The sequence below is a fragment of the Streptomyces sp. NPDC001381 genome (genome assembly GCF_042895685.1).
In the GTDB taxonomy this organism is placed as follows: Bacteria; Actinomycetota; Actinomycetes; order Streptomycetales; family Streptomycetaceae; genus Streptomyces.
The window spans coordinates 1,296,465-1,352,398 of sequence record NZ_JBIAWO010000002.1; the positions used below are offsets into that span (position 1 = coordinate 1,296,465).

Here is a 55,934-nt window from a genome sequence, read left to right on the forward strand (position 1 = left end):
GTCCCTCCGGCGGGGGGGGGGGGGGGGGGGGGGGGGGGGCGGGGGGGCGCCCCCGCCGGGGGGGGGGGGGGGGGGGGGGGGGGGGGGGGGGGGGGGGGGGGGGGGGGGGGGCGGGGGCCCCCCCCCCCCCCCCCCCCCCCCCCCACGACCGTGTCCGCGACCGTGTCCGTGAGGAGCACACCCGGCCGCCCTGCCCGACCACTGATCCCGCCGCTGACGGCGAACCGTCGGCCGGCCCGTCACCCGTCTCGAAGCTGCCGGCACACCGACCGCGCTGCGCGCACAGCGCGGTAGGGCGCCGTCAGCGGCGTCCCCGGGCGTAGCGGTCCCCGGCCCCGGTCGGGGAGAGCCGGCTCATCGGCGCCCGCGCAGCTTCCGTACCAGCTCCTGCGCCTGAGCGCGGCGGCGGGGGTCGGCCGCGGTGCGGCGGGCCTGTGCGATCGTCCGCCGGCCCTGCGGACTCCTCACGAACTGCTTGATGCGTGCGACGACTCCGCCCACGACACACTCCTTCCGCCCGGGTGCGCTGCTCTTCTGAGGCACCGTCTCGTTCCCGGCTACCCGGTGACCGGCCGTTCACCCGCTTCCGGCCGGCAGGGCGCGGTCTGTGTCACGACCCGGCAACGGCCCGGAGACCGCGGCAACCGCCGATTGGCCGGAAATCGTTTGTGCCTGCGACAGTCACCGTGAATCGCCACTCACCAGACAGGATCGTCATGGCTCCCTCCACGAAGTCGTCCGACCGGCACAGACCCGGCACCCTTCTCCGTACAGGCGTGATCGGTGCCCTCGCCGCCGTCCTCACGGTGGTTCTCACGGCCTGCAACGGGGACGGGACCTCCACGGCGGGCCCCTCCGCGGGGAAGACCGCGACGGCACAGCCGAGCGGCAGCGGCACGACGGCCGGTGCCCCGCCCGCGGGCAAGCCCACGACGGGCACGGGCAGCGGCGGATCGTCGAAGTCCGCGGCCCCGGAGCCCGCCTCCTCGGCACCGGTCCCGGCCGATCCGATCGCCTCGGGCAGCACGGGCGGTGACGACGGCTGCGACCACAAGATGCCCATCTCACCCGACGAGGTGGCGGTCTACCGTTACACCCCCGAGGGAGGCTCCCTGAGTCTCATCGTCAAGTTCGGCAACTGGGGTTGCGCCCCCGCGGACTCCGACGGCGCCCCCTTCGAGACGGTGGGCAAGGAAACGTACATGCCCCTGGACCAGGCTGCGTACGTCACCGTCACCAACCCCGTCGTGGAGAGCACCGAGAACCAGCACATCGGTCTCCAGGAGTTCCTCGACTGGCTGGAAGCCCATCCGAACAGCGGACTGGTGTTCAAGTACCACCTGGGCGCCGACGGGGCGATCGACCGTCTGGACGAGGAGTTCACTCCCTGAGCGGCCGCGCCGCGACCTCCCGGCCGGATCACGCCACGGAACGACCCTGGGGATCCTCGCCGACATGGCGGCGGACGTCGGCCTACGTCCCCGGGTTCTCGCGGAGGTGAGCCGTCCGCCGGGCCGGGGAAACTGTCGTCGGCGAGCTGCGGCAGCCGGGCCGCCTTCGCGGGCACCACGCCGTCCGCGCAGGGGGCCGTCAGCGGGGTGCGCGCGGCTCCCGCGCCGCCGCCAGTGCCGCCGCGCACCGCGTCGAACACGGCGGGCAGCGTCGCGCGGACGGGATCACCGCCGGGCGGCCGACGCACGACCGGGGCACACGACCGCGTCGACCACCATGGCGTGTCGGCCGAGAACTCCTCGCGGGCACCGCCTCGGCGGGCAGCGCGTCGGGCGCGGGCGAACCGCGGCGGGCCTCCGGCCCGGCGGACGGCGCCGCCGAGCTCGCGCGGTTCGCACCGGGAGCCCAGGGCCTCGGCCGAGCCGGGCGAACCCCTCGGCGGGCGCCTGGCGGGGTGGCCTCGCCCCGGGTTCCCGCGGGGCGGATGTGGGTTTTCCGCTCGTATGGGCATACGGGGAGGGAGCAGGGAAGGGCCACGCACGGCTGGACACGCCGGCGACGGGCGGCGTGCCGGGCGGGCCGATCAGCAGGGAGCCACGATGACGGGGCCGGAGCACGCGGAGACCGCCCGCGGGCGGTGCGTGCCGGCAGCTTCCGCCGCGCTGGAAGCGATCGGTGCCGGCACCTACGTCGTCGACGAGCAGGGCTGCATCATCGCCGTCAACGCCCGCGCCGAGCAGTTGCTGGGCCGGCCCGCCGGGCACCTCATCGGCCACGACGCGCACGACCTGCTCCACCGCGGTCCGCACGGACAGCCGCTGCCGAGAACCCAGTGCGCCATGCGGCAGGCGTTCCACGCGGGACGCACGGCGCAGGCCGACGAGGACTACTTCGCACACGCCGACGGGTCCGTGCTGCCCATCTCCTGGCTGATCACCCCGTACGACATCGGCGACCATCGCGTCGCCACGCTCGTCGTCTTCCACACCCACGAGCATGCACAGGACACCGGCACCGCCCCGCGACCGGAGCCGACGGCCCAGCCGCTGACGGAACTGCAACGGCTGGCCCTGCTGGCCGAGACCACCGCGCAGCTGACCTCGACCCTCGACGTCGACGAAGCGCTGCAGCGGCTGGTGGCGCTGGTCGTGCCCCGGCTGGCGGACTGGGTGATCGTCGACCTGATCACCGAGCTCGACGAGGTGTGGCGCGCCGTCGTGGTCCACGCCGACGGCGACGCTCTCGTGCGGCATGAGGACCTGCAGGGCCCGATGCCGCCGGTTCCCGAGGAATCCCCGATGCCGCTGTCCAGGGCGTTGCGCGGCGTCGCCTCCACCCTGGCCGGCCCGCAGACCTACCAGGGGACACCGGACTCCGGCATCGCGGTCGAGCAGCGCCGCCTGTTCGAAGCCACGGGGATGCACTCCGCAGCCATCGCGCCCATCCGCAGCACCCGCTCCGTCCTGGGCGCGCTGACCCTGGGCCGCGCGAACGCACCGACGGACTTCGCCCCCACGGACCTCCCCCTGATCGAGGACATCGCACGCCGTGCCGCCCTCGCCCTGGACAACGCGCGCCTCTACCAGCGCCAGCGCAAGGTGGCCGAGACCATGCAGAACCATCTGCTGCCCCAGATGCCGAGCGTTCCGGGCCTGCAGATGACCGTCCGCTACCTGCCCGCGCCCGACGCCTCACAGGTGGGCGGCGACTGGTACGACGCCTTCCCCCTGGCCGACGAATCCACCGCGCTGGCCGTCGGCGACGTCGTCGGCCATGACCTGGAGGCGGCAGCCGGCATGGCACAGGTCCGCAACATGCTCCGCGCCTACGCCTGGTTCCAGCAGGAACCCCCCAGCCTGATCGTCGAACGGCTCGACGAGGCGATCCAGCACATCACCGACGTCACCATGGCCACCATGATCTTCGCCCGGGTCGAACCGGCCCACGAGGGGCACTGGCGGCTGTCCTGGACGAACGCGGGTCACCCGCCACCGCTGCTGATCAGCCGGGACGGCCTGACGCGCTACCTCACCGACGGCCACGGCATCCTGCTGGGCACCCGGACGGACACCCGGCGCCCCGACGCCACCGTGCTGCTCCCGCCCGGCTCCACCCTGGTGCTGTACACCGACGGCCTCATCGAAGCCCCTGGTCACTCCCTCGACACGGGCCTGGACCGACTGCGCCAACACGCCGCCGCTCTCGCCCACCGGCCCCTTGCCTCGTTCGCCGACCAGCTACTGCGCCGAGTCCGGCCCACCGACAACGACGACGACGTCGCCCTCCTGACCCTGCGCGTACCCAGAGGCTGACGATCTCCGGTACGGGATGGCCGATCCTGATCGGGCACGGCGTCCGACCCCGTCACAAGAGCGTCTCTTGCCGCCGCCTCTTGACGAACCGCCTGCCCACGGGCGCCCCGCAGGCGAGCAGCCCTGCCGCCAGGGCCCAGTGCTGCCGGCGCCAGAGCGGATTCTGCCGGTGCCAGAACGGGGCGGGTTCGGCCTCGACGGGGATCGCGCCGCGGTCGTTGTCCGGTCCGCCGACGCCTGCCGGGGCTGCGCCCACCCCAGTCCGGCCGTGGTCCCGAGAGCGGTCAGGCACACGACGGCGGCGCCGATCCGGCGCACGACGGGACGTTCAGCCACAGGCCCGGGCCTTTCTGTTCTCCCGTCCCCTGCGCGGGGAGGATCCTGTCGCCGGCGCGGTGGCGCGTCGGCGCGCCGGCATGCGAGAGGCTGCCGCCCGCAACTTCGTTCCAGCGCGGCCCGTGCCCGGGTGGGAAGCCGCAGGTCGGCCGGGAAGGTTTCCGGGGCAACCGCACAGGGAGCATCAGCCGCACGAAGAGGGGGCCACGCCATGGGTACCGCCGTCCACGTCCCGCAGACCCGGGACATGATCGGGGACGAGCTCTCGGGAGACGAGGCGTTCGCCGCCCTGCGGCGTTACGGGGGATGGCGGTTGCTGGCCGACTCCTTCGCCCGGTTCCGTTACGCGGACGGTTTCACCAACGCGCGGGCCCTCGCCTTCCAGGTGGTGCTGGGGCTGGTTCCCTGCACTGTGGCGCTCGTCGGGCTGGCCACGTCGGTGCACACGGAGGGTGGGGGCCGCATCATCGAGCTCACGCTCGGCCGGATCGTGCCCGGCGCCAGCGCCGAGATCGTCCAGGACGCCTTCGAGGGGACGCGGCGCACCGCTCACGGCGATGTGTGGAGCACGCTGGCCCTGTGGCTCGGTCTGGGTTTCGCGCTGTTGAACCTCGCCTCGGCCATGGGCCAGATCGAGCGCGGTGCCAACCGTATCTACGGCATCGAGCGCGATCGTCCCTTTCCGCGCAAGTACGCGCGGGCGATGGTTCTCGCGGTCGCGGCCGGTCTGCCCCTCGTGCTGGGGTTCGTCGTACTCGTGGCCGGTGAGGCCGTGGGCGACGCGGTGGCCGGCTCCGCCGGCCGGCAGGGCGCCGGGCCGCGATGGTGGAGCGTGCTCGACATCCCCGCGGGGCTCGGGCTGGCCTGGGTGGCCTCCGCCGTGATCTTCCGCTGGTCGCCCCGCCGTGGCCAGCCCGGTTACACGTGGCTGGCCTTCGGCTCGGCCGTGCACCTGCTGCTCTGGGTGTCCGCCACCTGGCTGCTCGCCCTGTACGTCGAGGAGAGCGGCGCCTTCGGAGCCGTGTACGGGCCGCTCACCGCGTTCATCGCCCTGCTGCTGTGGGCCAACCTCACCGCCGTCGCGCTCTTCCTCGGCATCGCGTTCGCCGCCCAGCTGGAAGCGGCCCGCGCCGGCATCCGATCGGCTGTCCATCCGGATCCCGGACCGGGTGCGTGAGACCGGGCGAGGAACGAGGCCGCCGCGTGTCCGGCCTCTCACGCCGTCCCCTGGACGCGGGAACCGCGCGGCTGACGGCCGGTGAGCGCGTGCGCCGATGCCCGGTTCAGCAGGCCGTGACGCCGGCGTCGGTCCGTGCCTGCCGCCGGTGCTCGTGCGCGGTCGGGCGTACCGAGGGTGCGGGCGGCCGCCCGCTGGTGAAGCATGTGAGGCCTGGGGGAGCCGGCTCCTCTTCGGGTACGGAGGGCACGGCCGGCTTGAGGCCCTCAGGTGTGATCGTCGCGGCGGCCGTGCTGCAAGGGCTGATGAGCGTAGTCGACCCGCCTTGAGGAGCGAGCGCGTATGCATGAGATGTGGGTTGGGGCCGCACCCCTGGGTGAGCGGCCGGTGTGGCATGTGCTGGCTGCGGACAGGGCGGTCACGCTGTGCGGCGTGCCGCGATCCGGCAGCTTCGAACAGGACACGACGGATCTGCATTGCCTGCCGTGCATGTCCGCCTATCAACGGCTCATGGCGTCCTCGGATTCCGCGGAGTGAGCCGTACGCCCCGCTGCCGGGGCTGCGGTGGCACCTAGCAGGCGTGGCGGCAGAGCCGACAGGCGACGGAATTCGTTGTTCATCACCCCTGTCGCAACTGATCCGGTGGCTGTAGTGTGATCAATCAACCGAATTGAGAACCCCAGGTCGGAATCACCGTCGAGAGTCCTCGACCGTGCGGACCTGCCGTGCAGCCCCAAGGACCGGTACCCATGACCGACCGGACAGGTCCCCCCGCCCCCGACCTGCGTGAGACCCGGCGCACGCGCCACCGCCGCCTGCGCGAGCAGGGCAGTCTGAGCCGCGCCGATCTCGATGCGGTCCTGGCAGCGGGTTTCGTGGGCCATCTCGGAGTGGTGGTGGAGGGCGCCCCGATGGTCGTACCGACCGTCTACGGCGTCGACGGGGACACCCTGTATCTCCACGGCTCGGTCGCCAGCCGCAGCATGACCGCCTCGTCCCAGGACGTCGTCTGTCTGACGGTCACCCATGTCGACGGCCTGGTACTGGCACGCTCGGTCTTCGAGCACGGCGTCAACTACCGGAGCGCGATGCTCTACGGCGTGCCCCGGGCCGTGACCGACCCGGAGGAGAAGCTCACCGGCCTGCGGGTGCTGACCGAGCACATCGCCCCCGGCCAGTGGGACTACGCCAGGCGGCCCAGCAGGAAGGAACTGGCCGCCACCACCCTGCTGGCACTGTCGCTCGAGGAGGCTTCGGTGAAGCTGCGCTCCGGGCCGCCGGACGACGGCGAGGGACCCGACGCCGCGCTGGGCCTCTGGGCCGGGGTGCTGCCGGTGCGGTCGGCATGGGGCGCTCTGGAGCCGGATCCCGCCCTTCCCGACGGCACCCCGGTTCCCGCCCACCTGGCCGCCTTGGCGAGAGAGCGCTCCGGCACGGCGTCCGGCTGACCCCGGAAGGAAGGCTGGCTCCCGCGGGTTCCCGGGCAGGGGCACGGCCGAGTGCCCGGAGGCTCCACCACGCCCGGGGCCCGGTCCGTACCGGAGCAGGGCGCCGGACGGTCTCGTACACCGCGCCGGCGCTCCGAGCCACCGGCGGACCCCGCGAAACGTCACCGGGGAGTCGAGGTACGGCTGCCTACGGGCAGTTGGCGCCGTTCATGCACGCGGACCCGGCCCTTCCCCGCCGCTTTGGCCTCGTACATGGCGAGATCGGCACGGTGCAGCAGTTCCCTCGGGGTGATTCCGGGTTCCGCCACCGCCAACCCGATGGAGGCCGATATCAAGGCTGTCGTGCTGCCCAGTCGGTACGGCTCTGCCAGCGCGTCCAGGATCCTCCGTGCGACCTCCTCGGCGCCGGCGGGATCCGGGCTGCTCCTCCCTTGCAGAAGGGCCGCGAATTCATCGCCGCCGAGACGAGCGACGAGGCCGTCAGCCGGTACAGACGTCCGAAGCCGCCCGGAGGCCTGTACGAGGATGTCGTCGCCGGCCGCGTGTCCGGCGGAGTCGTTGACCGATTTGAAGCCGTCCAGATCCACGAAGAGCACCACGGGCGGGGCGGTGTTCTCGGTTCCGTCCCGGAGCGCTTGTGCGAGGCGGTCGGAGAAGAGGATCCGGTTGGGCAGACCGGTCAACGCGTCATGGAAGGCGAGGTGTTCCAGCCGGGCCCGTTCCGCGACCCGGTCACTCGCGTCGCGGCTGACGACGATCAGCCCTTCCGGATGGTGACCGATCACCGCTTCCACATGGCACCACCGGCCCGCGGCGTCCCGCACCCGCGTGACCACACGGTGGCCGGTCCCGCGGCTGTTCACCTCGCCCTTGCTCCGCAGGACACGGACCGCCCGCACCAGTCCCTCCGCGTCCTCGGGGTGGCAGAGCCGTTGGAGCCGGACGCCCACCAGGTCCTCGGGCCGGTATCCCAGCGCCGGATGCACGGCCGGACTGACATAGCGCACCCGGCCGTCCAGCGAGGCGATCGTGATCACGTCGCAGCTGTGGTCGATCAGCGTCCGGTAGTGCTCCCCGCGTTCGGTGCACTCGCGGGTGAGGCGCAGGTGATCGGCGTGGATGGTTCCCTGCCGGACGCACAGCGCCGCCAGCATCGAGCCCACCAGGCCCCACATCGCCAGATCACCGCCGACTCCGAAGAGAGGGGGGACCGCGACGGCCAGCAGACAGACGACCAGCGGAACGAAGGGGGCCACCACGCCGATGACGGGCATCATCTTCCGGTCGAACCCCACCGCACCGACACTCCCGGGCAGCCAGGGCGACACCGCGACGAGCAACAGCCCGCTCGTCCAGCACACCGTCGTGAGACAGCCGACGTCCGCGTGCAGCCGCAGGGCGCGCAGCATGTCACCGGCGGTGACACCGGCCAGCCCCAGGACAGCCACCGTGACCGCCCTGCGCTCCGTACGGTGCAGGCAGTACCGAAGGGTGATCAGCAGGCCGAGCACCAGCATGTCCGCCACGGCTCGCGCGAGGGTGAGAAACGACATCGACACGTCGGCGCCCTGGACATCGCGGTAGAGCATGACCACTCGCCCCACCGTGAGCAGCGAACCCGCGATCAGCCAGCCGTCGCACAGCCGACGCAGACGGATCGGCACCGTGTCGTTGTCCGCTGCGGCCATCACCAGCGTCGCCATGATGCCCGCAGCGATCACGACGGCGGCCAGGACCCACACCAGGGCATCGAGAAGTACGGCGGAGAGCGGCCCACGGAAGGCGAAGCCCTCCACCACGAGGTGGTGCACACCACCCGCGCCCATCGACACGGCGGAGGACATCAGACGAAGACGTGCTCTCCCCCCGACGGTCCGGGCCCGTAGGCAGAGCGAGACGGATGCCGCCCCGTAGGCCATGGGGACCCCGACGTCCGCCGACACGGCGACGGCCGCGGCAACGCTCCCCGTCACCGCGGCCGCCGGCAGACCGTGTGCGGACAGGATCCTGTGCACGCTGGCGACACCCAGCCGGCCCGCGCGAACGGTGTGGTCAGCACCGTCTCGACCGGCCCACCTCTGGATCATGTGAACCCCCAGGAAGACCGAGCCCGGAACCAGACGAAGGAACATCCGGTACGGCTCAAGCAGAGACAGGACGATAAGAGAACCGGCTCGCGTGCTGCCTTGGCAGGGTCATATGCCACTCGAACTAGCGAAAGTTGTGGCCAGTACTTGCCAACGCTCGGAGCTCCGTGCATCAACCCGGTTGCACAGGGCAGTACTTGACAGCTCCGTCCCCCACGCCGGTCTACTGTTGCGGCGCACCACCACGGTCCGCCGTCACCGCGACAGTGCCGTCCCCGTCCTTCTCCGTCGGATCAGCCTCCCGGGCGGGGGACGGGCTGCCCCGCCGTGACGGCACTCGGACCGGTCGACCGGCCGCCTGTCACCGCGTGTCGAAGTCCGTTCCCCGGGAGACCGTCTCCCACGTGGCGAGTTCGGCCCACCGCGTCCAGGTGTCCGACGAGGGAATCCACCGTGTCGCCGCCGCGGGCGAGCCGCAGCGGGGTGTTGTCGGCGTCCAGGGCCAGCCGGATCGCCGCAGCGGCCTTCGCCGGGTCTCCGGCCTGGGTGCCGTCGCCCCCCTGTACCAGCTTCCTGGTGGCACCGACCTTCTCCGCGTACGCCGGGTGCTCCTGCGAGAAGTGGGCCGCGCCCTTGCCGAACAGATTGGTGCGGAACGCGCCGGGCTCCACGATCAGCATGTCCGTCTCCCTCTCCGACTGTCGTCCGGGGCCTCCCCGCCGACCGCCCCATCCTTCGCCGCGACCAGGATCAAGTCCACGACCTGTAGTGATGGCCATGCGTCATGGATGTCCACGGGCGGGATCTGCGCTACTTCGCTGCGGTCGCGGAGGAACTGAACTTCACCCGGGCAGCCGAGCGGCTGTTCATCTCCCAGCCGGCGCTGAGCAAGCAGATACGGATGCTGGAGAAGCAACTCGGCGCGGATCTGTTCCACCGGGGCCGGCGGGCGGTGCGGTTGACCACGGTGGGTTCCGCCCTGCTGCCGTACGCCCGGGAGATGCTGGCCGTGTGGGAGGCCGCCGAGGCGGCGGTGGAGGAGGTGAAGGGCGCCGAGCGAGACACATTGGTGATCGGCATGTCCACCAGCCCGGGCCGCGGGCTGCTGCCCGCCCTGAGGACCCGGCTGATCTCCCGGCACCCGGAGGCGAGGCTCGTCCTGAGGCAGGTCAACTGGGCCGATCCCAGCGCCGGGCTGGCGGACGGGGCCAGCGATGTCGCCTTCGTCTGGCTGCCGCTGCCGGACGGCGACCGCTACCGTTGCGCGGTGGTCGCTCAGGAGCCACGTCTTGTGGCGCTGCCGCATGATCACCCCTTGGCGGCGCGGGCCGCGGCTGATCGCGAGGGGGCGGTGGACTTCACCGATCTCCTTGACGAGCCGTTCCTCGCTCTCCCGCCCGAGGCCGGTCCCCTGCGCGACCGCTGGCTGGCCTTGGACGCCCGGGGCTGCCGTGCTCCGCGGTTGGGCGCGGTGGTGGCCAGAGCCGAGGAGACCCACGAGGCCGTCGCGAACAAGCCGGGAGTGGCGCTGTTGGCGAGCGGCAACGCCCCGCTGGTCGTCCGGGACGAGGTGATCGCCGTGCCCGTCCGGGGCCTCTCTCCGTGCCGGCTCGCGGTGGCTGCCCGCCGTGACGACGAGCGGCCCTTGGTGCTGGCCTACCTGGCCGCGGCGGCCACGCTCGGAACCGGCGCTTCCTGAATCGGGCCGACGCCGGTGACGCGCCGCGCGCCCGACGTCGGCGGCACTGGAGCGGTCCCCAGGGGCCACGACCCCTTCCACGTGATCGCCCGACCGCCGATAGGCTGCCCGCCGGCAGGGGGTGCCCCGTACTCGCGTCACCAGGGTCCGGGGAGCCCGGCCCTGGCTGAGGAGGCCCTTCCATGCTGGTACGTGCGTGCTCGTTCACCGTCGACCTCGGCGAGAACGGCTACCTCATCGGCTTCACCGACGACTACGCCTACCCCGCCGCGATGCCGTTCGGATGGCGCTGCGGACCGGCCACCGACGCGAGCGCCGTCGTCCTGACCACCACCGACACCGGCCCCCTCCACCTGACCGTCCAGGTCCACGACGCGCCGCCGGACCCGGAGACCGGCGGCGACTGGGAGCCGGCGGAGGAGATGAGCCTGCACACCGACCTGCCCACCCTGTACCTCGCCACGCTGGAACAGGGCGACGTCCTGGACGCCTGGCCTCAGGACGAGGCCCCCCTCGCGCTTCCGCCCTCCACGGACAGCGGCGGATGGGTGCGCATGAGGCTGTACTGCCACACCGACGATCCCACCCCCGGCATCGGCGACCACGGCGAGCGCCACCTCGTCCAGCTCTGGCGAGCTCCCCACTCGCCTCCCGCGCACCCCGAGATCACCGAGGAAGACCAGCAGGCCCGCGCCGCGTATGCGGCCGAGGCCCTGATCTGGGACGACCGCCCATAGGCCAGTCGTCCTTCCTTATGCGAGCGATGGCTCACATCCAGCTCAAGGCCGCGCTCACATACAGCCGCACCGCCCCCATGGCCGGCCCGTGCGCCCTCCGCATGACGGCGCGCGCCGGGTCGTTCAGGGGCCTTCCGGGGGGCCGAGGAGGTAGGCGATGACCGCGGTCTGCAGGTGGGTGCGCAGTTCGGTCCAGGGCAGTGGCCGCTCCGACTCCAGGAACTCGCCCTGGGTGATCCGGTGCGCGATCGTGGCGTAGGTCAGGCGGTAGGCGAAGTCGAGCGCGGCCGCGGGGTTCGCGTGTGCGACAGGGATGTGGCGCAGTGCCTCGGCGAAGTGGCGGTTGCCCTCGGCACTGACCCGGGAGCCCTCGGCGCGAACCGCTTCGTGCCGGGTGCCGAGCAGCAGGAAGACGCGCAGCAGGGCCTCGTGCGCCCGGAAGGCGTCGGTGAGCGCGCCGACGGCCTCCGCGACCGCCACGGCCGGATCGCGCAGGAGGCGCAACCTCTCCTCGGACACACGCCCGGTGATCTCGGCCTGGAGGTTCTCGGTGAAGGCGCGCTGGATGGCCAGCAGGAGCCCTTCCTTGTCGCCGAACCGGCGGTAGATGCTGCCGACCGCCATGCCGGCCCGCTCGGCGACGGCCGCCACGGTGAGCGCGTCCACTCCGCCTTCTTCGAGCAGCGCGTACCCGGCCCGCAGGATGTCCTGCTGCGAGCGGCGGCTGCGCTCCTGGACGGCGGCGGGTCTGTCGGCGCTGGACTCGGTCACTCGCGCATCCTATCGACAGGGCTCTTGACGCCCGTGTCGCCAGTATGTGAATCTCGACTCACGTTAAATGTGAATGAAGATTCGCATACGGGGGTCCCGGCCCGCGCGGCCGGGCCCCCGCCCCTCTCCTTCTCACCTCACCCCTCGCAACGGCGCGGGAGTGTTCCCGGAGGTGTCTCATGACTCCGCTCCACGACGTCGCGGTCGTCGGCTACGGGCCGACCGGCCTCACCGCCGCGTCCCTGCTCGGCAGGCTCGGCCACCGGGTGGTGGTCTGCGAGCGCTGGCCCGGTCTGTACGGGCTGCCCAGGCTCACCCACATCGACGACGAGACCGCCCGGACCATCCAGGCGGCCGGCGATGCGGACGAGGCGTTGCGTGACTCGTCGACGTGCACGTACGTGTGGCTCAACGGCAAGGGCGAGACCCTCGTGCGCATCCCCGCGAACCCCCGCGGTCCGATGGGATATCCGGACCACATCTCCATGTACCAGCCCGACGTGGAGAGCGCCGTCGACAAGCGGCTGCGCGGCTACGGAACGGTCGACGTCCGCCAGGGCTGGGCGGTCACCGGCCTCCACCAGGACGACGACGGCGTCACGCTGCGCCTGCGCGGCTGGAACAGCGACGGGGCCACCGCCGACGGCCCGCACGACGAGGTCCGGGCCCGCTATGTGATCGCCGCCGACGGCAGCCGCAGCGCGATACGCGAACTGCTCGGTGTGGAGCGCCAGGACTTCGGCTTCAACGAGCAGTGGCTCAACATCGACACCGAGTGGCTGCGCCCCCAGCCCCCGGAGTTCGCGCACGGCACCCAGTACTGCGACCCCGCGCGCGGCCACATGACCATCAACATCGGGACCACCCGCCAGCGCTTCGAGTTCGCACTCCTGCCCGGTGAGAGCCGCGAGGAGATGACCGACCCGGAGAGCGCCTGGCGGCTGCTGCGCCGCCACCACGACCTGGGCCCGGACGACGTGCGGATCATCCGGCACCTGGTCTACGGCTTCGAGGCGCGCATCGCCACCCGTTGGCGCACCGGCAGGGTCTTCCTGGCCGGCGACGCCGCCCACACCATGCCGCCCTATCTCGGCCAGGGCGCGTGCAGCGGCCTGCGCGACGCCACCAACCTCGCCTGGAAACTGCACCTCGTCCTCGGCGGACAGGCGCCCGACACCCTGCTGGACACGTACGAGAGCGAGCGCCGCCCGCACGTCACCGCCCTCACCCACGCGGCGATCGCTCTCGGCAAGGTCGCCAACACGCACGACGCCGAGGCCGCGGCCGCCCGGGACGCGGCCTTCCTCGCCGGCGAGGTGCCACCGCCGCCCCCGTTCCCGCCCCTCACCGACGGAGTGCTCCGGCAGGGCACGAACGCGCCGGTGGGCACCCTCACCCCACAGGGCCGGATCCGTCGGGCCGACGGGCGCATCGGACGCCTCGACGACCTGACCGGCTACGGCTTCACCCTGGTCGCCACCGAGGACCCCGGCCCCGCCCTCGGGCCGGAGCGGCTCGCCCGGCTGGAGCGCCTGGGCTGTGCCGTCGTCGCCCTCGACACGGTCGACGACCTCGACGGACGGCACCGGGAGTATCTCCGGCTGCTCGGCGCGGTCGCCTATGTGGCGCGTCCCGACTTCGTGCTGTTCGGTGCGGCGGCCGACCGTACGGACCTGGGCGCGCTGGTGGACGACCTCGATGCCGCGCTGTCGGGAACGACGGTGGCAGCCGTATGACGACCGGAGATCGCGGAGCGGACGCGGCACTGCCGCCGCTGGTCGCCGCCCAGCACCGGGCCATGCCCTTCACCCGGCTCACCGACTGCGGGATGGATCCCGCCGACGCCCGCCGCCTGCTCGCCGACACCGCCGCCGGACTCCCGTGGCAGGACGCCGCCGCGATCCTCGCCGACACCCAACTGGTGCGCGCCCGGGCCGCCGAGGAGAACGGCCACTCCGTCACCGCCCGTCAGGCACGCCGGTTCGCCTCCGCGGCCCTGATGTTCGCGCAGATGGCCCTCCACACCGACACCGCGGAGAAACGGGCGCTGTACGCCCGGCACACCTCCGCGACCGCCGCTCTCGCACCCGAGGTGGAGCGCGTGCGGATCCCGTACCGCGACGGCGTCCTCGGCGGCTGGCTGTGCCGGCCCGCCGGCCCGCCCCGTGCCACCGTGATCGTGTGGGGCGGGCTCAGCGGCTGGGGAGCGGCGTATCTGCCGGTCGCCGACGCGTACACCGCGCGCGGTCTGGCCTGTCTGCTCGCGGAAGGGCCCGGCCAGGGCGAGTCGCGGCTGCGCCACGGGCTGTACGTCGACGAACACGTCATCGACGGCTTCGCCCGCTTCGTCGACCTGGTCGAGGCCGATCCCCGTCTCGGCGGCGCCACCGGCATCCACGGCATCAGCTTCGGCGGCCTGTTCGCCGCCCACCTGGCCGCCGCCGATCCGCGCGTCGGTGCCGTGGTCGTCAACGGAGCCCCGGCGACCCCCACGGTCCCCGAGTTCCGCACCGCCCGCGAGCAGATGGCCGCCGTGGTCGGCACCGACGACCCGGGCCGGGTGGCCGAGGTCATGGACAGCCTGCGCTTCGACCCGGACAAGCACCGCATCCGCTGCCCGCTGCTCCTGCTGCACGGCGGCCGCGACCCCCTCGCCCGTTACGAGGACCAGGAGCCGTTCCACCGCGCCGCCGACCCCGACACCGCCACGCTGCGGATCTGGCCCGACGGGGAACACACCCTCTACAACCACGCGGCCGCACGCGACGCGCTCACCGGTGACTGGTTCACCGACCACCTCGCAGGCCGGCACACCCCGAACCGTTAGGAAAGCCAGTGGACTTCACCGTCGAGACCGCCACCGACGCCGTGGTGGAGAGCTTCCGTGAGACCGAGGACCGGAGGCTGCGGCAGATCATGGAAAGCCTGACCCGTCACCTCCACGACTTCGTACGGGACATCGAACCCACCATGGAGGAATGGGAGGCAGCGATCGGTTTCCTCACCGCCGTCGGCCGCAAGTGCGACGACACACGGCAGGAGTTCGTCCTTCTCTCCGACGTCCTGGGCGTCTCCATGCTCGTCGAGACCCTCAACGGCTCCGGGGAGGGAACCGAGAGCACGGTCCTCGGCCCCTTCCACATGACCGAGTCACCCCGCCGCGAGCTCGGCGACTCCCTCGACCTCCTCGGCACCGGCCGCCCCTGTGTCGTCTCCGGCCGAGTGTCCGCCGCCGACGGAACTCCGCTGCCGGGCACCGAACTCGACGTGTGGCAGTGCTCCGAGGACGGCTTCTACGACGTGCAGCAGCCCGAGGTGCAGCCGCCGGGCAACGGGCGCGGGCTGTTCCGCACCGACGACCAGGGCCGCTACTGGTTCCGCAGCGTCGTCCCGTCCCACTACCCGATCCCCACCGACGGCCCCGTCGGCGCCCTCCTCGAAGCCACCGGCAGGCACCCCTACCGGCCCGCCCACCTCCACTTCATCGCGAGCGCCGGGCATCACCGGCCGGTCACCACGCACGCGTTCGTCGCCGGCAGCCCCTATGTCGACTCGGACGCCGTCTTCGCGGTCAAGCGGGGACTGATCACCGACTTCACCGAGTCCCACGACGCGCGGGAGGCCGAACGCTTCGGCGTGACGGTGCCCTTCACACACGCCGAGTTCGACATCGTCCTGGCTCCGCAAACCCCCACCGCGGCGGAGTCGACGCGATGACCTTCACCTACGAGGCCCTGCCGATGCGGGTGGTCTTCGGCACCGGCAGCCTGCGTCAACTGCCCCAGGAAGCGTCGCGGTTGGGTCTGCGACGGATCCTGGTGCTGTCCACCCCGGGACGGCGTGCGCTCGCCGAGCGGGCCGGCGTCCTGCTGGGTGAGGCGTACGCCGGGCTGTTCGCCGAAGCCCGGACGCACGTACCGGCCGACCTCGCGGAAGCGGCCCGCGCAGCCGCACGCGCGACCGGCGCGGACGGCTGTCTGGCCATCGGCGGCGGCTCCTCCATCGGCCTGGGCAAGGCGATCGCCCTGACCACCGGCCTGCCCGTGATCGGCGTGCCCACCACGTACGCGGGTTCCGAGATGACCCCCGTCTGGGGGCTCACCGACAACGGCCGCAAACGCACCGGCCGCGACCGGGCCGTCCTGCCGCGCAGCGTGGTCTACGACCCCGAACTCACCCTCCGCCTCCCCGTGGACACGTCGGTGACGAGCGGCTTCAACGCCGTCGCGCACGCCGTGGAGGCCCTGTACGCGCCCGACGCTTCCCCGATCGTGTCCCTGATGGCCGAGGAAGGGGTGCGCTCGCTGGCCGCGGCCCTGCCGGTCGTCGCCGCCGACGCCGGTGACCTGCGGGCCCGCACCGACGCGCTGCGCGGCGCCTGGCTGTGCGGGGCGTGCCTGGGCGCGACGACCATGTCCCTGCACCACAAGCTCTGCCACGTCCTCGGCGGCACCTTCGGCCTTCCGCACGCCGCCGTGCACACGGTCCTGCTCCCGTACGTCGCCGCCTTCAACCTTCCCGCGGCACCGGCCGCCGAGCAGGCCCTGCGACGTGCGCTGGCCACCGACGACGTACCGGGCCACCTCGCGCGAGCCGCCACCGAACTCGGCGCTCCCCGCTCGCTGGCCGAACTGGACCTCACCGAGGGCGACTTCGACGAGATCATCGCCCAGGCACAGGCCCGGCCCTACGCCAACCCGCGCCCGGTGACGGCGGAAGCGCTCCGCTCACTCCTCACGAAGGCCCTGAAGGGAACCCTCGCACCCTGACCCTCACCCTGACCCTGAGCATGACTGAGCGGCCATGAGCGGGAAGTGACACGGGACTTCAAGGCGCACGCCCACGAGCGGTACGCCGAGCTCCGCGCCAGGGCTCCCCTCCACCGGGTCCGGATGCCCGACGGGCCGCCCGGCTGGCTCGTCGTGGGCCACGAACTGGCCCGCACGGCACTCGCGCACCCGTCGCTGAGCAAGGATCCGGCACCCTTCGCGGAACTGCGATCCTCCGGCCGCCACATCCTGCTGCCGGATCCGGATTCGGCGGCAACATGCTCATGGCCGACCCGCCGCGACACACGCGCCTGCGCCGGCTGGTCTCCAGTGCGTTCACCTCCAGCGCGGTGGAGTCGCTGGAGTCGTGGACCCGCGAGGCCATGACCAACCCGTCCGACCGGCAACGCGCGAGCCTCCTCGCCCTCAGCACCTACCTGCGGCGGCTGCTCGACGACAAGCGCCGCCGGCCCCTGGACGACCTGCTGTCGCGGCTGATCGCGGTCCGTGACGCGGACGACGGACGGTCGTCGGACACCGAACTCCTCGGCACGGCCCTCATCTTGGTCGCCGCGGGTCACGAGACCACCGTCAATCTGCTCGGGAACGCCGTGGTCGCCTGCTCGATCATCCGGAGCAGGCCCGCCGAGCCGGGTGACACGGTCACTGTGGCGCTGACCTCCGCGGGGCGGGACGCTCCGTGGAGCGCCTGCCGGACCTCGCATGGATCCGGCCCGCGTACGAGGTCACCTGGCTGCCCGCCGGGATGACTCGGGGTCCCGTGCGGCTGCCCGTTCGCTTCACCCCCCGGTGACCTCCCGGTCAGGGACCGCCGTAGACGGCTCATAGACGAGCCGTAGACGGGCGTAGCCGACGATCGGGGCGGATGCAGCACACCCTCGTCCGTGACGACGGGGCACACCTACACGGGAAATGAGTCTTGAGGACGATCATGGGGGGCGGCGCGGTGTGCGCTCGACCGGCGCGCACGCCCGCGACACAACGGTTGCTCGGCCGAGGCGAGGAGCAAGCAGCCCTGAGGGGCCTCATCGCGGGCGCCCGCGCCGGCACGGGCGGTGCTCTCGTGCTGTACGGGGAAGCGGGCATCGGCAAGACGGCGCTGCTGGACGGTGTGCACAGCGACCACAGGGCGCTGCGCGTCCTGCGCGTGGACGGCACGCAGACCGAGGCCGAGCTGTCCTTCGCCGGGCTCCAGCATCTGACCGGTCCACTGCTGCGCCACTTCGGCGGCCTGCCACAGCCGCAGCGTGAGGCACTGGGCGTGGCTCTGGGCCGCCGTTCGGGTCAGGCTCCCGACCCCTTGCATCTGGGCCTGGCCGTACTGGGTCTGCTGGCGGCGGCCGCCGAAGAGGAACCGGTCATCTGTCTGGTCGACGACGCGCACTGGATGGACCGACGTTCCCTCGCCGTGCTCGCGTTCGCGGCGCGGCGTGTCACCACCGGGCGCATCGCCTTCGTCATCACGGCCGAGGGCACCGAGCACCTCGCGGAACTGACCGGGCTGCCGGCTCGTGCCGTCAGTCCCCTGAGCGACCGGGACGCCCGCGAGTTGCTGGACGGCGCTCTCCGTGCCCCACTGGACCAGCGGGTGCGGGAACGGGTCCTGTCCGAGGCTCACGGCAATCCGTTGGCCCTGATCCACCTCCCGCGCTGGATCGGGCCGACCGAGATGGCGGCCCGGTCGACCGCACCAGGTGTGCGGGCGCCGAAGCGACTGGAAGATACGTTTCGGGCCCGGCTGTCCCAGCTCCCACCCGACGTGAGACGGTTTCTGCTCCTCGCGGCGGCCGAACCGGACGGCAACCCCCTCCTGGTGCGCCGGGCCGCAGAGCTGATGCGCATGGGCCCTGACGTCGCGGCGACGGCGGAGTCCGCCGGTATCCTCGACGTCGGCACACGGGTGTGCTTCCGGCACCCCCTTCTGCGATCCCTGGTCTACGCCGAGGCCTCCGCGACCGAACGACGGCGAGCCCACGCCGCCCTGGCCGCATGCGGCGATGCCGTCCAGGACTCCGATCGCCACGCCTGGCACCGGGGACAGGCCGCCGCCGGATTCGACGAGAAGGCGGCCGGCCGGCTCGAGGACGCCGCCCGCCGGGCGGCCCGGAGCGCGGGCATGGCGGTCGCCGGGGGGTTCTGGGAGCTGGCTGCCGCGCTCACCGCAGATCGCCGGACCAGAGCAGCACGGCTGCTTTCGGCAGCGCGGGCGAAGCGGGAGACCGGCGCCTTCCAGGAGGCTCTGGCCATCCTGGCCTCCCTGCGACATGAGCCGATGCCCGACCCCGATCGCGCCCGAGTGGCCGTGATGCACGCACGCACCGTCTATGCCGTCCGGCGCAACGACGAGGCGGTCGAGTCACTGCTGGACGCAGCACACCAGGTGGCGGGTCACGACCCCGCGGCAGGCCGGCGCCTTCTGCTGGACGCGTTCGGGGCCTTGTCCTTCGCCGGGCGGTACGTCTCGCCGGATCGACGGCGTGACATCGTTGCCCAGACCCGACGACTGGGCCGGGCCGTCGACCCGGACGAGCCGGTGGCGACACTGCTGGCGGCGCTGATCGCCTCCTGCGCGAACAGCCCCGACGCCGTGCCGTCGATGGCGCGGGCGGTCCGGACCTGCCGGGGCGACTCCGGTACCCGGCTGCTGGCGGACCCGGGCGTGGTCCAGCTCGTCTGCAGTGCGGCCCTGCACACGTGGGACGCGGAAGCCTGGCTGCACCTGGTGGACCGGCATGTGCGCGGTGCACGCACGACCGGAGACCCCGCCGCTCTGCCCATCGCCCTGAACCACCGGGCCATGGCGGACATACACGCCGGGCGCCTGGACGACGCGGCGGAACACGTGGCACAGGCTCACGGCATCACCGAGGCCAACGGGACGGCACCGCTGCGTTACGCCGACCTCGCCCTCGCGGCGTGGCGGGGCGACGAGCCGAGGACGGCCTCGCTCGCCGACCGCGCGACAAGGGAAGCCGCGGAACGCCGTGAAGGACGGCTGCACACGGCCACGGAGTACGCCCTTGCCGTCCTGCACAACGCGGCGGGCAGACCAGAGGCCGCTCTGGCGGCCGTCGGAGAACTGCGGGAGGGCACCGGGGCGGGGTACTGGGGTCTCCTGGCGGCGGAGCGGGTCGAGGCGGCCGCGGCCTGCGGCCTCACCGCCTCGGCGCGGTCCGCGTGCGACATGCTCAGGGACGACGCACGAGCGTGTGACACTCCCTGGGCGAGGGGGATGTCCCTGAGAGCGCGGGCGCTGGTCGAACCCGGGCCGGCCGCGGAGGCGCTGTTCCGGCAGGCCACCGAAGAACTGAGCGCGGCCGGAGCGGTCCTGCAGACGGCCCGCACCCAACTGCTGTGGGGAGAGTGGCTGCTGACCAGCGGGCGGCGGACACAGGCACGCGAACCGCTGCGCCGCGCGTGGACGGCGTTCACATCGGCGGGCGCGCACGCCTTACGGCTCAGAGCCGCCGGAAGACTTCAAGCGGCGGGCGAGCGGACGGTGCGGCCGGGCAGCGGGGTCCAGACGCTGACGGCCCAGGAACTGCGGGTGGCGCGGATGGTGGCGCGGGGCGAGACGTCCCGGGAGGTCGGCACGGCCCTCTTCGTCAGTCCCCGCACGGTGGACGCCCATGTGCGCAGCATCCTGCGCAAGCTCGAGGTCCCCTCACGCCGTCACCTGCGCCATGTCGAGGGGCTGCGCCCCACCGACCGCACCGGGGCATGAGCACCTGCCGACATCGTGCCCGCCCGGGGCCGGGGGAGCGGTCGGTGCGCACACCTCGGCGCGCCGCCCACGGCCTCGGCGCGGCCGCGCCTCTCACCGGGACGCCGGCTCGTCACGTCGTCGCCGCTCCGACTCCACGGAGGACTTCCAGGTGGCCGGCATGCGCAGAGCCGTTTCGTCGTGCGTTCGATCACGCGCTGGTCGGTCCACAGCACGCGGAACTCGGGGCTGCCGGCTGCCAGTTCGCCGATCAGACCGCTCAGGGCCGGGTCGGCCGGCCGTCGCCCCGCCTCCATCCGGAGCATGGCGGCCGTGCCGGAGGCGACCGCGTCCCAGTCGGCGTACAGCACGCGGGCACAGGGGTCGAGGAAGACGAAGCGGGACTGTACGCGCTGGCGGGACTGTACGCGCTGTCCAGCACGTCGAGCAGCCGCTGTACGGACGGGCTGACCCGCTGCATCGCGGGGTCCGGGTCCTTGGGGCGGGGGCGATGATCGTCGGCGAGGTCGAACATGTGGGCACGCTCGGTGTCGTCCAGGCGCAGCGCGGCGGCTGCGCCCCGACGAGTTGGTCCATGGGCTCCATCGTGGGACCCGGACGAGGCGGTTGGCGAGCCGGGAGGGTGGCCGTGTTCTTCCTACCCTCACCCGGTTCCACGAGCGAGCGTTTCCCCGCCGGAGATTATAGTGATACGTCAACAATATGGTACGCTTCGGGCGTGACCGAACCGCCATGGCTGACTCCGCAAGAGGCCGACGTGTGGGCGAAGTACCGGCGCCTGCGTCGCGAGCTGCACCGGGCCCAGGAGCGTCAGCTCCTGCGCGACTCCGGTCTGTCGGCGGCGGACTACGCGCTGCTGGCCCCGCTGTCGGAATCGGCCGACGGCGTACTGCGGGCCAGAGACCTCGGGGCGGAGGTGGACTGGGAACGCAGTCGCCTGTCCCATCAGATCAGCCGGATGGAAAAGCGCGGTCTCGTCACCCGTGAGGCATGTGCTGAGGACGCCCGCGGCTCCATGGTCCGGCTCACCCCCAAGGGACGTCAGGCCATCGAGGAAGCCGCGCCCCGTCACGCGGAAACCGTGCGCCGGCTCTTCTTCGACCCGTTCACCGCCCAAGAGGTCCGCCTGTTCGGCGAGTTCCTGGACCGCGTCCTGGCCCAGGTCGAGGCGGAGGCACTGGACACGCCCTGATCCCGGCGCGGCCCAGGACCCGCCCGACCCCGGGAGACTGGGTGGCGCACACCCAGGAAGGCCGCGGCCTGGTACCCGGGGGTGCCACGGGTGAACGTGGATGCCATGAACAGCGACAACACCTCCTCCAGCGCCCCCCACCCCTACGTGGGCATGTGGGTGACCGCGGACGGCCACATCCGCCAGGAGCTGCTTCCCGACGGCCGCTACGACGAGGCCCGTGGCACTCGGAACAGCGCGTACACCGGCAGCTACACCGTCACCGGCAGCCACATCGACTACGTCGACGACACCGGATTCACCGCCACCGGCGACGTGCGGGACGGAATCCTCTACCACGAGCACCTGGTCCTCTACCGCGAGGACGAGGCGCCGCGGCCGTAGCGGCCGCCGACAGGCTGTCCTGCCGTTCCGCCGGCAGGGCAGCCTCTTCTTTTCCCCGCCCCCGCCCGCCCCGCCCCTCGGCACCACGCCCAGGGCGGAGCCGCGCTCCGGCCGCGGCTCCAGCGCACATGGAAGGCACCTCGACATGGAGAGCCTCGAACTGATCGTCGCCGTCGCGGCCGCCGTACTCGTCTCCGGATGGCTCGCCCGCAGGACCGGCCTGAGCGAGCCACTGCTCCTCCTGGGCGCCGGCTGTCTTCTCGGCCTGACGCCGGTCTTCGACGACCTCGCCCTCGCGCCCGAAGTGGTTCTGCTTCTCTTCCTGCCCGCGCTGCTGTACTGGGAGGCACTGACCTCCTCGGTCCGCGAGATCCGCCACAACCTGCGCTCCATCGCCCTCCAGTCGACTGCCCTGGTGCTGGTCACCGCACTGGCCGTGGGTGCCGTGGCCCACGCCTTCGGCTACCCCTGGTCCGTCGCTCTCGTGCTGGGAGCGGTCCTCGCGCCCACCGACGCCGCCGCCGTGGCCGCAGTGGCCCGCGCCATGCCACGGCGCATCCTGACGATGCTGCGCACCGAGAGCCTCCTCAACGACGGCACCGCTCTGGTTCTGCTCGCCGTCACCGTCGAGGTGGTGGCCGAGGACGTCCCCGTCAGCTGGGCAGACACATCCCTGCGGTTCGCCGAGTCCTACGCGGGCGGTATCGCCATCGGTGTCGCCGTCGCCCTGCTGCTCAGGCACGTCAGGCTCCGGCTGCGGGACCCGCTGCTGCACAGCGTCCTCAGCGTCGCCACACCGTTCTTCGCCTTCCTGCCCGCCGAGCTCGTGCACGTGTCCGGCGTGTTGGCCGTCGTCACCTGCGGACTCGTCAGCAGCCGGTACGGCCCCCGGGTGATCGGCTCCGACGCCCGGGTGCAGGCCACGGCCTTCTGGGAGGTCACCAGCCACCTCCTCAACAGCGCCCTGTTCGTCCTGGTGGGCATCCAGCTGCCCGCCGCGGTCAGGGCACTGACGTCCACGGACCTCGTGCAGGCCGTGGCAGTGGCCGCCGCCGTGAGCGCCGCCGTCGTCGGAACACGCTTCCTGTGGTTCTACACCGTTCCCTATGCCGTGCGCGTCGTGGACCGGCGGCCGGAGCAGCGGGAACGCCGGATCGGGGCGGCGCAGCGCATACCGCTGGCCTGGGCCGGAATGCGCGGCGCCATCTCGCTGGCCGCCGCGCTGACCATTCCGACCGTCACCGCGGAGGGGCGCCCGGTGGAGCATCGGGACGCCATCGTGTTCACCACGGTCGTGGTGATCGTGGTGACCCTCACCGTGTTGGGTCCCACTCTCCCGGCCGTGGTCCGCCGGGCCCGGTACGACGCCGACGACGAGCAGACCGCCGAGTCCGTCCTCGCCCACCAGCACCTCGGCACCGCCGCCCTGCGGGCGCTGCCCGAACTGGCCCGCCGCTACTGCGTCGCACCGGGCACGGTGGCGCAACTGGAGCGCGACATCAGCGACCGCATCGACGGAGGCGAGGACGCGGTCCGGCGCAGTCGCAGCGCTCATCGGCTGGAGACGGAACTGCTGCGCGTCAAGCGGCGCGCCCTGTCGGAACTCCGCGACGCCGGGCGCATCGACGACATCGTGCTGCGAAGCGTGCAGGACGTACTGGACGCCGAGGAGGTCCGGCTGTCGGTGAAGGAGTCCAGAATGCCGCCGGCGACCGGCGAGCGCGCCCTGCGAACAGTGCCTCAGCGGGACACCCGAGCGTGCTGACCGGCGGGGCCCCCGGCCGGCGGCTCCGTGCCTCAGGCCGGGGAGGTCGTCGCCGGGCGAGGCATTCCTGGGTGTGCTGCTCCCAGGTGAAGGGCGGCCTGGTGAGGGTCTGCGGCGAGCGGAAGTGTGGTGTGTGGCGCCGGCCGCACTAGGCGGCCGGCGGTGTTCTCCACTTCGAGATCGGGGTTGTGTGTCATGTATGTCGAGGGTGCGGTGCGTGAGGCTCTGCTGGACCAGTTGCGAGCGTCGGCCGGGGACCGCCGGCGGCGGGTGCTGCTGACCGGTGCGACGGTGGTGACGATGGACCCGGCGGTGGGTGTGCTCGACAGGGGTGACGTGCTGATCGAGGGCGACGTGATCGCCGCGGTGGGCACGGACCTGCGGGCACAGGGCGCGGAAGCGGGCGCCGTGGTGATCGACGCGGCCGGCTGCATCGTGGCCCCGGGGTTCGTGGACACGCACCGGCACGCGTGGGAGACGCAACTGCGCCGGATCATGCCGGACGTGGACGACCTGGGCGGCTACGTGACGACCACTCTCCTGGGTTACGCGCCGGTGTACCGCCCGCACGACATGTACGTGGGGACGCGGCTCGCGGCGCTGACGGCGATCGACAGCGGGATCACCACCATGCTGGACTTCTCGCACAACTCCCGGACCGCCGCCCATTCCGACGCCGCGGTGCGGGCGCTGCTCGACACGGGCATCCGGGGTGTGCACGCGGCGATGGCGCCCCACTTCGGTGACTGGGACAAGCAGTGGCCGCAGGACGTGGCGCGGCTGCGGCAGGAGTTCGGCGACAGCCTGCTGTCCTTCCGCATAGCCGCGCTGGCGACCGGCGAGATCGCCGGTCCCGAGCGGGAGTTCGGGCCGCGGCTGGCGGCTGCGGCCCGTGAACTCGGTGTCGGGGTGAGCGTGGACGCGGTGTTCGGGGAGACGTCCTCGCAGGCCATCCTGGAGTGGGAGCGCCAGGGGCTGCTGGGCCCGGACCTGACGCTGATCCACGCCACCGGTCTGACGCGGGACGCCTGGCGGGCGATCGGTGGGAGCGGCACGACGATCGCCCTGGCGCCCACCTCGGACGCACAGATCGGTCTGGAGACGGCGATCCCGGCAGTGGACGAGGCGTTGGCGGTGGGGGTACGGCCCGGGCTGAGCATCGACGTGGAGGTGGCCTTGGCCAGCGACATGTTCACTCAGATGCGGGCCCTTCACGCCATCCAGCGGATGCGGGCGGTCAACGCCGCACATGGCACCGACGTCGCACCGCGTCGGATCAGCACCCTCGACGTGCTGGACTTCGCCACCCTCCAGGGCGCGCGGACCAACGGGCTCGGGGAGGTGACGGGTTCGCTCACCCCGGGCAAGCAGGCCGACGTGCTCGTGATCCGGGCCGAGGACGTCAACAACATGCCGCTGAACGACGCGGTCGGCACGCTGGTCCTGGGCAGCGACGCCCGCAACGTCGACACCGTGTTCGTCGCCGGGCAGGTCCGCAAGTGGGACGGTCGTCTCCTGGACGTCGACCTCGCCGCCCTGCGGGACGAAGTCGCCGCCTCCCGCGACCACATCCTCGACACCGCCACCGACGTCTGAGCTTTTCCCGCGCGGAGGCGGAGGGCCACGGCCCTCCGCCTCCGCGTCCGATGGCCGTCCGCCGCCTGATCCTCGTCCTCAGACGGAGTCGACCACCAGCGCACTGGCGGTGGCGAAGGTGTGCCGGAACTCCCTGAGGGGCTTGTACTCCTCGGAGTGGTAGAAGTTCAGGACGGCCTGCTTGTCCGGGAACTCCAGGATCACTCCGATGGCGGGCCGCTCGTCGGCTTCCAGGACGAAGCACTCGGTGTCGCGGGCAACGGGCTTGCCGCCGTAGCGCGAGACCACCTCGAGGGTCCGGGACTCGTAGTCCCGCATCTTCTCCTCGTCCCGGGGGGTGACGCTGATGACCATGTAGGCACTCATCACTGAATCCTTCGTTAGTTCGTAATTACGTGAACTATTGAAGCGTCGGTTCTCGTCCCTGCCAAATCCCCGGAGCGTGAGCTGCGGCACAACCCTTCGACAGTTGGCGAACGTGCGTACAATCGAAGGGTGAAGCCGTTGACACACCCCAGTCGCGCGGAACTGCGCATAGAGGCAGTGCTGGACGCGATGGCCAATCCCACCCGGCTCAAGATCATCGAGCGCCTCGCCGACGGGGAGGAGCTCACGTGCTCCACCACGCTGCCTGACGTGTCTCCCTCAACGGCGAGCCGTCATTGGCACGTCCTGCGGGAGGCGGGTCTCCTGCGTGCCCGGCGCGAAGGCCGGATCATCCTGCACAGCCTGCGCAGGGAAGACCTCGACAGCCGCTTCCCCGGCCTGCTCGACAGCGTCCTGGCGGCCGTCCGTGACGCCCCGCCCGCGCGGACCGGTGACTAGACCGTCACACGGCTTCCTCCGGCGGCGTGAAACGAGCCGCGCCTTGCGCTAGGGGGTGTTTCGAAAGTCCCGCACAGCACCCGCGGCGCCCGGCACGCACCCTCGAACACCGCGGGCACCGCACAGGACTCTCGAAACACCCCCTAGTTCGCCTCGCATCCCAGGTAGAAACCGGCCAGGCCGGAACGCGGCAGGGAGCCCGGGCCGGAGCCGTCCGACACTCCTGCCGGCACGGTATAGGCGGCATCGGTCCGCCGCGTCGCGTCCGCGAGCCCGGTGTCCGCGTTCCCGAGGCGGGCCTGGATCTCGTAGACCCCGTCTCCGGAGTGGGTGAGAACCGCCAGATCGGGGTGGCGGTCGTGATCGTAGTCCGCGACGGCGATGCCGCGTGTCTCGCCGAGGTCGAGGCGCCGGGTCCGCTGCCCCCGCCCGGCATCCGAGAACGGTCCGAAGACCAGGTCTGCCACGCGCGGGACGATCGGATCGTCGCCCTGCCGTTCCCCCAGCGCCACCACCACCAGGTCGGACCATCCGTCCTGGTCGAAGTCCGCCACGGCGGCCAGAATGTCCTGCTCGTCGGACCCTGCTGAGCCATCGACGAGTTCCCTGGGGCCGACCGGCTCGTGAAAGCCGGAACGCGTCCCGCGCGACAGTGTCAACTCCCTCCCTGTGTGCGAGGGATCGGCGACACGATCAACGAACCCGTCACCGTCCACGTCGGCGACGAGGGCACCGGCCGTGGTCACGCAGGGCTCGACAGCGGGCCGGACAGAGGGCGGACGGCGGGCCGGTCCCTCGTCACCGCACCCCGCGATCAGCGTCACCCCCGTGGCCAGCAAAGTGCCGTAGGCGACTTGCCGAATCCGTGTCCTGGAATGCTGATGGCCGCTCATGGAGGTGCTGTCCGCCCTGGAGTGAGATGCCGGCCGCATGTCTGAAGAGGCCGCGCGCCGACTGGAGTCAGGCCCCATGGTCGGCGGCGCCGTCCTCGGCGGCATCGGTGGTCATCGCCTACATGACGTCCTGGAGAACGCGTGGAAACGACTCGTCGCGTGGTTCGCTCCATGCTGTCAGACCTCGGAAGCAGCGCCGGGCGGCGGTTCGGGGGACGGATCCGCAGACGCTCCGCGGCCGCCTCTCTGCTCGGAGCGCCTCCGGGCCGTCTCGGCGGCGGTCGATCCTAGGCGGTGATCGCCGATGCCTGCGGCCCGTGCTCTTGGAACCGTGGGTGCCGGTGCACGCGGGCACGGCCTGGAGTCCTGGCGCCACCGACCCGCCGGCCGCGTCGCCGACTGAGAGCGGTGATGTTGACGTATCAACAATCGGCGCTATCGTTGACGTGTCATCAAATGGGTCGGAGGTGTTCCGACCCTGATCGAACGGCCGCGGCGCCAGAAACCACGGCTGATCACCCACGTGTCAGGAGCAAGGTCATGAAGGCGCTCATCGCCCGGTCGTACGGCCCCCTGGAATCCCTCGAGTTCGCGGACCTGCCCCTCCCGGCACCCGGCCCCGGCCAACTGCTGGTCCGGCTGCAGGCCACCGCTCTCAACGCGGTCGACAAGGTGCTCGTCACGGGTGCCATGCGCGACGCGCTGCCGGTACGGCATCCCTTCGTCCCGGGTGTGGACGTCAGCGGAGTGGTCGAGTCCGTCGGCGAGGGCGTCACCCGCTTCTCGCCCGGCGACGCCGTCATCGCGTGGAACAGCGTGACCGCCGGAGCGCTCGCCGAGTACATCGTCATCGCCGACGCCCCCTCCGTGGCCCGGCGTCCCGCCGGACTCACCCCGGCGCAAGGCGCGGCCCTGACCACCGCAGGACTCACAGCGGCCGCTCTGCTGGAGGCCGCCCGGGTCGGCGCGGGCGGCAGCGTCCTGATCGTGGGTGCCGCCGGTGGTGTCGGCTCCTTCACCGTCCAGCTCGCCAAGCGGGCGGGCCTGACCGTACTGGCCACCGGACGCTCGGACGACGAGGAGTTCCTGCGCCGCCTCGGCGCCGACCACTTCCTCGACTACCGCGAAGTCGACATGGCCCGCGGGGCACACGCCCTGGTCGACGGCGGAGTCGACGTCGTCATCGACCTCGCCCACGCCGGTCCGGCACTCGCGACCACAGCCGCGGCGGCGAGGGAGGGGGGAGTGCTCGTGTCCCCCCTCGGTGGTCCGTCCTCGTTCGAGCGGGGCGTCACCGCCGTCTACACCGGCACCCGCACCCCCGAAGGCCGCCTGGAAGAGCTTGCCGCCCAGGCATCCGACGGCCGACTGCGTGTCGAGATCGACTCCGACTACGCCTTCGGGCAAGCCGACCGCGCCCTGGTCGACTTCGCCGCGAAGCACGTCCGCGGCAAGGTGACCGTCACCTTCTGACAGCTCAGCCGCCTTCCGGAGTTGAATCGGTCGGTTACGGTGTACAGCTCGCCAGGAGGATGATCAGAGGCGCAGAATCCGCCGGAGCCACTTCGCCCGCGCCGCGCGCGCCCGCTGTGACAACTCGGCGTCGGGGGCGAGCGCGTCGAAGCCGTGGAAGCCGCCCGGCCACACGTGCAGTTCCGCCTCGCCCCCGGCCCGCCAGATGCGTGAGGCGTAGGTGACCACCTCGTCGCGGAAGGTCTCCGCGGAACCGACGTCGACGAACAGGGGAGGCAGGCCGGCCAGGTTCTCGGCTCGTGCGGGTGCCGCGTACGCCGTGACGTCCGGGCCGCCGCGCCGATGTCCCAGCAGCGCGCTCCACCCCGTGTCGTTCGAGGTGCGGTCCCAGGCGCCCACGCCGGCCATCTGGTGCGCGGAAGGGGTGTCGTTGCGGTCGTCGAGCATGGGACAGACCAGCAACTGGCCCACCGGCGCGGGGCCTTCGAGATCCCGGACGAGCAGCGTCAGACCCGCGGTCAGCCCGCCCCCCGCACTGGGTCCCGAGACGACCAGACGCCCGGGATCGATGCCGAGCTCGTCGGCATGGGCCATGGTCCAGCGCAGACCGGCGTGGACGTCCTCCAGGCCCGCGGGGAAAGGGTGCTCCGGGGCCAGCCGGTACTCGACCGAGACGAGCACGATCCCCAGGTGCTGCACCCAGTCGAGCATTTCCCCGAGGAGGGTGCGGTTGTCCCCGAGGATCATGCCGCCGCCGTGCGTGAAGTAGACCGCGGGCCGCGGCCCGGCCGAACCGGTCGGGCGGCAGACCAGCAGAGAGATCTCGGGAGCGCCCTCCGGGCCCGGGACCCGCCGCTCCGTGAAGTCGATGGCTCCCTCCCGGCGCAGCTCGTCGTCGGTCGGCGCGGCGGCCCTCATGAACTCGCGCAGCGCCGGGATCATCTCCGGCAGGACGGCGGGAGGCATGGTCCGCGCCAACGACCCCAGCACGGGGACCAGTTCGGGGTCGAAGGGGGGTGGGGGTCCGAGGCGCGAGGTGTCGGTCATCGTATTCCGGTGCTCCTGTCGGGCAGGCAGGGAAGCGGCGGGCGCGGGTCCCTCGCCGCGCAGCGGCCCGGTACGGCCTAGGCGCGGGTGGCACGGCGAGGAGGCCGGTGCCGTGGCACCCGCGGCGGTTCGTGTGGGGGAGGACCGAAGTTCAGCCCTTGTTCTGGCCGAGGAGCTGGAGCTCCCAGGCGAGGCTGGTGCCGAAGCTGCCGCCGTGCTCCAGGAGGATCTCCGTCATGCCGGGTACCGTCTCCTCACGGGCCCAGTCACGCTGCCACTCGGAGATGACGGTGCCGGAACAGGTCGGGACGACCCCGGCCTGGATCATGCGCTCGATGCCGCGCTCGTGAGCTTCGGTGGTGGTGGCGCCCGAGGCGTCCGTCACCGCGAAGACGCGGTAGCCGTCGGCGAGGGCGTGGATCGCCGGCCAGGCCAGGCAGATGTCCGTCCACAGACCGGCCATGATGAGGTCCTTGCGCCCCGTGGCCGCGACGGCGTCCACGACACGCCGGTCCTCCCACGTGTTGATCGCCGTACGGTCGATCGGCTTCTGGTCGGGGAAGACGTCCTGCAACGGGCGGATGATGTGACCGCCCCGGTCCTCCACCACCGTGGTGAGGATCGTCGGCACATCGAACAGCTTGGCGCCCTTGGCCAGCGCCGTCACGTTGTTGACGACCAGGTTGGCGTCCATGCTGCGCATGCCGGCGAACTGGGCGCCCTGGTGGTCGATCAGCAGCAGCACCGACTTCTCGGGGGTGAGCAGGGCGTCGAGGCCGGTGTAGGTGACGTGGTTGGCTGTCATGTCTTCTCCGAAGATCGTTCGAGGCGACGGCCGGGTGTGACCGCCCGTTTCAAGATCGCACCGGCACTTCACGCCTCGCATCGGCGACTGGTACGTAGGCGTTTTGCGCCTCTGGCCGACAGGTGGATGCGCGCCAACGCGGCAGGTGCGCCACGGGACTTGTTCGGCACAAGTCGCCGATGCGGCGCTTCGGCAGGGCCGCCGAAGTTACGAGCGACGGCCCGGCGACGAGGATCTGGTCCTGCTACGCACGCGGCGCGTCGTCCTGGAGACGGCGCTGCGCGCGGCGGTGGAGGCACAGCGGACCATCCGCTACGAGACCGGTACGGCGGTGCGCGGGCTGGTGACCACGCCGCAGCGAAGTGGTCCGCCGCGGGTCACCGGAGTGCTCCCGGACGGTGGACGAGTCGACACCGGCCTCGTCGTCGACACGTCCGGGCGTCGCTCACCGGTCGTGGACTGGCTGACCGCGGCGGGGCACGGCATCCGAGACGGAGACACACCAGGTCGGTCTCGCCTACGACGCCGGGTTCGACGACTATCGACTGGATGCCGAACGGGGCCAGGAAGGCCGGGACTTTCCTGGGAGTCCCACTCGTGGGAAGTGGATTCGGCCGAAGCGACGGCCCCCTCTCGTGCACCGGGCGATGCCGGAAAACGCAACGCTCCGCGCACCACCGCCGTTCGACGGACGGTGGTGCGCGGAGCGAGATCCTCAGCTGTCGACGCCGGGATGCTGCTGTGGAGGGAGAGCCGGCGCGCTGATGGAGCCCAGCAGGGCGAGCGCGTCGGCCGACCGTGAACCGGGTTCGGCCTGGAGGATGACGAGTTGCTGACCCGGGGCGCTGCGGATGTCGAGCGCTTCGTGGCGCAACTCCATGGGCCCGACGGCGGAATGACGCACTTCCTTGACCTGGTACGGGGGGACCCGTGAGTACTCCCGTGCCCAGAGGGAGCGGAAGTCACCACTGCGCACCGCCAGTTCGCCGACGAGTTCGAGGATGCGCGGGTCGTCGGGTGTCTGCGCCGCCGTCCGCTGGAGATCGGCCACGGCGCGGTGCCTGGCGCGCTCGGGATTGCGGTAGAAGGCCTTGGCGGCAGGGTCGAGGAAAAGCATGCGCAGGACGTTGTCCTGGTGGGTGAAGTCCGAGTACAGGGCTGCCGCGAGGCTGTTGGTCACCAGGAGGTCCTGTGCGCGACCGATGATGAAAGCGGGTGTTCTGGTCCAGCCCTCGATCATCTGCCGCAGCGGCGCGCTGACGCGCTCGACCCGCACGGGGGGCTTCATGCGGCGGGCCGTGGGTCGTGCCACTCGGAACAGGTGCAGCCTGTCCTCGTCGCTGAGTTGAAGTACCCGCGCCACCGCTTCGAGGACACGCTCGGAAGGATTCAGCTCGCGGTCCTGTTCGAGCCGCATGTAGTAGCTGGCGCTGACCCCGGCCAGGGCCGCCACCTCGTCGCGCCGCAGACCCGGCACCCGTCGGCGTCCGGTACTGGGCAGTCCCACCGCCGCGGGGCTCAGCAGTGCCCGTCGGGAGCGGAGAAATCGGCCCAGCCCTTCCACCGTGTCAGGGTGCTTGTGCTTGTCCATGCCATCGAGGCTAGAGGGAAGCCGCCTCAAAAGAACGTGCCGACCGTGGGTGCGTCACTCCCAGGATCAAGATGAGGTGTCACACAAAGTAAGGGGTGTCGAACCGCTCGCCATATTACATGGTCGACACTTTTGACCAGTCGCATTCGGTCTAATCTGGATTCCATGAGCAAGGGGACGCCTTTGGGCGATTTTCTCAGAGCCCGCCGCGAAGTGCTGAAGCCGCAGGACGTGGGCCTGCCCGAACACGGGCGGCGTCGGGTTCCGGGGTTGCGCAGGGAGGAGGTCGCGCTCCTGGCCGGGGTGAGCTCCGACTACTACATCAGGCTCGAGCAAGGACGTGAACGCAGTCCCTCCCCGCAGGTTCTCGACGCGGTGGCGCAGGCGCTGAAGCTGGATGCGGAGGCGACCGACCACCTCAACCGGTTGTGCCTCGCGGCTTCGCAGCGCCCTCGTGACTACGGCCACGGCGAGGTGAGCGCTCAACTGCTCCAGCTCATGGACGGATGGGAGCACACCCCCGCCTTCGTCGTCGGACCGGCCCTCGACGTCCTCGCCGCCAACGCGCTGGCCACAGCCTTGCACGGCGGCTTCGAGGCGTTCGACAACCTGGCGCGCATGGTGTTCGTCGATCCCGCCGGCCGTGACTTCTACCAGGAGTGGGAGCGAGCCGCGCACTCGTGCGTCGCCGAGATCAGAGCCGCCTACGGGTTCGACCCGGATTCCGCCCGCATCGCCGAGGTCGTCGCGGAACTCTCCGAGCGGAGCGAGCAGTTCGCGGACCTCTGGCAACGACACGAGGTGAAGGGCAAGTCGCAGGAGGGCAAGCACCTCAAGCATCCACAGGCCGGTGACCTGCACATCGCGTTCGCCGCCTTCACCGTCAATGGCGCGCCGCATCAGCAGCTCGTCGTGTACCAGGCCGAGCCTGCCAGTCCGACGGCGGCCGCCTTCGAGGTGCTGCGCGCTACGGTGGCGGCGCCGAAGAACGAACAGGACATCGCTGCCGAGCCGGCGGACGCCGACACCGCATAGCGGTCGCGATTCGTGTGGTCGTGGCGCGCGCGGTCCGTTCCCCGCGCGTGCCACGACGCGGCGGCCTCCCGGGGAGCGGAGACGCAGCCTGGTAGTGGCGCACCCAGGTATGTCCCGGCCTTCCTGCCGCTTCCGGCTCACCCGACCATCGAGACACGGGCGCACCGCCCTCTCGGTCGGCGGGTGCGTCGCGCGACGCGAAGGAGCGGACATGATCACTGTGAACGACCTGCGGGTCCACCCCCTGGATCAGGTGCACCGGCTGATCGAACCCGGCCCGGTCATCCTGGTCAGCACGGAGTGGCAGGGGACACCCAACGTCATGACCAACGGCTTCAACATGATGGTGCGCCACGCGCCGCCGTTGATCGCCTGCACCATCGGTCCGTGGGACCACAGCTACACGGCGCTGGTCGAGACCGGTGAGTGCGTGATCTCGATCCCCACGGCCGACATGGCCGCCACGGTGGTGGACATCGGGAACTGCTCAGGTGCCGATGTCGACAAGTTCGGGAAGTTCGGCCTCACGGCCGTGGCCGGTGAGGCGGTCCGGGCACCCCTCATCGCCGAGTGCTGGGCGAACATCGAGTGCCGGGTCGCCGACACCCGTCTGGCGGACTCCCACTCCCTCTTCCTTCTGGAGGCGGTCCGCGCCTGGACCGACCCCTCACAGGAGGCTCCCCGGCTGTTCCACCACCGCGGCGACGGGACCTTCACGCTGGACGGCCCGGTCGTCGACCTCAAGGCGCACATGACCAAGTGGCAGTACCTGGTCTAGGCCGCGGGGAAGCTTGCTGTTGACGTGTCAGCAAAACCCACAGCAGGGTATTGTTGACGTGACAACCTTTGGAGGGTGAGTGGCGACGCGTTCTTCCTCGCAGCGGCCGTCATGACGAGCAACTGCACAGGACAGCGAGGTGCAGGATGAAGGACGAAGGGAAGCCGCGCATCTGCTTCTCGCTGCTGGGGCAGGTCCGCGCGCACCAGGGCGACCACGAGATCGACCTCGGCTCGCCGCAACAGCGGGCGGTGGCAGCCGCGTTGCTGCTCGCTCAGGGCCGGCCCCTGACCGTGAACGACCTTGTCGAAGCGGTGTGGGAGCGTCCGCCGAACTCACCCGCCTCGGTGGTGCGGACCTACGTGTGGCGGCTGAGGAACGCGCTGGAACCAGGTCATCCGCGGTCACAGCCCTGGCGGATCCTGCGGTCGGTGGCCGGCGGCTACCTGCTGGACGCCGACGACGACTGCGTGGACTGGCAGGCGTTCCAGCGGCACGTCGGGGAAGCCAGAGCCCGGCGGGCGGACGGTGACCACACGGCGGCCCTGCTCGCCTACGGCAGGGCTCTCGCGCTGTGGCAGGGTGATCCGCTGGCCTCGGTGCCGGGTCCGCTGGCGGACCGCGAACGCTCCCGCATCCAGGCTCAGCACCTCGACGTCCTGGAGGAACGCCTGCACCTCCAAGTGGACGCGGGCCACTACGCCGAGGCGATCACCGGTGCTTCCGCACTCGTCGAACACCATCCGCTGCGCGAAGGTCTGCACCAAGTGCTCATGCACGCCCTGTACCGTGCGGGACGCCAGGCGGACGCTCTGGCCGTCTACCGCAGGGTCCACCGAATCCTGGACGAGGAACTCGGCATCGCCCCCGGCCCCGACCTGCGGGCGCTGCACGCCCGGATCCTCCGGGCCGACCGTCCCGCCCCCGCACCGCCGAACCCCGAAGCCGCGCGGCGCCGGACGCCGATCCCGCGTCAACTCCCGCACGCAGCAGCCGATTTCACCGGTCGCGTCCCGCAGACTGAGCGCGTCCACGACGCCCTGCTGCGGCATCCCGCCCACGCCATGCCCATCGTGCTGGTCACCGGTATGGGCGGAGTGGGAAAGACGGCCCTGGTGATGCACAGCGTGCAGTCGGTCCTGGCCGCCTACCCCGACGGGCAGCTGCACACCGACCTGCGCGGCGCCGGCGGCACACCGGCGGATCCCGGATCCGTGCTGTCGGCATTCCTGCGCGCCCTCGGCCTGGCGGACTCCGTCATCCCGGACGAACTCGACGAACGCGCGGCACTGTACCGGACGGTTCTGGCGCAGCGACGCGTGCTGATCGTCCTGGACGACGCGGCCGACATGGAACAGATCCTGCCGCTGCTGCCGGGTTCGCCCACCTGTGCCGTGGTCGTCACCAGCCGCAACAGCCTGGCGCCGCTCCCTGTCAGCCTGCGCGTCACCCTCCGTGCCCTGCCCGACGACGAAGCGCTGGACCTGTTCACCCGGCTGGTGGGCAGCGCACGCGTGGCAGCTGAACCGCAGATCGCACGCCAGGTGCTGGCCAGTTGCGGGGGCCTGCCCCTCGCCATCCGCGTCATCGGCTCGCGGCTGGCGGCGCGCCCCGAGTGGAGCCTGGCCCGACTGGCCGAACGGCTCGCCGACGAACGGCACCGGCTGTCGGGAATTCCTGCGGGGCGGCACGCGCATGCGGCTGTCGGAGGCGTACCCGCGCACCGGAGAAGCCGCCGCGGCCCTCTGCCACGCCGAGCGGGCCCTGGCACTGAGCCATGAGGTGCACCACGATCACCTCGCGGCCCTTTCCCTGTCCGCCTTCGGCGACGCCTTGGCCGCGCTGGACCGCCACGACCGGGCACGGCTGCACTGTCAGCGCGGTCGACGAGCTGCGGCGCCTCGAGAATTCACGAACGACGCGCGGCGAGTGGCCCGACGGCTCTCACGGCTGCCCCACAGGGACCCGCACGACGGGGCTGAGCCAGCGCCTGCGGGGCGAGTCGCGGACACCCGGACTCGCCCCCCGCCGGGCACTCCCAAGACCGGGGACATCGGGCCGCCCTCGGAAATCGCCAAGTCCCGGCGGGAGGACGGGGATAGCCTCAGCAGGCGAATCGTCCGACGGGGAGGGGCAGGGTATGCCAGGGCAGGACTGGATCGACCGTGCGGGAGAGTTGTTCGAGGCGGCGATGTTCGGCGGCGATACGTCCGCGCTCGATCGGTCCGACGACGCGCTGGACGCGATCGAGGCGCCGCTCTCCCTGGCACGGGGAAAGGTCTTGCACGTCCGCTTCCTGAACGACCGCGAAGAGAACGACCAGGAACTGGTGCTCTTCGAGCGCGCGGCCGAGTTGTACCAGCGTCTGGGGGACGCGTCGGGCGAGGCCGACGCGTTGTTCTGGGTCGGCTGCTGGCATCAGGTGGTGAAGGGCGACGGCGCCACCGGCAGGCCGTACTTCGAGCGGTCGTACGCGCTGGCGAAATCCGTCGACGACCGGATGACGATGTCCTACGCGACACGCCATCTCGGCTTTGCCGACAAGGACGCAGGCCGGTTCGATCTGGCCCGCGAGCGATTGACCGAATCGGTGACGCTCCGCCGGGAGACAGGTTTCAGGCCCGGGGAAGCGGCCGGCCTGGTGGCGCTGGCCTACCTCTCGGCCGAGACCGGCGACCGGTCGGCGGCGCTCGACCACCTCGACGAAGCGGAGTCCGTCGCCGAAGGATGCGGTGCCCAGACGGTGTTGGAGTGGATCGCCCAGGCCCGCACGCTCGTCCGACCCTAGGCACTGCGGACCAGTGCCGGTAGCGGCCACTCGTTGACTGCTGCTACCAGCACGGCCTGCGCCCGGCATGCTGTTGCTCGTCCTGGCCGTTCGTGAGTTCCGCTCCGGTGCATCGGTCCGCTGGATCGTGGGTGGAGTCGTGGTCTTCCTCGGCGCCTTGTACGCGCTCGTGCGGGACGTGCGGCGGCTCCGCATGGGGCCGACGGTCTGACGAGCGGTGCCAGTTCAGTTCGAGACCGGATCGCGGTGGGTCCACCTGCCGGAGACGGCGACTGGCGGGGCGTCTGCGGAGGATATGGGTGACGATCCGGGCCCCAATGTCGTCCCGCTGCCGGCTGCGGCCCCGGTGCATTCAACGCACGCCTCATGCAAACCCGTTCATCACCCGGGATGCCCTGCCCGAAAACAGAGGCCACAGCTATTCCTAGGAGTGGGACTCCCAGGAAAGTCCCGGCCTTCATAAGGATTCCGCCGGCGAGCAGACTCGAATGCGTAAGGAAAAAGCATCCCGCTCCCCGTGAGGGAAGCGGGGGAATTCGGAAGAGGACGATTCATGGCTACGTGGTTCGTGACCGGTGCGTCGCGGGGGCTCGGTGCGGAGATCGCACGGGCCGCGCTGCGGGAGGGCGACAACGTCGTGGTCGCCGTGCGCAACCCCGACCGCCTCCCCGGCGACCTCAAGGCGTCCAAGACGTGCTTCCCGCTCGCCCTGGACGTGACCGACACCGACAGCATCCCCGCCGCCGTGCAGGCGGCCGTGGAGCGGTTCGGCGGGATCGACGTCCTGGTCAACAACGCAGGCCGCGGACTGCTCGGCGCCCTGGAGGAGATCACCGACACCGAGGCCCGCTCCCTGTTCGACCTCAACGTCTTCGGCCTGATCAACGTCACCCGCGCCGTCCTGCCCGTCATGCGCGCGCAGGGCTCCGGCAAGCTCGTCCACATCGGATCACGCTCCGGCTTCGAGGGCGAGCCCGGCGTCAGCCTCTACTGCGCCTCCAAGTTCGCCGTCGCCGGCATCAGCGAAGCACTCGGCGCCGAGATGGCCCCGTTCGGCATCCAGTCGATGGTCGTCGAACCCGGAGTCTTCCGCACCGACTTCCTCGACCCCACCTCCCTCTCCGTCGCCGCGCACCGCATCCCCGACTACGACGACACCCCCGCACACATGACCCTGGACTGGATCGACCAGGCCAACCACGCCCAGCTCGGCGACCCCGTCAAGGGCGCCGCCCTCATCGTGGAAGTCACCGCCACCGACAAGCTCCCCACCCACCTCTACCTCGGCCGCGACACCCTCGAACGCCTCGAAGTCAAGTACCAGCAGGTCCACGACGACCTCACCGACTGGCGCGAGAAGTCCGCCGCCACCGCCCACGACGACGCCGCCTGACGCGCGCGGTCCCCTCACCAGGGGCCGGATTCTCCATGGAGCCGTCCGGCCCCGGTTCCTCCCCCCCAACTGTCACCCCCTCAACTCCATGTGAAGAGGAAATCGATCATGTCTGCTGTTGTGCTCTCCGGCACCCAGCTGTCCGGTCGCGTCGCCGTCGTCTCGGGTGCGTCCAGCGGTATGGGCGCCGCGACCGCCGAACGCCTGGCCGAACTCGGTGCGACCGTGGTGGTCCTGGCCCGCCGTCAGGACAGGCTCGACCAGGTCGTCAAGAACATCGAGACAGCCGGCGGCACCGGTTACGCCCTCGCCGTCGACGTCACCGACCGCGCCGCCGTCCAGGCCGCCGCCGACCTGGTCGCCGACCGGTTCGGCAAGGCCGACCTCGTCTTCAACAACGCCGGCGTCCAGCTCATCTCCGGCATCGAGGAACTCAAGGTCGACGACTGGCAGCGCCAGATCGACCTCAACATCACCGGCCTGATGAACGTCATCGCCGCGTTCCTCCCCCACCTGACCGACTCCGCCGCCCAGGGCAAGCCGGCCGACCTCATCAACACCTCCTCCATCGCCGCCACCCGCATCCTGGAGAAGTTCTCCGTCTACTCCGGCACCAAGGCCTACATCAGCCACCTGACCCGCCTCCTGCGCGTCGAACTGGGCCGCAAGATGGTCCGCGTCGCCACCATCGAACCCGGCATGGTCGACACCGAACTCCCCGACCACGTCACCGACCCCGACGCCTCCCGGCTCATGGCCGACCTCATCCACGACATCGACGTCCTGCAGAGCGCCGACATCGCCGAAACCGTCGCCTTCATGGCCGCCGTCCCGCGCCACGTCAACCTCACCGAGATCACCATCCTCCCCACCGCGCAAACCATCTGACCCGCCGACAACCCCGTTGCCCACCCGGCCACTGCGGGCTACTCGTCGTGCGGCACTCCTCCTATTCTTTCGACGGTGGAGTGGATGACCCTCGCGAGCACCATGGTCGGCGGTGTGATCGCCACGATGTCCGCCGGCTACCTCGACCGCCGCCGGTGGAAACGCGACCGGATCGACCAGCGGACCGAGGCGCGCCGCGTCCTGTACGGCAACTACCTGGCGGCCCTGTCCCAGGCCAGGCTCACGTTCAGTCGCCTCTCCAGGGACGCGGAGGCGTCCCGTGCGGAGCGCAGAAAGGCCGCGTGGGACGCCTTTGATCCGTGCTCCGGGTTCCGGCACCAGATGACGATCTCCGCAGCCCGGGAGGTGGTTGAGCCGTCGGAAGATCTGTACCGCACACTCCGTGACCTCCGGAACGCTGTTGCCGACGGGCTCCTCCTCGAAGGCGGCGACTACGCGGAACACCGCGTCCGGTACGACACCGCACTCGACGCGTTACGAGCCGCCATGCGCGATGATCTCGAGGCTGAACCGTAGGCGTGTCCACCCCCTCAAGTCGGTAACCCTTCAGGGCATTTGGTCCCTCCGGCGGGTGGCGGACACGTGGGACTCCCAGTCGGCGCGGCCTCCGGCGCCCAGAACCGTGACCTCGGCCGCCAGTTCGCCGGAGGGATGAGCGCGCATCTCGTGCCGGGCGATCCGGCCGACGATCGCCGGGAACAGCGGCCGCAGGGGCTGGCACCAGCGCAGCCACGGTGGTGCGTAGACGTAGGGGGCGCGACGGATGATGCCGGCGGTGAGCCAGTCGGCGACCCGCGCGGGCGGGTGGACTTGCCGTGCGAACCAGGGCTGGTTGCGTCGCAGCGCTCGCAGGACGGGGTGATCGTCGATGTCGGCGACCATGTCGGTGCCGGTCCAGTGCAGATAGGCGATGCCGACGGTGATGCCGTCCGGTTCGACCTCGCCGCGCAGGGCGAGAGCGAAGGATTCCGCACCGGCCTTGGAGGCGCAGTAGGCGCTCATCATGGGTGCGGAGCCGAAGGCGGCCGTGGACGCGATCTGAAGGAAGTGGCCTCGGGTCGTTTCCAGCTGGCGGAGGAAGGCCCTGGCTGTGTTGGCGGATCCGACGAGGTTGACGTCGACGACTCGCCGCCACAGGTCGGCCGCGGTGCGGTTGAAGGGGCCGCTGGCGGCGATGCCGGCATTGGCCACCACCACGCTCGCCGGACCCAGCGCATCCTCCACGCGATGGGCGGCGACCTCCAGCGCGGCGTTGTCGGTGACATCGGCTTCGAGGCAGACGCTCCTGTTCGGCAGGGAGGCGGCCGCCCGGCGGAGGGTCTGCTCCTCACGCCCGACCAGGGCGACGAGCATCCCGGCTTCGGACAGGCGCTGTGCCAGGGCCGCACCGACACCGCGGGCGGCGCCGGTCACGACCGCCACCCGCCCGCTCAGCGGTGTGCCGGGGGAGGGCCGGTGCCCGTCGGTGCCGTCGATGTCACGCATGTCGTCCTCGTTCCTCATTCCTCGCTGCCGCTGCCGGACCCACCCCTTGTCTCTCTACCCGAAAATGTACGCTTTGTCCGTATCGTCACGGCGTCCACGACGGGCACGCCCCCCGGAGGTCCCCGACGGCGAGGGCGGTGTCCGCACGGCGACCGGCTTGAAGTCCGTCGACCTGGGCGACGTCGTCGACGCCATCGCCCTGTGACGCCCGCACCGCGCCGACCCTCCCGCCGCCGGGCGAGGGGATCGGCCGGTCACGCGACGAGCGGACCGCGAAGATCGACCGACGCGTGTGCCGCCTCGGCGTGGCTCGCCTCGCGCTCGGGATCGAGGCAGGCTGAGTGGTGTGTCCTTCGAGGGCGCCGGACCCGCCGATCTCGACGCCGACCCAGCCCATCCCTGGGAGCGTGGTGACATGAACACCTCTCCCGACCACCGCACCGGAGCTCCTGACCAGCGCACCGGGGCCGCCCGGCCCGCACGAGAGAACACCCGCCCCGAACCGGCCCCGTTCGGCCCGGGAACCCTGCTCTGGGACCGCGCCGGTGACGTACGGCTGCTGCTCTCCCTCCCCGCCGCCTTCGTGCTCCAGGTCGCCCATCCTGCGGTCGGAGCCGGAGTCGACGAACACTCCGTCTTCCGGACCGACCCCTGGGGCCGGGCACACCGCTCCCTGGAGTCCCTCCAGCTGTGGATCTACGGCGGTCAACGGGCGGTCGAGGAGGGCCGGAGGCTGCGCACGGCGCACAGGAGCATCAGCGGCACCGATTCTCACGGCCGCACCTATCACGCGCTCGCCCCGGCCAACTACGCCTGGGTGCACGCCACCGCCTACCCCGTCTTCCTGACGTCCGCCCGCTATCTGTCCCGTCCCTTCGACGACGGGGAGGAACGCCGCCTGTACGACGAACTGCTCCGGCTCGGCGACATTCTCGGCATCAGACGGCGGGACATGCCGGCCACGCCGGAGGAGTACTGGCCCTACTTCGATCGGATGGTCCGGGAGGAGCTGGAGAACACCGTGGTCCTGCGTGAACTGCTCGACCCGCGGCGATCGGTGCCCCCGCCCGACGGCTCGGGCGCACTCGTCCGCCTGCTCTGGCCGCTGGTCCGTCCACCCCTCGCCCGCCTGCACGTCTTCGTCACGACCGGCCTGCTGCCGCCCGTCGCCCGCGACCGCCTGGGGCTGACGTGGACGGCGCGGGACGAGCGCAGAATGCGCCGCCTGGGCGCCGTCGTACGCACCGTCGTCCCGCTCCTGCCGGAGCGCCTGCGCTTCCTGCCCGTGGCGCGCGAGGCCCGCCGCGCCGCCCGTGCCTGAGCCCGACTCCGCGGATCGCACCGCCCAGGCGTGCGTTCCCCCTGACGACCCGGACCGTGGACGACGCGCTGGACCTCCTGGAGGTGCTGATCGCGACGAAAGCCGCTGGCCAGCCGAGCGCGAGATGGCCGAGGAGGAGACGAAGAAGACGCTGCCGCGGGTCGAGCGGGACTCGGCGCAGCCGGCGAGTGCGTTCCAGGCCGTGTTCGACACCACGAGCGACCTGGTCGACACCGAAACCGGCCTCGGGCCGCCCGGGGAGACGGGCCCCGGCAGCAGCCGCTCAGCGGCAGCTGTCTCCCCGGGGCGGAACCCGCCCGACCCGCCGACCGGACGTGCCCCGCCCGGTGAAGGGCTTGGCGCCACACGGCCACGGCGAGTGGGCGCACGGCCTTGTCAGCGCTTGAAGGAGTCCTTGGTGCGCTCCTTCCCGCCGCGCATCCTGCCCCGTGATTCTAGGGCGGCGCCCTTCGCGGCGAGGGTTTCCTTGTGCAGCGCGTGAGCCGCCTTTCGTACGGTCTTTCCGACGAGCTGCTCGGCCCTGGCCTTGGCCTTCTCTCCGGCGCTCATATCAGTACCTCCGCCCGGTCCCCCTGGCCGAGTGCCCTGGGAGCAGAGGCAGAACCACGATCCGACCACGCGTCGCCCCGGCGCGGTACGACGCCGTGTCCCGTACGCGGGTCGAACCGCGGCCGCGGCGGCCGAGGGCACGAGAGCATGCGGCACGAAGGTGGCATCGGGTCCGGTCGCGTGACAGTCTGAAGACCGTGATCATCAGGGTGAGTGAGGCGCGAGTACGGCCCGAACGGTTCGAGGCGTTCCGCGACATGATCGTATCCGCGGTTCGTGAGTTCCCGAGCCGTTACCCGGGGCTGGTGGACCACGAGGTACTGGTCGCGCCGCCGGACTCGCTGCTGTACGTCAGTCGCTGGCGCAGCGAGCAGGACCTGGTCGGTTACGCCGGCGAGGGCTGGCGTGACCAGCCCGTGGTTCTGCCGGGCGAGGACGAGTACCTCGTGGCACCGCTTCAGGTACGGCACTTCACGCTCACCCCGCTGAGCTGACTCGCGCTGCCGTTCCGGCGGCGCCCGGAACCAGTGCGGATCGGCGGGTCCGGAGCGCGGGATTGAGGCGGGTCCGCGCGGGCAGGCGCACCTCGGGACGGCAGGCGGCAGGGGAGAGGTGAGCGGTGATGGCCGGGCGGTCGAGGGCGCTGTCGAAGCAACGGTCGCAACCGGTGGACCGTGCGGGCGTCCGGACGCCACCGTTGCGGCCCGGCGGCTACGATCCGGCCGACTACGCCACGTGCGTGGTGCGCAGCGCAGGGGAGGCCGGAGTATCGGCCCTGCTCGTGATGACCGTGCTCCACAACGAGGCCTACAAGCCGCACCATCCGCTGCTGGAGCGGCTGTGGCAGTGGTGGAAGCCGCAGGCGTCCTTCGGAGTGGCCAACATGCACCGAGCGACGTTCGAGGAGGTGCGGCGAACGCACGGCCTCTCGGAGCGGTGGCAAGATCTTCGCGACGATCCCGCTTTCGCCATCCACGCGGCGGCCCTGCATCTCAAGGACCTCGACCGGAGGCTTCCCCGGCGGCACGTGCGCCGCTACACCCGCGACGAACTCCTCGCCCTGGGCTACAACGCGGGCGAACGCAACATGCGGGCCTTCGCCCGGGGCGTCCCGGCGGGCCCCATGGCACTGTCGTACCTGCGCCGCTTCCGCGTGTACCGGAGCCGGGCCGCCGAGGTGCTGGCGGACCGCGGCAGGCCGGGCGACGCCGTGGCTGGTTGAGCGGCGCACACAGCCGATCCGGGGAATCATGGGAAGGAGACGCGGCATCCCAGCCCGAACGAGGAGGCGGCGATCATGGTGGGTCCCCTTGGCCCTGAAGATTCCCGTGCGCCCCGGACGACGCCAGAGAGGGAATGGGCCCACAAACGGCTCGAGAAGAAGCGCAAACTCCGGGCCGACTTCGTCGCCTACGTAGTGATCAACGCCTTCCTGATCGTGGTGTGGGCACTGACCGGAGCCGGGTATTTCTGGCCGGGCTGGGTCCTCGGCGGATGGGGCGTGTTCCTCCTGCTCGACGCGTGGCAGGCCTACTTCCGGAGACCCATCACCGAGGAGGACATCGATCGGGAGTTGCGCGGCATGCGTTGAAAGCAGTGATTTTGGCCGGCCGGGTCCCCTGATACCGGTTCGGTGTCTTCTGGGCGGGTGAACGGACCTGCCGGCAGCGGTGTGGTGCAGCGGATTCGAGGGGCCGACCGGATACCGGTGTGCCATGGTCCGACTCTCCCTCCGCCGACGTCCCGTCCCCCTCGCCGTACTCGCCGCCTCGCTCCTGGCCGCACCGTGCGTGACGGCCACCGAGGCACCAGCCGCGTCGCATGGGTTCTCCCTCCCTGGGGCCCAGGACCCGGGCCACGGGAAACACCTTCCAGCGGACGACGTCAGCCGACAGGTGAAACAGTTCAAGCGCCAGTTGGCGAAATCCGGCTATGTGTCCCAGTCGGGAGCCGAGGGCACGTTCGACCTGAACCGGAGGTACTGCGAAGGAGCCGTCTTCAGCGGCCTGTGGCCCAATCCGCAGTCGCCCTACATCGTCACCAGGCTGCCGGAGGTACCAGGGCAGGCGCCCAACACCAACCCACCCGTGACGTGGCGTCTCCGACAGGACGAGGCGATCGTCATGATCGGGAGGACGCCACCGCCGGAAGCGTACTTCTCCTTCGACCTCACCATGATGAGGGGCGCCCTGCCCACCGGCCCGCTCCTGTGGCCCTCCGTGGGCGACCCGATCAACAACAAGACGGTACGCACGACCGGCTCGACGCCCTTCAACCGACCGTTCGCCCTCGTGGTCACGGGGCACAAGCGCACGCGGGCCAAGGTGGACAGGATGCTGGCCGCCGCCGGGCTGCGGGGCTCGACGAACAACATGACGATTCCGCCCGCCATGTTCCGGCTGGGCCTCGGCAAAGGCTCCGACCAGTTCCTGATCGGCGTGCGCACGATCGCCCCCGAGCCGGGCTTCAAGAAGGCGCTCGACCGCTATCGCGCCGCGCCTCCGCTCCACGTCTTCCGCGTCCGGCCGAAGGGCGGTTCCGCAGACCAGACGAAGCCGGTGTACGCACCCGATCCCCTGCCCGTTCCCCCGTTGCGCGTCTCCGGCACCGGGGCCACCGAACTCGACCTCAACCCGACACTGCAACGCCTGCGCCGACGGATCGTCAAGGCCTATCCCGGCTTCAAGGCGCGCGACCTGGTGGTCCGGAGAGGCTTCGAGGAGTCGTATCCGGGCCTGCAGGAAAAGCTGCTGACCGATCCGCCCACCCGCCCAGGGGTGGACGCCCTGTCCAACGACGCCGACGACCCGCTCAGCCCCAGCTTCAAACTGCCGAAGGGGTCCTTCCTGGTCACCTACGGCACGAACCACGTGGCCACCCGGCAGGCCAGCTACTCGAGCGTGACCGTCTACGCCGACGCCAAGGCGGCCGTGTCCCTGGCGGCCAAGAACCACGGCGAACTGCGCGGCAGCGCACGTGACTTCATCCGCGACCAGCCGAACGCGGACAAGTTCTACGCCTGGGCCTTCAGCCGGGCCGGCAAGACCGGACCGAGGGGCCCGCACGTGACCGAACTGCCGTCCACCCACACCGACTACTGCGCGCGATACGGCGGCACCAGGCCGGTCGACATGAGCACGCTCCAGGTCGTCGCCCGCGCCTACATGCAGCCCAAGACCCTCACCCGCCCCGCACTCTCCTCACTGCTCCTGGACCGCCTGCTCCTGTTCACCCCGAAGAAGTAGGGCGGCGCCCGGACGGCGGCCTCCTGAGGCGTTGACCCTCACGTCCCCCCCCCCGAGCCCTCGACCCGCGAGGAAATCGCAGGTCGGGGGCTCAAGGGCTGGGTCGGCCGGTTCCAGCGGCCGTGCGTGTTCCGGTGCGTTGGTGAAATTCGGTCAGGCCACGGTGACGCTGTTGTCGAGGTAGACGTCCTGGACAGCGTGGAGGAGTTCGATGCCTTCCTCGGTGGGCCGCTGGAAGGCCTTGCGGCCTGTGATGAGCCCGGTGCCGCCGGCCCGCTTGTTGATCACCGCTGTCCGTACGGCCTGCGCGAGGTCCCCTTGACCGGCGGAGGCGCCACCGCTGTTGATGAGTCCCACCCGGCCCATGTAGCAGTTGGCCACCTGCCAGCGGGTGAGGTCGATCGGGTGGTCGGTGGTGAGCCTGTCGTACAGGCGTTTGTCCGTCTTGCCGAAGTCCAGTGCGGGGTAGCCGCCGTTGTTCTCTGCCTGCTTCTGCTTGACGATGTCGGCCTCGATGGTCACACCGAGGTGGTTGGCCTGCCCGGTGAGGTCGGCCGATACCGCGTAGTCCACGCCGTCCTTCTTGAACGCCGCATTGCGCAAGTAGCACCACAGCACCGTGAACATGCCCAGGGCGTGGGCCCGTGCGAAGACCGCGCTGGCTTCCTGCAGCTGGCGGTCCGACTGCTCCGAACCGAAGTAGACCGTGGCGCCCACGCCGACGGCACCGAGCTCGAAGCACTGCTCGACATCGCCGAACATGATCTGGTCGTAGTGGTTCGGGTAGGTCAGAAGCTCGTTGTGATTCAGCTTCACGACGAAGGGGATCTTGTGCGCGTAGCGCCGCGACACCGCCCCGAGTACGCCGAGTGTGCTCGCGACGGCGTTGCATCCGCCCTCGACGGCGAGTTCGACGATGTTCCTGGGGTCGAGATAGCGGGGGTTCGCGGCGAACGCCGACGCCGCCGAGTGCTCGATGCCCTGGTCGACCGGCAGAATCGACACGTAGCCCGTGCCCGCCAGGCGGCCGTGGTCGAAGAGGGACTGCAGGTTGCGCAGCACCCGGGGCGAGCGGTCGGTCGCGGCCACGGTCCGGTCGACGAAGTCAGGACCCGGGACTACCAGGTCCTCCTTGGGAATCCCTTGGGCGGTATAGGTCAGCAGATCTGCGGCCTCGTCGCCCAGCAAGCCTTGGATGTCCGTCATCGGCGCACCTCTCCGGTCGTTCGGAAGTGCCGGACGGGCCCCGAGTTCCCCCGACCGTCGGGCCCACGCGAGAATCCGCACGCCGTCTCGGTGCCCTTCTCCGGGCGCCGCCCGGCCGCACGCAGGGCTGAGGTCCTTCGCCCTGGTGCCGGTCCAGGGGCCGGAGTGGTCCTGCCGTGGAACAGTGGAAGAGGCGAGGCAGGGCGGTGTGGCGCCCGTCGAGGTGCGTGCCCGGCGAAGGAGGACACGATGAGTCACCCCGTGCTGGCGGGCGTCGACGGGTCCGAACGAAGTTCGGCGGCAGCCGACTGGGCGGCGCGGGAGGCCGTGCTGCGCGGCGTTCCCCTGCGCCTGTTCCATGCCGTTCCGTCGCTTCCGGGCGATGTCGTGCCCCGCCAAGCTCTGGACCGGATGCGTCACATGGGTGCGCGCGTGCTCGAGCGCATGGCCGCCGAGCTCGTCGACCGCTACCCGGATGTCGAGCTGCGGGGCGAGCAGGCCGACGACGCCCCGGCCACGGCCCTTCTCGCTGCCGCCCGCGACGCCGGGCTGCTCGTCGTCGGCACACGGGGGACGGGTGGTTTCGACGGTCTCGCGGTCGGCTCGGTGGCGCTGCGGATGGCGGCGGCGGCCCCGTGCCCCGTCGTCCTCGTTCCGCGCCGGCCCAGCGCCTTCGGGGAGGGGACACGCGCGGACGCCGGCGCTGCCCAGGTGGTGGTGGGGTTCGATGCGCGTCGCCCGGTCGGGGAGGCGGCGGACTTCGCCTTCTCTGCCGCCGAGGAGCGTGGAGCACGTCTGCGGGTGGTCCAGGCATGGGCGTTTCCTGCCGAGGCGGTCTCTCCGCGGACGCTGGTGGTGACCGAAGGGGATCGTGCCAGGTGGGAGGACGAGGAGGTGCTGCGGCTCTCGGACGCGCTGCGCGTCTGGCAGGCGAAGTACCCTCGCGTGACGGCCCGCACCGACGTCATGTTGCTCCAGCCCGCAGAAGCACTCGTGAACGCGTCCTTGGAAGCAGCCCTGCTCGTCGTGGGCCGCCGCACCGATCCCCAGGCCGCCGAAGGCCGGCTGGGCCCGGTCACGCACGCCGTACTGCACCACGCCCGCTGCCCGGTGGCGGTCGTACCGTACGCCGGATGACGGCCGTCCAGCGGTGCACCGGCGGATCGACGGATCCGGCAGCGAGCCCGCGGGACGGCCTGCGCGGTCCGTCGGCCGGCGGCGGGCCGGTCAGCCGAAGAACACCTCGAACTCGTCGTACAGCGACGGATCGACGAGCTTGGTCTTCGCCGTGGCATCGGCGAGGGGGACGCGGACGATCCGGGTGCCCTGCAGGGCGACCATGACGCCGAAGTCACCGTCCTTGACCGCATCGATGGCGTGCAGCCCGAAGCGCGTGGCCAGCCAGCGGTCGAAGGCGCTCGGGGTGCCACCTCGCTGAATGTGCCCCAGCACCGTGGTACGGGCATCGTTGCCCGTGCGCTCCGAGATCTCCCGAGCCAGCCACTCACCGATGCCGGACAGCCGCACATGGCCGAACTCGTCCAGCGACTGATCCTTGAGGACCAACTGCCCTTCTTTCGGAGCGGCCCCCTCGGCCACCACGACGATCGGCGCGTAGTTGATCTTGAATCTGTTCTTCACCTGCTCACAGACCTGATCGATGTCGAAGGGCCGCTCCGGGATGAGGATCACGTTGCCCCCGCCCGCGACGCCGGCGTGCAGGGCGATCCACCCGGAGTGCCGCCCCATGACCTCCACCACCAGGGCGCGCATGTGCGACTCGGCGGTGGTGTGGAGGCGGTCGATGGCCTCGGTCGCGATGCCGACCGCGGTGTCGAAGCCGAAGGTGTAGTCGGTGCCGAAGACGTCGTTGTCGATGGTCTTCGGCACGCCGACCAGGGCGATTCCCCGGCGGCTCAGTTCGGTGGCCACGCCGAGGGTGTCCTCGCCGCCGATCACGACGAGCGCGTCCACGTCGTGCGCGGCAAGGGTGTCCTGTATACGTCGCAGCCCGTCCTCATGGGTGAACGGGTTGGTGCGGGAGGACCCGAGGATGGTTCCGCCGCGCGGGAGGATTCCCCGTACACCGGCGATGTCCAAGGGGATGACGTTGTCCTGGAGCAGGCCGAGCCAGCCGTCCCGCGACCCGACGAACTCGAAGGCGTAGTGGTCGACGCCCTTGCGGACGACACTGCGGATCACGGCGTTGAGGCCGGGGCAGTCACCGCCGCCGGTCAGTACTCCGACCCTCATGGGTTCACTCCCATCCGGTGGACGGCCCGCGCAGTCGCGGCCCTCTCGGCGACACAGGACCCGCTGCCGGGACCATGGATCGCCTGCTTCCAGCGTCCCCCCGTTCGGTCCGCAGCGGCCACTCGACGGACGCCGGGGTTCACCACGCCTCCAGGCCCGGCCGGCGCGCGACACCGGGAGCCCGAAGGTCTACTGGAAGTGGGCAGGATCCGCGCAGCGAGAGATCAGGATCCGCGCAGCGAGAGATTGGGAGAGCGCTGTGAGGGCGACGTTCGTTCTGGGACGGATCGCGGGCATCCGGGTCGGTGTGCACTGGAGCGTGCTGCTCATCTTCGGCATCATCGCGTTCGGCCTGGCGCAGGGCCGCCTCCCGGAGACGCATCCGGGGCGCGCCTGGGCGGTGTACTGGGCGGCCGGCCTCTGTACCGCTGTGGTCTTCTTCGCCTCCCTGCTCGCACATGAGCTGGCGCACGCCGTCGTGGCCCGGCGCAACGGGGTCGATGTGGACGACATCGTGCTGTGGCTGCTGGGCGGAGCGGCACGGCTCAGGACGGAGGCGTCCAGCCCGGGAGCGGAGCTGAGAATCGCCGGCGTCGGCCCCCTCGTCAGCCTGCTGCTGGGCGGGCTCTTCGCGCTCGGTGCCTGGCTGCTCGACCTGGCGTCCGCGTCCGGGATCGTGGTGGAGATGGTGGCGTGGCTCGCAGGCATCAACGTGCTGCTCGCGGTCTTCAACTCGGTGCCCGCCGCCCCGCTCGACGGAGGCAGGCTGCTGCGCGCGTTCCTGTGGTGGCGCACGGGGGACCGGCTTCGGGCGACGGCCGGGGCGACCGCGGCGGGGCGGGTCTTCGGGTGGCTGCTCGTGACGCTCGGTGTGATCACATTCCTGACGAGCGCCGCGTTCGGCGGCCTCTGGCTGGCACTGATCGGCTGGTTCCTCATCGCGACCGCCACCGCCGAGGGACAGCAGGCCCAGCTGCGCGGCGTGCTCGCCGGTGTACCGGTGCGGGACGCCATGACGCCGGAACCTCTGACGGTTCCCGCGGACACCGCGGTCGCCGAATTCCTCACCGGCTCGCGCTTCCGCTACCGGCACTCGGCGTTCCCGGTGATCGAGGACGGGGTCCCGATCGGGCTGGTGACTCTCGACAGCGCCCGGAAGGTGCCGCAGGCCGCGGCCGGTGTGGTGAGGGTGCGGGAGGTGATGGTGCCGCTGTCGCGGGCGACGGTGGTCGGCCCGGACGGCCCGCTGGCGGATCTGCTGCCCCGCATGGAGCCGGGCGCCGAGCACCGGGTCCTGGTCGTGGAAGACGGCAGGCTGGTGGGGATCGTCTCGCTCTCGGACGTCAGCCGCACCGTGACCTGGCTGATGAACACCGCTCCCGGGCAGCGCGGTGGCCCGTGACCGTGTCCGGGACACCGCCCGGCAGACCACGAAGGGGCAGCAACGCCTCTCCACCCGCCGACGAGGGCGGAGGCTCCCCGCGGAGACCTCGCAGAGCGTGAGCACGCCGCAGGTCCGGGGGCGGTTGTCGTCGGCGCGGAGGCCACGCCCGGTTTCGGCCGGTACGTCACCCGTGCCGGCCCTCGCGGTCAGCTCCGTCGTCTCGAGTGCCTGACGTGTCCTACAGACCCTTGGAGAGCAGGAGTTCGTGGGCGAGTCGCGCGCCGCGTGCCGCTTCCTCGGGCGGAGTGTCCTCCGACGGGATGCTCTCCAGGCCCTGGGCGAGCGCCCGGACGGCCTCGGCCAGGGTCGCGACCTGTGCTTCCAGCCGGCTCAGCCGGGCCTCAGGCCCCGCCGCGGCATCAGGCTGGGGGGAGTGGCTCTGCGTCATGTCGTGCTCCCTTACGAGGCGGTGACGGACCGGGTACAGGACCGGCACCCCTGTGCCGTGGGGAGGGAAGACCGGTCGGGCGGTCGGCTGGAGAGGGGTGCGCGGATGTCGTGCGGGAGCCGGTCGAGCGCCACCTCCGGCAGTCCTACGGCACACCTGCCTGCGGGAAGGGGCGGCACGAGGAGCAGTCGGCTCCCTCAGAGGAAGTGGCCAGAGCGCGAGTGTGCTTGTTCGACGGCGTCCGCCAGCAGTCGCGGCGGTGGCTCGCAAGCGGAGACCTTCTTCTCCCCGTCCTATGGGCTCCATGCTAGGGCGGACGGTACGGGTCGGCAGCCGGAGCACGGGGCGACGAGCAGCAGGCCGTGTCCACCCGTTCCTCGGCATGCGCACGTAATGCCACCCGCTCACACTGGTCTGGAGGAGTACCGGCTGGGGGGATGGCCAGACTCCATGGGCTCTCCCCGCGCCGGCAGCGACGCCCGAAGGAGACGACCATGACCACTGCCCGGGACATCATGCACGCCGGAGCCACCTGCGTCCAGGAGAATGAAACACTTCTGGACGCGGCGCGCAGGATGAAGGAACTGGACGTGGGGGCTCTGCCGATCTGCGGGCCGGACGACCGGCTCCACGGGATCATCACGGACCGCGACATCGTGGTGAAGTGTCTCGCCAGGGGCAAGGACGCCAGGACCATGACCGCGGGCCAGTTGGAGCAGGGCAAGCCGGTCACGATCGACGCCGAGGCCGAGGCCGGCCAGGTACTCCGGGCCATGGAGGCACACAGGATCCGCCGGCTGCCGGTTGTCGACGACCATCGCCTCGTCGGCATGATCAGCGAGGCCGACCTCGCCCGCCACCTTCCGGAGGAGCAGGTGGGCCACTTCGTCGAGGTCGTCTGCGCAGCCCGCTGACGATCCTCGTCTCGGCCCTGGTCCAGGTCAGGGGGCCGTGAGGGGAGCCCCGGTCCTTGTCACCGAGGCCGGACGGGCATGAAGGAGAGCGCTCGGAGCGCCGGTCGCGGCCTCGCTGCTCATCGCCGCGCGCCTCGGACCGCCGCTGTCACTGCACCGCCATCCGGACCGCCGTGACCTTGTACTCGGGGCAGGAGGTGACGGTGTCGGCATGGTCGGAGGTGAGGCGGTTCACCCCGCTCGCGGGGAAGTGGAAGGAACAGAAGACCTGGCCGGGGGCCATCTGCTCACCGATGCGGGCGACGAGCACGGCCCGGCCGTGCCGGCTCTCCACCGTGACCCGCTCGCCGTCGCGCACGCCGTACCTGTCGGCGTCGTCGCGGTGGAGGTCGAGGAAGTCGACCGGATCGAGAGCGAGGTTTCCGCCGCGCCGGGTCATGCCGCCGGAGTTGTAGTGCGCCCAGCGGCGCCCGGTGACCATGAGCAGGGGGTAGTCGTCGTCGGGCTGCTCGCCGGGCGGGAGGTAGGGCGCGGCGGTGAGGTGGGCCCGGCCGTCCGGTGTGGCGAACCGCTCCGTGTACAGCTTGGCCTCGCCCGGCCGTCCGGGGTCGGGGCAGGGCCATGGCACGGCGCCCTCGCGGTCCAGCCGGTCGTGGGAGAGACCGGCGAAGACGGGGGCGAGCCGACCGCACTCGGCGAGCGCCTCGGCGGGAGTCGCGCAGCCGAGGTCGGCTCCCATGGCGGCGGCGAGGGCCCGCACGATGTCGAAGTCGGTGCGTGCCTCTGCGGGCGGGGGCACCGCGGGGCGGACCCGCTGGAACCGGCGGTCGAAGTTGACGAAGGTGCCGTCCTTCTCCAGCCAGGACGCGGCGGGGAGCACGACGTCGGCATGCCGGGCCGTCTCGGACAGGAACAACTCGTTGCAGACGACGAACGGGCAGACGTCCAGAGCCTGCGTGACCCGGCTGGTGTCGGGATCGGTGGCGCAGACGTCCTCGCCGACGACCCACAGCGCCCGCAGGTCTCCGGCTCGTGCCGCGGCGAACATGTCCGGGATACGTAGTCCTGGCCGCTCGGGCACGGGTACGCCCCAGACGTCCTCGGCGCGTGAACGGACGGCGGGGTCGGTCACCTTGCCGTACCCGGGCAGGACGTCCGGCAACGCGCCCATGTCGGAGGCGCCCTGGACGTTGTTCTGGCCGCGCAGCGGGTTGACCCCGTAGCCGCGCTCGCTTCCCACGGCGCCGCACAGGATCGCCAGGTTGGCCAGGGACCGCACGCCGTCGGTGCCGTGCAGGTGCTCGGTGACGCCCAGGCCGTAGACGATGGCCGGCCGCTCGGCCCTCCCGTACAGGCGGGCCGCGGCGACCAGGTCCTCGGCGGGCACACCGGTGATGTCCGCGACCCGATCGGGTGGGTAGTCCTCCAGGAGCGCGACGAGTTCCGGCAGACCGGTGGCCCGCTCGCGCAGGAACTCCTCGTCCGCCAGACCCTCGGCGAGCAGGACGTGCGCGAGTCCGTGGAAGAGCGCCACGTTGGTGCCGGGGCGGGGCCGCAGGTGTACGTCGGCGTGCAGGGCGAGGCCGACGGCGCGCGGGTCGGCGACGACCAGCGCGGCCCCGTGCAGCACGTGGTTGAGGAGCCGCGCTCCGACCACCGGGTGGGCCTCGACGGGATTCGCCCCGACCACCAGCAGACAGTCGGCGCGCTGGACGTCGTCGAAGCTGTCCGTGCCGCCGGAGAGGCCGAAGGACGCGGTGAGGCCGGCGGCGGACGGGGAGTGGCACAGCCGGGAGCAGTTGTCCACGTTGTTGGTGCCGAGGACGACCCGCATGAACTTCTGGACCAGGTAGTTGTCCTCGTTCGTGGCTCGGGCCGAGGAGATCGCCGCCACGGCGTCGGGGCCGCCGGCCCCGACGGCCCCGCGCAGTTCCCGGGCGGTGTGGGCCAGCGCCTCGTCCCAGCCGACTGGTTCCAGGACTCCGCCGCGCCGCAGAAGCGGCCGGGTGAGCCGTTCGGGCGACGTACGGAAGCCGTGGGAGAAGCGGCCCTTCACGCATGCGTGCCCCTGGTTGACCGGGCCGTCCCTGGCGGGCAGTACCGCCGTGATCTCTCCTTCCCGGGTGACCACGTCGAGGGTGCAGCCCACCCCGCAATAGCCGCAGGTGGTGAGCGTCCTGGCGGCGGCGGGGCGCATGCCGGAGGTGAGTCCGCGGGCGGGCCCCGGCTGGGTGATCGCCCCCGTCGGGCAGGTGTCGACGCAGCCGCCGCACGCGACGCAGTCCGACTCGGCCCAGGTTCCGCCGGCCCCGGGGGCCACGACCGTGTCACCGCCTCTGCCGACCAGGGTGAGGGCGAAGGTGCCCTGTACCTCGGAGCACATCCGCACACACCGGCCGCACGCGATGCACAGGTCCCGGTCGAGACGGACGTACGGGTGGGAGTCGTCCTCGCCCCGGTCGTCGGCCCCCCGCGCCGCCTCCGGGCCGATGCCCATGGACCGGCAGGCGTGGGCGAGTTCGCTCGGGTTGTCGACGGTGAGTGCCCGGGACGGCAGCGCGGAGGCGATGAGCTCCACCGCGTCCCTGCGCAGGCGCGCGAGATCGTCGGTGGCGGTTTCGACGCGGGCACCGGGGGAGGCGGGGGTGACGCACGCCGCCACGACCCGCCCGTCCGCTAGCACCAGACAGGTACGGCAGGACCCGGCAGGGCTGAGCCGGTCGTCGGAGCACAGCGCGGGCAGCTCGGTCCCGGCCGCCCGCACCGCCGTGAGCAGGGACGCCCCCTCGGGCACCTCAAGGCCGACGCCGTCGACCTCGATCCCGGTCATGGGGCCCATCCCGCCAGCCGGTCCCCGTAGGCGCGGGCGAGGCTGCGCACGGCGGGCGGGATCCGCCGCCCGAAGGCGCACAGGCTCGCCTCGACCAGCACACGGGACAGACGCTCCCACTCCCGGCCCGGCGGCGCGCCGGCGGACGCCCACTCCAGGCCGCGGCGCGTGCCGACCCGGCACGGAGAGCACGCACCGCAGCTCTCGGCCGCGGCGAACTCCCACACGTGCCGCAACACCTCCTGCGGCGCCATGCGGCGGTCGAAGGCGACCAGACCGGCATGACCCAGGGCGGCCCCCCGGGCCGACAGCGCCTCCTCCGACAGGGGGACGTCGAGCGCGTCGGGGGCGAGGAAGCCGCCCAGCGGCCCGCCCACCTGGAGCACAGCCAACTCGGCCCCGTCCCTGAGACCACCGCCGAGATCGGTGACGATCCGCCGTACCGGCGTGCCGATCTCCACCTCGTGACAGCCCGGCCGGGCGAACCGCTCGGAGAGACAGACCAGCTTGGTCCCCGCCTCGGCGGGCGTGCCGCGCCGCGCGTACGCGGCGCCGCCGCGCCGGACGATCCACGGGACGGCCGCCAGGGTCTCGACGTTGTTGACCACGGTCGGCGCGTCCCACAGGCCACGCTCGGTCGGATACGGAGGCCGGGAGCGGGCGCAGCCGCGACCGCCCTCCAGCCCCGCGATGAGCGCCGTCTCCTCACCGGCGACGTAGGAGCCGGCGCCTTCGACGACCTGAATGTCCAGGCCGGTGGCCGTGCCGTGCACCGACGGGCCGAGATGACCCTCGGCGTACGCCTGACGCACCGCCTCGCGCATCCGCGCCAGAGCGGCCGGGTACTCGGAGCGCACCAGCACCACGCCCCGGCCGGCGCCGCAGGCGAAACAGGCGAGGGCCAGCCCCTCCAGCACCCGCCCCGGGTCGGCCTCCATCAGCAACCTGTCGGCGTACGATCCCGGATCGCCCTCGTCGCCGTTGGCCACCACCACGGTGCCGGGCGCGCCGCCGGCCGCTTCCCACTTCGCCGCCACCCGGAAACCCGCGCCACCTCGTCCCCGCAGCCCCGACACCGCCACCTCCCGGCATACGTCGTGCGGAGAGGCCGCCGTCACGGTCGCCGGCCACGTCTGCCACGCGGGCTCACCTGCCAGCACACCGCCCAGCAGGACCGGGTCGCCGGTGTCGTCGCTCGCGGGGATCGCCGGTGCCCTCGGCGGCTCCCGCCCGGCGAGCTGAGCGGCGAGGCCGGGACCGGTGCACGGTAC

52 protein-coding genes and 1 pseudogene (1 of these 53 only partly in view) are annotated in these 55,934 nt (G+C 71.5%); 36 read left to right on the forward strand and 17 right to left on the reverse strand.

Annotated features, from left to right (window positions below; genetic code table 11):
* Positions 1-354 precede the first annotated feature (354 nt).
* Complete coding sequence (locus ACFY2L_RS12755) at positions 355-501, reverse strand: hypothetical protein (RefSeq protein ID WP_390822268.1); 147 nt, start codon at positions 499-501, stop codon at positions 355-357.
* Between the two features lie 215 nt (positions 502-716).
* Here ACFY2L_RS12755 and ACFY2L_RS12760 point away from each other — a divergent pair, with 215 nt between their 5' ends.
* From ACFY2L_RS12760 to ACFY2L_RS12780, 5 genes are all read left to right on the forward strand, one after another.
* Positions 717-1,391 (forward strand): hypothetical protein, encoded by a 675-nt coding sequence (locus tag ACFY2L_RS12760; protein WP_390822269.1) that lies wholly within the window; start codon positions 717-719, stop codon positions 1,389-1,391.
* Between the two features lie 660 nt (positions 1,392-2,051).
* Complete coding sequence (locus ACFY2L_RS12765) at positions 2,052-3,764, forward strand: SpoIIE family protein phosphatase (RefSeq protein ID WP_390822270.1); 1,713 nt, start codon at positions 2,052-2,054, stop codon at positions 3,762-3,764.
* 547 nt (positions 3,765-4,311) lie between these two features.
* On the forward strand, positions 4,312-5,277 hold the full coding sequence (locus ACFY2L_RS12770; protein WP_390822271.1) for a YihY/virulence factor BrkB family protein: 966 nt from the start codon (positions 4,312-4,314) through the stop codon (positions 5,275-5,277).
* A gap of 342 nt (positions 5,278-5,619) precedes the next feature.
* Entirely contained in the window at positions 5,620-5,814 is a 195-nt protein-coding gene (locus tag ACFY2L_RS12775) for a hypothetical protein (RefSeq protein WP_390656965.1), read from the forward strand.
* 212 nt (positions 5,815-6,026) lie between these two features.
* Entirely contained in the window at positions 6,027-6,725 is a 699-nt protein-coding gene (locus ACFY2L_RS12780) for a pyridoxamine 5'-phosphate oxidase family protein (RefSeq protein ID WP_390656966.1), read from the forward strand.
* Positions 6,726-6,886: 161 nt separating this feature from the next.
* On the opposite strand, the gene ACFY2L_RS12785 is transcribed toward ACFY2L_RS12780, so the two are convergent.
* Together ACFY2L_RS12785 and ACFY2L_RS12790 are read right to left on the reverse strand one after the other, a co-directional pair.
* Positions 6,887-8,569 (reverse strand): diguanylate cyclase domain-containing protein, encoded by a 1,683-nt coding sequence (locus ACFY2L_RS12785; protein ID WP_390822272.1) that lies wholly within the window; start codon positions 8,567-8,569, stop codon positions 6,887-6,889.
* 604 nt (positions 8,570-9,173) lie between these two features.
* Positions 9,174-9,492: pseudogene (locus ACFY2L_RS12790) on the reverse strand (short-chain dehydrogenase/reductase); the annotation flags it as partial.
* A 104-nt stretch (positions 9,493-9,596) separates the two neighbouring features.
* Between ACFY2L_RS12790 and ACFY2L_RS12795 the strand changes: the two are divergent.
* Positions 9,597-10,511 (forward strand): LysR substrate-binding domain-containing protein, encoded by a 915-nt coding sequence (locus tag ACFY2L_RS12795; RefSeq protein ID WP_390822273.1) that lies wholly within the window; start codon positions 9,597-9,599, stop codon positions 10,509-10,511.
* A gap of 182 nt (positions 10,512-10,693) precedes the next feature.
* Positions 10,694-11,248: a hypothetical protein gene (locus ACFY2L_RS12800; RefSeq protein WP_390822274.1), complete on the forward strand. Its 555-nt coding sequence runs from the start codon at positions 10,694-10,696 to the stop codon at positions 11,246-11,248.
* A gap of 123 nt (positions 11,249-11,371) precedes the next feature.
* Here ACFY2L_RS12800 and ACFY2L_RS12805 read toward each other — a convergent pair whose 3' ends face one another.
* Positions 11,372-12,019, reverse strand: a complete 648-nt coding sequence (locus ACFY2L_RS12805; protein ID WP_390656968.1) for a TetR/AcrR family transcriptional regulator — start codon at positions 12,017-12,019, stop codon at positions 11,372-11,374.
* Positions 12,020-12,198: 179 nt separating this feature from the next.
* Here ACFY2L_RS12805 and ACFY2L_RS12810 point away from each other — a divergent pair, with 179 nt between their 5' ends.
* The 6 genes from ACFY2L_RS12810 (at position 12,199) to ACFY2L_RS12835 (ending at position 20,533) form a co-directional block, all read left to right on the forward strand.
* Complete coding sequence (locus ACFY2L_RS12810) at positions 12,199-13,755, forward strand: bifunctional 3-(3-hydroxy-phenyl)propionate/3-hydroxycinnamic acid hydroxylase (protein ID WP_390822275.1); 1,557 nt, start codon at positions 12,199-12,201, stop codon at positions 13,753-13,755.
* Complete coding sequence (locus tag ACFY2L_RS12815) at positions 13,752-14,846, forward strand: alpha/beta hydrolase family protein (RefSeq protein ID WP_390822276.1); 1,095 nt, start codon at positions 13,752-13,754, stop codon at positions 14,844-14,846. The genes ACFY2L_RS12810 and ACFY2L_RS12815 overlap by 4 nt, the downstream gene beginning before the upstream one ends.
* A gap of 8 nt (positions 14,847-14,854) precedes the next feature.
* A complete protein-coding gene (locus ACFY2L_RS12820) occupies positions 14,855-15,736 on the forward strand; it encodes a dioxygenase (RefSeq protein WP_390656971.1) in 882 nt (293 codons plus the stop codon).
* Complete coding sequence (locus ACFY2L_RS12825; RefSeq protein WP_390822277.1) at positions 15,733-16,788, forward strand: maleylacetate reductase; 1,056 nt, start codon at positions 15,733-15,735, stop codon at positions 16,786-16,788. The genes ACFY2L_RS12820 and ACFY2L_RS12825 overlap by 4 nt, the downstream gene beginning before the upstream one ends.
* Before the next feature lie 284 nt (positions 16,789-17,072).
* Positions 17,073-17,558, forward strand: a complete 486-nt coding sequence (locus ACFY2L_RS12830) for a hypothetical protein (RefSeq protein ID WP_390822278.1) — start codon at positions 17,073-17,075, stop codon at positions 17,556-17,558.
* A gap of 182 nt (positions 17,559-17,740) precedes the next feature.
* Complete coding sequence (locus tag ACFY2L_RS12835) at positions 17,741-20,533, forward strand: AAA family ATPase (protein ID WP_390822419.1); 2,793 nt, start codon at positions 17,741-17,743, stop codon at positions 20,531-20,533.
* Here the strand turns inward: ACFY2L_RS12835 and ACFY2L_RS12840 are convergent.
* A complete protein-coding gene (locus ACFY2L_RS12840; protein ID WP_390822279.1) occupies positions 20,482-21,267 on the reverse strand; it encodes a hypothetical protein in 786 nt (261 codons plus the stop codon). The two genes, ACFY2L_RS12835 and ACFY2L_RS12840, sit on opposite strands and share 52 nt — an antisense overlap.
* Between ACFY2L_RS12840 and ACFY2L_RS12845 the strand changes: the two genes are divergently transcribed.
* The 4 genes from ACFY2L_RS12845 (at position 21,252) to ACFY2L_RS12860 (ending at position 25,470) form a co-directional block, all read left to right on the forward strand.
* Entirely contained in the window at positions 21,252-21,725 is a 474-nt protein-coding gene (locus ACFY2L_RS12845) for a MarR family winged helix-turn-helix transcriptional regulator (protein ID WP_390656975.1), read from the forward strand. The genes ACFY2L_RS12840 and ACFY2L_RS12845 overlap by 16 nt on opposite strands.
* 105 nt (positions 21,726-21,830) lie before the next feature.
* Positions 21,831-22,109 carry an Atu4866 domain-containing protein gene (locus ACFY2L_RS12850; RefSeq protein WP_390822280.1) on the forward strand — a complete coding sequence of 93 codons (279 nt, stop codon included), beginning with the start codon at positions 21,831-21,833 and terminating at the stop codon, positions 22,107-22,109.
* A gap of 145 nt (positions 22,110-22,254) precedes the next feature.
* Positions 22,255-23,874 carry a Na+/H+ antiporter gene (locus ACFY2L_RS12855; RefSeq protein WP_390822281.1) on the forward strand — a complete coding sequence of 540 codons (1,620 nt, stop codon included), beginning with the start codon at positions 22,255-22,257 and terminating at the stop codon, positions 23,872-23,874.
* Positions 23,875-24,069: 195 nt separating this feature from the next.
* Positions 24,070-25,470 carry an amidohydrolase family protein gene (locus tag ACFY2L_RS12860; protein ID WP_390656979.1) on the forward strand — a complete coding sequence of 467 codons (1,401 nt, stop codon included), beginning with the start codon at positions 24,070-24,072 and terminating at the stop codon, positions 25,468-25,470.
* A 78-nt stretch (positions 25,471-25,548) separates the two neighbouring features.
* Here ACFY2L_RS12860 and ACFY2L_RS12865 read toward each other — a convergent pair whose 3' ends face one another.
* Entirely contained in the window at positions 25,549-25,836 is a 288-nt protein-coding gene (locus ACFY2L_RS12865; RefSeq protein WP_390656980.1) for a DUF1330 domain-containing protein, read from the reverse strand.
* Positions 25,837-25,965: 129 nt separating this feature from the next.
* On the opposite strand from ACFY2L_RS12865, the gene ACFY2L_RS12870 reads away from it, so the two are divergent.
* Positions 25,966-26,295: an ArsR/SmtB family transcription factor gene (locus ACFY2L_RS12870; RefSeq protein ID WP_390822282.1), complete on the forward strand. Its 330-nt coding sequence runs from the start codon at positions 25,966-25,968 to the stop codon at positions 26,293-26,295.
* Between the two features lie 143 nt (positions 26,296-26,438).
* Here ACFY2L_RS12870 and ACFY2L_RS12875 read toward each other — a convergent pair whose 3' ends face one another.
* Positions 26,439-27,041, reverse strand: coding sequence for an FG-GAP repeat domain-containing protein (locus ACFY2L_RS12875; protein ID WP_390822283.1), 603 nt, complete (start codon positions 27,039-27,041; stop codon positions 26,439-26,441).
* A 687-nt stretch (positions 27,042-27,728) separates the two neighbouring features.
* On the opposite strand from ACFY2L_RS12875, the gene ACFY2L_RS12880 reads away from it, so the two are divergent.
* Positions 27,729-28,661, forward strand: a complete 933-nt coding sequence (locus ACFY2L_RS12880; protein WP_390656983.1) for an NADP-dependent oxidoreductase — start codon at positions 27,729-27,731, stop codon at positions 28,659-28,661.
* Positions 28,662-28,724: 63 nt separating this feature from the next.
* On the opposite strand, the gene ACFY2L_RS12885 is transcribed toward ACFY2L_RS12880, so the two are convergent.
* The 3 genes from ACFY2L_RS12885 to ACFY2L_RS12895 form a co-directional block, all read right to left on the reverse strand.
* The gene (locus tag ACFY2L_RS12885; protein ID WP_390822284.1) at positions 28,725-29,708 is read right to left on the reverse strand and encodes an alpha/beta hydrolase; all 984 of its coding nucleotides are present in this window, start codon (positions 29,706-29,708) and stop codon (positions 28,725-28,727) included.
* Between the two features lie 151 nt (positions 29,709-29,859).
* On the reverse strand, positions 29,860-30,513 hold the full coding sequence (locus ACFY2L_RS12890) for a hydrolase (protein ID WP_390822285.1): 654 nt from the start codon (positions 30,511-30,513) through the stop codon (positions 29,860-29,862).
* A gap of 715 nt (positions 30,514-31,228) precedes the next feature.
* The gene (locus ACFY2L_RS12895) at positions 31,229-32,104 is read right to left on the reverse strand and encodes a helix-turn-helix transcriptional regulator (RefSeq protein WP_390656986.1); all 876 of its coding nucleotides are present in this window, start codon (positions 32,102-32,104) and stop codon (positions 31,229-31,231) included.
* Between the two features lie 165 nt (positions 32,105-32,269).
* Between ACFY2L_RS12895 and ACFY2L_RS12900 the strand changes: the two genes are divergently transcribed.
* The 8 genes from ACFY2L_RS12900 to ACFY2L_RS12935 all read left to right on the forward strand — a co-directional run bounded on the left by ACFY2L_RS12900 (position 32,270) and on the right by ACFY2L_RS12935 (position 39,523).
* The gene (locus ACFY2L_RS12900; RefSeq protein WP_390822286.1) at positions 32,270-33,139 is read left to right on the forward strand and encodes a helix-turn-helix transcriptional regulator; all 870 of its coding nucleotides are present in this window, start codon (positions 32,270-32,272) and stop codon (positions 33,137-33,139) included.
* A 211-nt stretch (positions 33,140-33,350) separates the two neighbouring features.
* Complete coding sequence (locus ACFY2L_RS12905) at positions 33,351-33,917, forward strand: flavin reductase family protein (protein WP_390822287.1); 567 nt, start codon at positions 33,351-33,353, stop codon at positions 33,915-33,917.
* Between the two features lie 146 nt (positions 33,918-34,063).
* Positions 34,064-35,698, forward strand: a complete 1,635-nt coding sequence (locus ACFY2L_RS12910; protein WP_390822288.1) for a BTAD domain-containing putative transcriptional regulator — start codon at positions 34,064-34,066, stop codon at positions 35,696-35,698.
* Positions 35,699-36,057: 359 nt separating this feature from the next.
* Positions 36,058-36,705 (forward strand): tetratricopeptide repeat protein, encoded by a 648-nt coding sequence (locus tag ACFY2L_RS12915; protein WP_390822289.1) that lies wholly within the window; start codon positions 36,058-36,060, stop codon positions 36,703-36,705.
* A 67-nt stretch (positions 36,706-36,772) separates the two neighbouring features.
* Positions 36,773-36,916, forward strand: coding sequence for a hypothetical protein (locus ACFY2L_RS12920; RefSeq protein ID WP_390656991.1), 144 nt, complete (start codon positions 36,773-36,775; stop codon positions 36,914-36,916).
* A 342-nt stretch (positions 36,917-37,258) separates the two neighbouring features.
* Positions 37,259-38,098 carry an SDR family NAD(P)-dependent oxidoreductase gene (locus tag ACFY2L_RS12925; protein ID WP_390822290.1) on the forward strand — a complete coding sequence of 280 codons (840 nt, stop codon included), beginning with the start codon at positions 37,259-37,261 and terminating at the stop codon, positions 38,096-38,098.
* 108 nt (positions 38,099-38,206) lie between these two features.
* Positions 38,207-38,986 carry an SDR family oxidoreductase gene (locus ACFY2L_RS12930; RefSeq protein ID WP_390656993.1) on the forward strand — a complete coding sequence of 260 codons (780 nt, stop codon included), beginning with the start codon at positions 38,207-38,209 and terminating at the stop codon, positions 38,984-38,986.
* 75 nt (positions 38,987-39,061) lie between these two features.
* The gene (locus ACFY2L_RS12935) at positions 39,062-39,523 is read left to right on the forward strand and encodes a hypothetical protein (RefSeq protein WP_390656994.1); all 462 of its coding nucleotides are present in this window, start codon (positions 39,062-39,064) and stop codon (positions 39,521-39,523) included.
* A gap of 30 nt (positions 39,524-39,553) precedes the next feature.
* Here the strand turns inward: ACFY2L_RS12935 and ACFY2L_RS12940 are convergent, their stop codons facing one another.
* Positions 39,554-40,492 (reverse strand): SDR family oxidoreductase, encoded by a 939-nt coding sequence (locus ACFY2L_RS12940; RefSeq protein WP_390822291.1) that lies wholly within the window; start codon positions 40,490-40,492, stop codon positions 39,554-39,556.
* 73 nt (positions 40,493-40,565) lie between these two features.
* Here ACFY2L_RS12940 and ACFY2L_RS12945 point away from each other — a divergent pair, with 73 nt between their 5' ends.
* Together ACFY2L_RS12945 and ACFY2L_RS12950 are read left to right on the forward strand one after the other, a co-directional pair.
* Complete coding sequence (locus ACFY2L_RS12945) at positions 40,566-40,697, forward strand: hypothetical protein (RefSeq protein ID WP_390656996.1); 132 nt, start codon at positions 40,566-40,568, stop codon at positions 40,695-40,697.
* A gap of 210 nt (positions 40,698-40,907) precedes the next feature.
* A complete protein-coding gene (locus ACFY2L_RS12950; RefSeq protein ID WP_390822292.1) occupies positions 40,908-41,813 on the forward strand; it encodes an oxygenase MpaB family protein in 906 nt (301 codons plus the stop codon).
* A 396-nt stretch (positions 41,814-42,209) separates the two neighbouring features.
* Here the strand turns inward: ACFY2L_RS12950 and ACFY2L_RS12955 are convergent, their stop codons facing one another.
* Positions 42,210-42,383 (reverse strand): hypothetical protein, encoded by a 174-nt coding sequence (locus tag ACFY2L_RS12955; RefSeq protein WP_390656998.1) that lies wholly within the window; start codon positions 42,381-42,383, stop codon positions 42,210-42,212.
* A 197-nt stretch (positions 42,384-42,580) separates the two neighbouring features.
* Here ACFY2L_RS12955 and ACFY2L_RS12960 point away from each other — a divergent pair, with 197 nt between their 5' ends.
* From ACFY2L_RS12960 to ACFY2L_RS12975, 4 genes are all read left to right on the forward strand, one after another.
* On the forward strand, positions 42,581-42,877 hold the full coding sequence (locus tag ACFY2L_RS12960) for an antibiotic biosynthesis monooxygenase family protein (protein ID WP_390822293.1): 297 nt from the start codon (positions 42,581-42,583) through the stop codon (positions 42,875-42,877).
* Positions 42,878-43,122: 245 nt separating this feature from the next.
* Entirely contained in the window at positions 43,123-43,605 is a 483-nt protein-coding gene (locus ACFY2L_RS12965) for a lytic transglycosylase domain-containing protein (protein ID WP_390657000.1), read from the forward strand.
* Between the two features lie 75 nt (positions 43,606-43,680).
* Entirely contained in the window at positions 43,681-43,974 is a 294-nt protein-coding gene (locus tag ACFY2L_RS12970) for a 2TM domain-containing protein (protein ID WP_390657001.1), read from the forward strand.
* A 496-nt stretch (positions 43,975-44,470) separates the two neighbouring features.
* Positions 44,471-45,628 (forward strand): hypothetical protein, encoded by a 1,158-nt coding sequence (locus ACFY2L_RS12975; RefSeq protein ID WP_390822294.1) that lies wholly within the window; start codon positions 44,471-44,473, stop codon positions 45,626-45,628.
* Positions 45,629-45,781: 153 nt separating this feature from the next.
* Here ACFY2L_RS12975 and ACFY2L_RS12980 read toward each other — a convergent pair whose 3' ends face one another.
* Positions 45,782-46,834, reverse strand: a complete 1,053-nt coding sequence (locus tag ACFY2L_RS12980) for a class I fructose-bisphosphate aldolase (RefSeq protein WP_390657003.1) — start codon at positions 46,832-46,834, stop codon at positions 45,782-45,784.
* A 249-nt stretch (positions 46,835-47,083) separates the two neighbouring features.
* On the opposite strand from ACFY2L_RS12980, the gene ACFY2L_RS12985 reads away from it, so the two are divergent.
* A complete protein-coding gene (locus ACFY2L_RS12985) occupies positions 47,084-47,971 on the forward strand; it encodes a universal stress protein (protein ID WP_390657004.1) in 888 nt (295 codons plus the stop codon).
* A gap of 90 nt (positions 47,972-48,061) precedes the next feature.
* Here ACFY2L_RS12985 and ACFY2L_RS12990 read toward each other — a convergent pair whose 3' ends face one another.
* Positions 48,062-49,087, reverse strand: a complete 1,026-nt coding sequence (locus ACFY2L_RS12990) for a 6-phosphofructokinase (protein ID WP_390657005.1) — start codon at positions 49,085-49,087, stop codon at positions 48,062-48,064.
* 259 nt (positions 49,088-49,346) lie between these two features.
* Here ACFY2L_RS12990 and ACFY2L_RS12995 point away from each other — a divergent pair, with 259 nt between their 5' ends.
* Positions 49,347-50,489 carry a site-2 protease family protein gene (locus ACFY2L_RS12995; RefSeq protein WP_390822295.1) on the forward strand — a complete coding sequence of 381 codons (1,143 nt, stop codon included), beginning with the start codon at positions 49,347-49,349 and terminating at the stop codon, positions 50,487-50,489.
* A gap of 220 nt (positions 50,490-50,709) precedes the next feature.
* Here ACFY2L_RS12995 and ACFY2L_RS13000 read toward each other — a convergent pair whose 3' ends face one another.
* Positions 50,710-50,919 (reverse strand): hypothetical protein, encoded by a 210-nt coding sequence (locus ACFY2L_RS13000; protein ID WP_390657007.1) that lies wholly within the window; start codon positions 50,917-50,919, stop codon positions 50,710-50,712.
* Positions 50,920-51,413: 494 nt separating this feature from the next.
* Between ACFY2L_RS13000 and ACFY2L_RS13005 the strand changes: the two genes are divergently transcribed.
* Positions 51,414-51,833, forward strand: a complete 420-nt coding sequence (locus ACFY2L_RS13005; protein ID WP_390822296.1) for a CBS domain-containing protein — start codon at positions 51,414-51,416, stop codon at positions 51,831-51,833.
* Positions 51,834-51,981: 148 nt separating this feature from the next.
* Here the strand turns inward: ACFY2L_RS13005 and fdhF are convergent, their stop codons facing one another.
* Positions 51,982-54,663 (reverse strand): formate dehydrogenase subunit alpha, encoded by a 2,682-nt coding sequence (gene fdhF, locus ACFY2L_RS13010; RefSeq protein WP_390822297.1) that lies wholly within the window; start codon positions 54,661-54,663, stop codon positions 51,982-51,984.
* Positions 54,660-55,934, reverse strand: the 3' portion of a protein-coding gene (locus ACFY2L_RS13015) for an NAD(P)H-dependent oxidoreductase subunit E (protein ID WP_390822298.1). 411 nt of this gene lie beyond the right edge of the window; the window shows 1,275 of its 1,686 coding nt (coding positions 412-1,686); the start codon falls outside the window, past its right edge; the stop codon is at positions 54,660-54,662. The genes fdhF and ACFY2L_RS13015 overlap by 4 nt, the downstream gene beginning before the upstream one ends.

Bases quoted from the DNA above. Each gene is read 5' to 3' on its own strand.
- ACFY2L_RS12950 (WP_390822292.1), top strand. From the start codon at position 40,908: ATGAACACCTCTCCCGACCACCGCACCGGAGCTCCTGACCAGCGCACC.
- ACFY2L_RS12780 (WP_390656966.1), top strand. From the start codon at position 6,027: ATGACCGACCGGACAGGTCCCCCCGCCCCCGACCTGCGTGAGACCCGG.
- ACFY2L_RS12865 (WP_390656980.1), bottom strand. From the start codon at position 25,836: ATGAGTGCCTACATGGTCATCAGCGTCACCCCCCGGGACGAGGAGAAG.
- ACFY2L_RS12850 (WP_390822280.1), top strand. From the start codon at position 21,831: ATGAACAGCGACAACACCTCCTCCAGCGCCCCCCACCCCTACGTGGGC.
- ACFY2L_RS12910 (WP_390822288.1), top strand. From the start codon at position 34,064: ATGAAGGACGAAGGGAAGCCGCGCATCTGCTTCTCGCTGCTGGGGCAG.
- ACFY2L_RS12815 (WP_390822276.1), top strand. From the start codon at position 13,752: ATGACGACCGGAGATCGCGGAGCGGACGCGGCACTGCCGCCGCTGGTC.
- ACFY2L_RS12770 (WP_390822271.1), top strand. From the start codon at position 4,312: ATGGGTACCGCCGTCCACGTCCCGCAGACCCGGGACATGATCGGGGAC.
- ACFY2L_RS12895 (WP_390656986.1), bottom strand. From the start codon at position 32,104: ATGGACAAGCACAAGCACCCTGACACGGTGGAAGGGCTGGGCCGATTT.
- ACFY2L_RS12990 (WP_390657005.1), bottom strand. From the start codon at position 49,087: ATGAGGGTCGGAGTACTGACCGGCGGCGGTGACTGCCCCGGCCTCAAC.
- ACFY2L_RS12825 (WP_390822277.1), top strand. From the start codon at position 15,733: ATGACCTTCACCTACGAGGCCCTGCCGATGCGGGTGGTCTTCGGCACC.
- ACFY2L_RS13000 (WP_390657007.1), bottom strand. From the start codon at position 50,919: ATGACGCAGAGCCACTCCCCCCAGCCTGATGCCGCGGCGGGGCCTGAG.
- ACFY2L_RS12840 (WP_390822279.1), bottom strand. From the start codon at position 21,267: ATGGCGGTTCGGTCACGCCCGAAGCGTACCATATTGTTGACGTATCAC.
- fdhF (WP_390822297.1), bottom strand. From the start codon at position 54,663: ATGACCGGGATCGAGGTCGACGGCGTCGGCCTTGAGGTGCCCGAGGGG.
- ACFY2L_RS12905 (WP_390822287.1), top strand. From the start codon at position 33,351: ATGATCACTGTGAACGACCTGCGGGTCCACCCCCTGGATCAGGTGCAC.
- ACFY2L_RS12885 (WP_390822284.1), bottom strand. From the start codon at position 29,708: ATGACCGACACCTCGCGCCTCGGACCCCCACCCCCCTTCGACCCCGAA.
- ACFY2L_RS12775 (WP_390656965.1), top strand. From the start codon at position 5,620: ATGCATGAGATGTGGGTTGGGGCCGCACCCCTGGGTGAGCGGCCGGTG.
- ACFY2L_RS12955 (WP_390656998.1), bottom strand. From the start codon at position 42,383: ATGAGCGCCGGAGAGAAGGCCAAGGCCAGGGCCGAGCAGCTCGTCGGA.
- ACFY2L_RS12890 (WP_390822285.1), bottom strand. From the start codon at position 30,513: ATGACAGCCAACCACGTCACCTACACCGGCCTCGACGCCCTGCTCACC.
- ACFY2L_RS12940 (WP_390822291.1), bottom strand. From the start codon at position 40,492: ATGCGTGACATCGACGGCACCGACGGGCACCGGCCCTCCCCCGGCACA.
- ACFY2L_RS12900 (WP_390822286.1), top strand. From the start codon at position 32,270: ATGAGCAAGGGGACGCCTTTGGGCGATTTTCTCAGAGCCCGCCGCGAA.
- ACFY2L_RS12760 (WP_390822269.1), top strand. From the start codon at position 717: ATGGCTCCCTCCACGAAGTCGTCCGACCGGCACAGACCCGGCACCCTT.
- ACFY2L_RS12920 (WP_390656991.1), top strand. From the start codon at position 36,773: ATGCTGTTGCTCGTCCTGGCCGTTCGTGAGTTCCGCTCCGGTGCATCG.
- ACFY2L_RS12785 (WP_390822272.1), bottom strand. From the start codon at position 8,569: ATGTCCTCCGCCGTGTCGATGGGCGCGGGTGGTGTGCACCACCTCGTG.
- ACFY2L_RS13005 (WP_390822296.1), top strand. From the start codon at position 51,414: ATGACCACTGCCCGGGACATCATGCACGCCGGAGCCACCTGCGTCCAG.
- ACFY2L_RS12810 (WP_390822275.1), top strand. From the start codon at position 12,199: ATGACTCCGCTCCACGACGTCGCGGTCGTCGGCTACGGGCCGACCGGC.
- ACFY2L_RS12765 (WP_390822270.1), top strand. From the start codon at position 2,052: ATGACGGGGCCGGAGCACGCGGAGACCGCCCGCGGGCGGTGCGTGCCG.
- ACFY2L_RS12800 (WP_390822274.1), top strand. From the start codon at position 10,694: ATGCTGGTACGTGCGTGCTCGTTCACCGTCGACCTCGGCGAGAACGGC.
- ACFY2L_RS12925 (WP_390822290.1), top strand. From the start codon at position 37,259: ATGGCTACGTGGTTCGTGACCGGTGCGTCGCGGGGGCTCGGTGCGGAG.
- ACFY2L_RS12985 (WP_390657004.1), top strand. From the start codon at position 47,084: ATGAGTCACCCCGTGCTGGCGGGCGTCGACGGGTCCGAACGAAGTTCG.
- ACFY2L_RS12835 (WP_390822419.1), top strand. From the start codon at position 17,741: ATGGGGGGCGGCGCGGTGTGCGCTCGACCGGCGCGCACGCCCGCGACA.
- ACFY2L_RS12860 (WP_390656979.1), top strand. From the start codon at position 24,070: ATGTATGTCGAGGGTGCGGTGCGTGAGGCTCTGCTGGACCAGTTGCGA.
- ACFY2L_RS12830 (WP_390822278.1), top strand. From the start codon at position 17,073: ATGGCCGACCCGCCGCGACACACGCGCCTGCGCCGGCTGGTCTCCAGT.
- ACFY2L_RS12980 (WP_390657003.1), bottom strand. From the start codon at position 46,834: ATGACGGACATCCAAGGCTTGCTGGGCGACGAGGCCGCAGATCTGCTG.
- ACFY2L_RS12855 (WP_390822281.1), top strand. From the start codon at position 22,255: ATGGAGAGCCTCGAACTGATCGTCGCCGTCGCGGCCGCCGTACTCGTC.
- ACFY2L_RS12970 (WP_390657001.1), top strand. From the start codon at position 43,681: ATGGTGGGTCCCCTTGGCCCTGAAGATTCCCGTGCGCCCCGGACGACG.
- ACFY2L_RS12930 (WP_390656993.1), top strand. From the start codon at position 38,207: ATGTCTGCTGTTGTGCTCTCCGGCACCCAGCTGTCCGGTCGCGTCGCC.
- ACFY2L_RS12915 (WP_390822289.1), top strand. From the start codon at position 36,058: ATGCCAGGGCAGGACTGGATCGACCGTGCGGGAGAGTTGTTCGAGGCG.
- ACFY2L_RS12795 (WP_390822273.1), top strand. From the start codon at position 9,597: ATGGATGTCCACGGGCGGGATCTGCGCTACTTCGCTGCGGTCGCGGAG.
- ACFY2L_RS12880 (WP_390656983.1), top strand. From the start codon at position 27,729: ATGAAGGCGCTCATCGCCCGGTCGTACGGCCCCCTGGAATCCCTCGAG.